At 60.7% G+C, this 43,906-nt stretch carries 43 protein-coding genes and 2 pseudogenes; 19 read left to right on the plus strand and 26 right to left on the minus strand.

Annotation, left to right across the window (positions count from 1 at the left end; genetic code table 11):
- Positions 1-140 precede the first annotated feature (140 nt).
- The 5 genes from ABDB84_RS17485 to ABDB84_RS17505 form a co-directional block, all read right to left on the minus strand.
- On the minus strand, positions 141-1,127 hold the full coding sequence (locus ABDB84_RS17485; RefSeq protein WP_345921057.1) for an NAD(P)H-dependent glycerol-3-phosphate dehydrogenase: 987 nt from the start codon (positions 1,125-1,127) through the stop codon (positions 141-143).
- A gap of 2 nt (positions 1,128-1,129) precedes the next feature.
- Positions 1,130-1,561: an SH3 domain-containing protein gene (locus ABDB84_RS17490; RefSeq protein ID WP_345921058.1), complete on the minus strand. Its 432-nt coding sequence runs from the start codon at positions 1,559-1,561 to the stop codon at positions 1,130-1,132.
- A 10-nt stretch (positions 1,562-1,571) separates the two neighbouring features.
- Entirely contained in the window at positions 1,572-2,030 is a 459-nt protein-coding gene (gene secB / locus ABDB84_RS17495; protein ID WP_345921059.1) for a protein-export chaperone SecB, read from the minus strand.
- 61 nt (positions 2,031-2,091) lie between these two features.
- On the minus strand, positions 2,092-2,349 hold the full coding sequence (grxC, locus tag ABDB84_RS17500) for a glutaredoxin 3 (RefSeq protein ID WP_345921060.1): 258 nt from the start codon (positions 2,347-2,349) through the stop codon (positions 2,092-2,094).
- Between the two features lie 9 nt (positions 2,350-2,358).
- Entirely contained in the window at positions 2,359-2,772 is a 414-nt protein-coding gene (locus ABDB84_RS17505) for a rhodanese-like domain-containing protein (protein ID WP_345921061.1), read from the minus strand.
- Between the two features lie 147 nt (positions 2,773-2,919).
- Between ABDB84_RS17505 and gpmA the strand changes: the two genes are divergently transcribed.
- From gpmA to ABDB84_RS17535, 6 genes are all read left to right on the plus strand, one after another.
- Entirely contained in the window at positions 2,920-3,669 is a 750-nt protein-coding gene (gene gpmA / locus ABDB84_RS17510) for a 2,3-diphosphoglycerate-dependent phosphoglycerate mutase (RefSeq protein ID WP_345921062.1), read from the plus strand.
- Positions 3,666-4,991 carry a murein hydrolase activator EnvC family protein gene (locus ABDB84_RS17515; RefSeq protein WP_345921063.1) on the plus strand — a complete coding sequence of 442 codons (1,326 nt, stop codon included), beginning with the start codon at positions 3,666-3,668 and terminating at the stop codon, positions 4,989-4,991. The genes gpmA and ABDB84_RS17515 overlap by 4 nt, the downstream gene beginning before the upstream one ends.
- 82 nt (positions 4,992-5,073) lie before the next feature.
- Positions 5,074-6,516: a S41 family peptidase gene (locus tag ABDB84_RS17520; RefSeq protein ID WP_345921102.1), complete on the plus strand. Its 1,443-nt coding sequence runs from the start codon at positions 5,074-5,076 to the stop codon at positions 6,514-6,516.
- Positions 6,517-6,580: 64 nt separating this feature from the next.
- Complete coding sequence (locus ABDB84_RS17525; protein ID WP_345921064.1) at positions 6,581-7,036, plus strand: hypothetical protein; 456 nt, start codon at positions 6,581-6,583, stop codon at positions 7,034-7,036.
- 130 nt (positions 7,037-7,166) lie between these two features.
- A complete protein-coding gene (locus ABDB84_RS17530; RefSeq protein WP_345921065.1) occupies positions 7,167-7,418 on the plus strand; it encodes a type II toxin-antitoxin system Phd/YefM family antitoxin in 252 nt (83 codons plus the stop codon).
- Complete coding sequence (locus ABDB84_RS17535; RefSeq protein WP_345921066.1) at positions 7,415-7,669, plus strand: Txe/YoeB family addiction module toxin; 255 nt, start codon at positions 7,415-7,417, stop codon at positions 7,667-7,669. Before ABDB84_RS17530 ends, ABDB84_RS17535 begins: the two co-directional genes overlap by 4 nt.
- 53 nt (positions 7,670-7,722) lie before the next feature.
- On the opposite strand, the gene hslO is transcribed toward ABDB84_RS17535, so the two are convergent.
- The 5 genes from hslO to ABDB84_RS17560 all read right to left on the minus strand — a co-directional run bounded on the left by hslO (position 7,723) and on the right by ABDB84_RS17560 (position 12,287).
- The gene (gene hslO, locus ABDB84_RS17540) at positions 7,723-8,589 is read right to left on the minus strand and encodes an Hsp33 family molecular chaperone HslO (protein ID WP_345921067.1); all 867 of its coding nucleotides are present in this window, start codon (positions 8,587-8,589) and stop codon (positions 7,723-7,725) included.
- A complete protein-coding gene (locus ABDB84_RS17545; protein ID WP_345921068.1) occupies positions 8,586-8,936 on the minus strand; it encodes an ArsC family reductase in 351 nt (116 codons plus the stop codon). The genes hslO and ABDB84_RS17545 overlap by 4 nt, the downstream gene beginning before the upstream one ends.
- Complete coding sequence (locus tag ABDB84_RS17550; protein WP_345921069.1) at positions 8,936-9,679, minus strand: TerC family protein; 744 nt, start codon at positions 9,677-9,679, stop codon at positions 8,936-8,938. Before ABDB84_RS17550 ends, ABDB84_RS17545 begins: the two co-directional genes overlap by 1 nt.
- Positions 9,680-9,946: 267 nt before the next feature.
- Positions 9,947-11,569 (minus strand): methyl-accepting chemotaxis protein, encoded by a 1,623-nt coding sequence (locus tag ABDB84_RS17555; RefSeq protein WP_345921070.1) that lies wholly within the window; start codon positions 11,567-11,569, stop codon positions 9,947-9,949.
- A gap of 91 nt (positions 11,570-11,660) precedes the next feature.
- The gene (locus tag ABDB84_RS17560; protein WP_345921071.1) at positions 11,661-12,287 is read right to left on the minus strand and encodes a response regulator; all 627 of its coding nucleotides are present in this window, start codon (positions 12,285-12,287) and stop codon (positions 11,661-11,663) included.
- A 21-nt stretch (positions 12,288-12,308) separates the two neighbouring features.
- Here ABDB84_RS17560 and ABDB84_RS17565 point away from each other — a divergent pair, with 21 nt between their 5' ends.
- Positions 12,309-14,231: a sensor histidine kinase gene (locus ABDB84_RS17565; RefSeq protein WP_345921072.1), complete on the plus strand. Its 1,923-nt coding sequence runs from the start codon at positions 12,309-12,311 to the stop codon at positions 14,229-14,231.
- Here the strand turns inward: ABDB84_RS17565 and ABDB84_RS17570 are convergent.
- From ABDB84_RS17570 to ABDB84_RS17580, 3 genes are all read right to left on the minus strand, one after another.
- Positions 14,156-15,346: a hypothetical protein gene (locus ABDB84_RS17570; RefSeq protein WP_345921073.1), complete on the minus strand. Its 1,191-nt coding sequence runs from the start codon at positions 15,344-15,346 to the stop codon at positions 14,156-14,158. The genes ABDB84_RS17565 and ABDB84_RS17570 overlap by 76 nt on opposite strands.
- Before the next feature lie 120 nt (positions 15,347-15,466).
- Positions 15,467-17,161 carry a single-stranded-DNA-specific exonuclease RecJ gene (gene recJ / locus ABDB84_RS17575; protein WP_345921074.1) on the minus strand — a complete coding sequence of 565 codons (1,695 nt, stop codon included), beginning with the start codon at positions 17,159-17,161 and terminating at the stop codon, positions 15,467-15,469.
- A 123-nt stretch (positions 17,162-17,284) separates the two neighbouring features.
- On the minus strand, positions 17,285-18,316 hold the full coding sequence (locus ABDB84_RS17580; protein ID WP_345921075.1) for a hypothetical protein: 1,032 nt from the start codon (positions 18,314-18,316) through the stop codon (positions 17,285-17,287).
- Between the two features lie 160 nt (positions 18,317-18,476).
- On the opposite strand from ABDB84_RS17580, the gene ABDB84_RS17585 reads away from it, so the two are divergent.
- Together ABDB84_RS17585 and lolD are read left to right on the plus strand one after the other, a co-directional pair.
- Positions 18,477-19,736, plus strand: a complete 1,260-nt coding sequence (locus ABDB84_RS17585) for a lipoprotein-releasing ABC transporter permease subunit (protein ID WP_345921076.1) — start codon at positions 18,477-18,479, stop codon at positions 19,734-19,736.
- Positions 19,729-20,409, plus strand: a complete 681-nt coding sequence (lolD, locus tag ABDB84_RS17590) for a lipoprotein-releasing ABC transporter ATP-binding protein LolD (protein WP_345921077.1) — start codon at positions 19,729-19,731, stop codon at positions 20,407-20,409. Before ABDB84_RS17585 ends, lolD begins: the two co-directional genes overlap by 8 nt.
- Here the strand turns inward: lolD and ABDB84_RS17595 are convergent.
- On the minus strand, positions 20,406-21,449 hold the full coding sequence (locus tag ABDB84_RS17595; protein ID WP_345921078.1) for a potassium channel family protein: 1,044 nt from the start codon (positions 21,447-21,449) through the stop codon (positions 20,406-20,408). The genes lolD and ABDB84_RS17595 overlap by 4 nt on opposite strands.
- A gap of 144 nt (positions 21,450-21,593) precedes the next feature.
- On the opposite strand from ABDB84_RS17595, the gene ABDB84_RS17600 reads away from it, so the two are divergent.
- From ABDB84_RS17600 to ABDB84_RS17610, 3 genes are all read left to right on the plus strand, one after another.
- On the plus strand, positions 21,594-23,918 hold the full coding sequence (locus tag ABDB84_RS17600) for a DNA internalization-related competence protein ComEC/Rec2 (RefSeq protein WP_345921079.1): 2,325 nt from the start codon (positions 21,594-21,596) through the stop codon (positions 23,916-23,918).
- A 53-nt stretch (positions 23,919-23,971) separates the two neighbouring features.
- Positions 23,972-24,901 carry an alpha/beta fold hydrolase gene (locus ABDB84_RS17605; protein ID WP_428715104.1) on the plus strand — a complete coding sequence of 310 codons (930 nt, stop codon included), beginning with the start codon at positions 23,972-23,974 and terminating at the stop codon, positions 24,899-24,901.
- 211 nt (positions 24,902-25,112) lie between these two features.
- Positions 25,113-25,817, plus strand: coding sequence for a DUF599 domain-containing protein (locus ABDB84_RS17610; protein WP_345921080.1), 705 nt, complete (start codon positions 25,113-25,115; stop codon positions 25,815-25,817).
- A 234-nt stretch (positions 25,818-26,051) separates the two neighbouring features.
- On the opposite strand, the gene msrB is transcribed toward ABDB84_RS17610, so the two are convergent.
- Complete coding sequence (gene msrB, locus ABDB84_RS17615) at positions 26,052-26,447, minus strand: peptide-methionine (R)-S-oxide reductase MsrB (RefSeq protein ID WP_345921081.1); 396 nt, start codon at positions 26,445-26,447, stop codon at positions 26,052-26,054.
- A 170-nt stretch (positions 26,448-26,617) separates the two neighbouring features.
- On the opposite strand from msrB, the gene purL reads away from it, so the two are divergent.
- Complete coding sequence (gene purL / locus ABDB84_RS17620; protein ID WP_345921082.1) at positions 26,618-30,559, plus strand: phosphoribosylformylglycinamidine synthase; 3,942 nt, start codon at positions 26,618-26,620, stop codon at positions 30,557-30,559.
- A gap of 124 nt (positions 30,560-30,683) precedes the next feature.
- Here the strand turns inward: purL and ABDB84_RS17625 are convergent, their stop codons facing one another.
- The 6 genes from ABDB84_RS17625 to ABDB84_RS17650 all read right to left on the minus strand — a co-directional run bounded on the left by ABDB84_RS17625 (position 30,684) and on the right by ABDB84_RS17650 (position 34,194).
- Positions 30,684-31,190 carry a hypothetical protein gene (locus ABDB84_RS17625; protein ID WP_345921083.1) on the minus strand — a complete coding sequence of 169 codons (507 nt, stop codon included), beginning with the start codon at positions 31,188-31,190 and terminating at the stop codon, positions 30,684-30,686.
- 101 nt (positions 31,191-31,291) lie between these two features.
- On the minus strand, positions 31,292-31,621 hold the full coding sequence (locus ABDB84_RS17630) for a nucleotide pyrophosphohydrolase (RefSeq protein ID WP_345921084.1): 330 nt from the start codon (positions 31,619-31,621) through the stop codon (positions 31,292-31,294).
- A gap of 18 nt (positions 31,622-31,639) precedes the next feature.
- Positions 31,640-32,638, minus strand: a complete 999-nt coding sequence (locus tag ABDB84_RS17635; RefSeq protein ID WP_345921085.1) for a 2-hydroxyacid dehydrogenase — start codon at positions 32,636-32,638, stop codon at positions 31,640-31,642.
- A gap of 3 nt (positions 32,639-32,641) precedes the next feature.
- Positions 32,642-33,148, minus strand: coding sequence for a DUF1993 domain-containing protein (locus tag ABDB84_RS17640; RefSeq protein ID WP_345921086.1), 507 nt, complete (start codon positions 33,146-33,148; stop codon positions 32,642-32,644).
- On the minus strand, positions 33,145-33,522 hold the full coding sequence (locus ABDB84_RS17645; RefSeq protein WP_345921087.1) for a cupin domain-containing protein: 378 nt from the start codon (positions 33,520-33,522) through the stop codon (positions 33,145-33,147). The genes ABDB84_RS17640 and ABDB84_RS17645 overlap by 4 nt, the downstream gene beginning before the upstream one ends.
- A gap of 15 nt (positions 33,523-33,537) precedes the next feature.
- Positions 33,538-34,194 (minus strand): RluA family pseudouridine synthase, encoded by a 657-nt coding sequence (locus tag ABDB84_RS17650; protein ID WP_345921088.1) that lies wholly within the window; start codon positions 34,192-34,194, stop codon positions 33,538-33,540.
- 73 nt (positions 34,195-34,267) lie between these two features.
- Here ABDB84_RS17650 and ABDB84_RS17655 point away from each other — a divergent pair, with 73 nt between their 5' ends.
- On the plus strand, positions 34,268-34,807 hold the full coding sequence (locus tag ABDB84_RS17655; RefSeq protein ID WP_345921089.1) for a peroxiredoxin: 540 nt from the start codon (positions 34,268-34,270) through the stop codon (positions 34,805-34,807).
- Positions 34,808-35,051: 244 nt separating this feature from the next.
- Here the strand turns inward: ABDB84_RS17655 and ABDB84_RS17660 are convergent, their stop codons facing one another.
- From ABDB84_RS17660 to ABDB84_RS17680, 5 genes and pseudogenes are all read right to left on the minus strand, one after another.
- Entirely contained in the window at positions 35,052-35,579 is a 528-nt protein-coding gene (locus ABDB84_RS17660) for a C40 family peptidase (protein WP_345921090.1), read from the minus strand.
- Entirely contained in the window at positions 35,579-36,031 is a 453-nt protein-coding gene (gene dtd, locus ABDB84_RS17665) for a D-aminoacyl-tRNA deacylase (protein ID WP_345921091.1), read from the minus strand. The genes ABDB84_RS17660 and dtd overlap by 1 nt, the downstream gene beginning before the upstream one ends.
- Positions 36,031-36,555, minus strand: coding sequence for a gamma carbonic anhydrase family protein (locus tag ABDB84_RS17670; protein WP_345921092.1), 525 nt, complete (start codon positions 36,553-36,555; stop codon positions 36,031-36,033). The genes dtd and ABDB84_RS17670 overlap by 1 nt, the downstream gene beginning before the upstream one ends.
- Positions 36,556-36,646: 91 nt before the next feature.
- Complete coding sequence (locus tag ABDB84_RS17675; protein ID WP_345921093.1) at positions 36,647-37,177, minus strand: glycine cleavage system transcriptional repressor; 531 nt, start codon at positions 37,175-37,177, stop codon at positions 36,647-36,649.
- 57 nt (positions 37,178-37,234) lie between these two features.
- A pseudogene (locus ABDB84_RS17680) lies at positions 37,235-37,591 on the minus strand (class I SAM-dependent methyltransferase); the annotation flags it as partial.
- 553 nt (positions 37,592-38,144) lie between these two features.
- On the opposite strand from ABDB84_RS17680, the gene ABDB84_RS17685 reads away from it, so the two are divergent.
- From ABDB84_RS17685 to ABDB84_RS20100, 5 genes and pseudogenes are all read left to right on the plus strand, one after another.
- On the plus strand, positions 38,145-39,509 hold the full coding sequence (locus ABDB84_RS17685; RefSeq protein ID WP_345921094.1) for a hypothetical protein: 1,365 nt from the start codon (positions 38,145-38,147) through the stop codon (positions 39,507-39,509).
- A 59-nt stretch (positions 39,510-39,568) separates the two neighbouring features.
- Positions 39,569-40,684 (plus strand): DegT/DnrJ/EryC1/StrS family aminotransferase, encoded by a 1,116-nt coding sequence (locus tag ABDB84_RS17690; protein WP_345921095.1) that lies wholly within the window; start codon positions 39,569-39,571, stop codon positions 40,682-40,684.
- Positions 40,681-41,823, plus strand: coding sequence for an ATP-grasp domain-containing protein (locus tag ABDB84_RS17695; RefSeq protein WP_345921096.1), 1,143 nt, complete (start codon positions 40,681-40,683; stop codon positions 41,821-41,823). The genes ABDB84_RS17690 and ABDB84_RS17695 overlap by 4 nt, the downstream gene beginning before the upstream one ends.
- Before the next feature lie 113 nt (positions 41,824-41,936).
- Complete coding sequence (locus tag ABDB84_RS17700) at positions 41,937-43,061, plus strand: Gfo/Idh/MocA family protein (RefSeq protein WP_345921097.1); 1,125 nt, start codon at positions 41,937-41,939, stop codon at positions 43,059-43,061.
- Positions 43,062-43,298: 237 nt separating this feature from the next.
- A pseudogene (locus tag ABDB84_RS20100) lies at positions 43,299-43,401 on the plus strand (pilin); the annotation flags it as partial.
- Positions 43,402-43,906 lie beyond the last annotated feature (505 nt).

A 43,906-nucleotide genomic window follows, 5' to 3' on the forward strand; every position in this document is an offset into this window, starting at 1 on the left:
GGGTTACCTGAGCTTTATGGCCGACAAAAATCAAAAAAACTGATTTTTACGAGAAGGCGCGCCGGATATGGATCTGCGGCGCATGGCTAGGCCTCCGGCGGGCGCCGGATTTACAGGAAGTTGCAAAGCAATGTGAAAAATTACTCAGTACGCGGATCGCGTGCTAAGAGCTGCTCCACGGCTGCGCGTGGGCTCAGGCGGTTGCCCAGGACATTCAGTACGGCCGCGGTGATCGGCATTTCCACCCCGAGTTGCGCCGCGCGTTGCGCAACCACCTCGGTGGTCAGCACGCCTTCGGCGACGTGCCCCAGGTCGCGCAGGATTTCGGGTAGCAGGCGTCCCTCGGCGAGCGCCAGGCCGACGCGACGATTGCGCGACAAATCGCCGGTACAGGTGAGGATCAGGTCGCCCATGCCGGAGAGTCCCATCAAGGTCTCGCGCCGACCACCCAGCGCATGCGCAAGACGGGCGATTTCACTGAGGCCGCGCGTCATCATGGCGGCGCGTGCATTGAGGCCATAGCCCAGGCCGTCGGAAATGCCGGCGGCGATGGCCAGTACATTCTTGACCGCACCGCCGACCTCGGCACCCACGACATCGTCATTGGCGTAAAGGCGCAGGCGCGGGTGATGCAAGTGCTTGGCAAATTGTTCGGCAAAGCGGGCGTCGTTGCTCGCCAAGGTCATCGCGCAGGGCAGGCCGCGCGCCACTTCCTGGGCGAAGCTGGGGCCGGTCAGCGCACCGCAGGCGCTGCGTGCGCCGAGCTCTTCGATGACTACCTCGTGCGGCAGGCGTCCGCTACCCGCTTCAAAGCCTTTGCATAGCCACAGTAGTGGCGTCTCGGGCGATAGCGTGCGGAGTTGTTGCAGGGTGCTGCGCAGGCCGGCCACTGGCGTGGCGATGATGATCAGCTCACAGGCCTGCAGCGCTGCGGGCAGGGTCTCGTGCAGACTCAGGGCGGGGGGAAAGGCGAGGCCAGGCAGGTAACGCTTGTTCTCGCCATCCTGGCGCATCTGCGCGACGTGTTGCGGGTCGTGGGACCACAGGCTGACCGCGTGCTGAGCCGCGGCATAAGTCATGGCCAGCGCGGTGCCCCAGGCACCGGCTCCGAGCACTGCAATACGCACGCTTAAAGTCCCCAGACGGATTTGATATCGATGAAGCCGCTGCGTCCGTCGCGATGACGTACCTTGACCCAGCTGCCGGCAGGCTTGTCAGCCATTTCCAGCACCAGATCACGCGCCGCGACGAATACTACGGCGGCATCGTCGGCCGCAGTGAGGCGAACCTCGCTATTGGCCTTGGTGACGATCAGCTGGCGGCGTTCGGAGACGAGGCTGCGCTCGACCCAGCCGATGCCGCCGCCGGCTTCACGCACCTTGATCCAGCCCTCCAGGGCGACCAGTTGTTCGACTGGCGTACCCTTGCGCAAGATGAATTGCGGCTTGGCCTGCCTGGACGTGGCGTCATACACGATGGCGTTATCGCTCAGTGAGCGGTAGTCCAGCGCCTGAGCCAATGCCGGCAGGGCGCAGCAGAGCAGGGTGAGGATCAGGCGCATGGTGGGTGACTCAGGCGTTACCGGCTTCTTGTGCCAGTTGTTGCTGACGCGAGAAGTAGAGGGCCTCGAAGTTCACCGGCGACAGCATCACCGGCTGGAAGCCGGCACGGTTGGTCGCGCTGGAGACGGTCTCACGGACATACGGGAAGAGGATGTTCGGACCGCCAATCATCAGCGCCGGTTGCAGTTCGGCTTCGGGCACGTTCTGGATCAGGAAGATGCCGGCCTGGGCGACTTCAACCAGGAACACCGTGCGGTCTTCGCCGATCTTGGCGGTGACGGTGGCGCGCAGCACCACTTCGTAGAAACCGTTGTCGAGCGCCTGGGCCGTGGTGGCCAGCTCGACGTTGATCTCCGGGTCCTGCTGTTCCAGGAAGATCTGCGGCGAGTTGGGGACTTCAACCGAGAGATCCTTGACGTAGATCTTTTCGATGTTGAAGACGGCTTGGGCTTCGTTCTCTTGTGCCATGAGATGTGGTCCTGATTCTTAGATTGAGTGTTGAATGAAAAACGCGGGGGATTGCTCTGCTTCAGGCCAGCAAGGGGTCGAGCTTGCCAGCGTGATCGAGGGCGTACAGATCATCGCAGCCGCCGACATGTTCGTCATTGATGAAGATCTGGGGAACGGTGCGCAAACCGGTGCGCGCGATCATCTCATCACGGCGGACGGGGTCGAGGTCGATGCGAATCTTCTCGATCTCGCTCACGCCTTTACGGCGCAGCAGTTGTTCGGCGCGCACGCAATATGGGCAGACGCCGGTGGCGTACATCAGGATACGGGCGGTCATGCCGGATGCTCAGCCACGCGCCAGGGGTTGGCCGGCTTCACGCCAGGCTGCCAGGCCGCCACTGAGATTGAAGATGCGCTCGTAACCGGCCTTGCGCAGCACGGCCAGCGCGGCACGCGAGCGCTTACCGCTCTGGCAGACGAGGATGAAGGGGCGTTTGGAGAACTTTTTCAGTTCGCCGCTGCGCGATTCGATGTCCTTGAGCGGGATGTGATGCGCATTGGGCAGGTGGCCGGCAGCAAACTCGGCTTGCTCACGCACATCGACGACGACGGCGTTCTCGCGGTTGAGCAGCATGACAGCTTGCTGCGGGCTGATCGAGTCGGGATCGCCAATGACATTACGGCCGAACAGCATGTAGCCGGAGACAATAGCGGCGGCCAGCCAGAAGAGGTTTTGCGGGTTATTGATGAGGAAGTCCATGAGTCTTTTCGTGGCGACAATCTTTGACGGAACGCGCTTTCCTGAGAAAGCTGATCCGATACAATATCATCAATCCCGGCCCCGACGCGACTTGCGGCGGCGGTCAGGTTGTCAGCAACCTCCCTAAATTCGAAGGCAGATCCTTTCATGTACAAGATTGTTTTGATGCGCCACGGTGAATCCACCTGGAACAAGGAAAACCGCTTTACCGGTTGGACCGATGTGGATCTGACCGAGCAGGGCGAGGCCGAAGCCGTTGCCGCCGGCCAGCTGCTCAAAAAAGAAGGCTACAGCTTTGACGTCGCCTTCACCTCGGTGCTCAAGCGCGCCAACAAGACATTGAACGCCGTGCTCGAACAGCTCGATCTGTTGTGGATTCCGGTGACCCATCACTGGCGCCTGAACGAGCGCCACTACGGCGCCCTGCAAGGCCTCAACAAGGCTGAGACGGCGGCCAAGTTCGGCGACGATCAAGTGTTGGTGTGGCGTCGTTCCTACGACGTGCCGCCGCCTGCGCTGGAAGAAGGCGATGAGCGTCTGACGCTGTCCGACCCGCGCTATGCCGACATGGCTGACGGCGAATTCCCGCGTACCGAATGCCTCAAGGATACGGTCGCACGCTTCGTGCCGTACTGGCTGGAAACCATCGCACCGGTCGTCAAGTCCGGCAAGCGCGTGGTCATCGCGGCACACGGCAACAGCCTGCGCGCACTGATCAAGTATCTGGACAATGTCTCTGACGACGAAATCGTCGCCCTCAACATCCCCACCGCACAGCCGCTGGTGTACGAGCTCGACGCTGATCTGAAGCCTATCAAGCACTACTACCTGGGTGACGCTGAGGCGATTGCTGCGGCCATGGCCGCCGTTGCCAATCAGGGCAAAGCCAAGGCGTGATCGCGCTGTCGCTGCCACGCATGGCCTCGCTGAAATGGCTCGCACTCTTGAGTGCGGGCCTTTTTCTTGTTGCCCAGGCCCAGGCCCAGGCCCAGGCTCAGGGGCGTAATGATCCGCGTCGCGACGAGCTCAAGGCCATGCAGGCGCAGATCCAGTCCCTGCAGCGCGAGATCGCCAAGGGCGAGGAGAGCCGTGGCGAGGTCAGCGACCAGCTCGCCGAATCCGAGCGCTCGATCTCCGAGGCCCAGCGTCATCTGCGCGAGATCGCTGATGACCGTCAGGCCGTCGAAGCCGAGATCCGTCGTCTGCAGGTGCAGCAGCGCCAGCTTGAAGACGAACAGCAGCTGATGCGCAAGCAGCTGGGCGAGACGCTCTACCGCACCTATGTCGAGGGCGGCGCGGCCGGCGCGCGGCGCATGCTGGGCGGCACCGATCCCAACCAGATGGCGCGCGATGCGTACTACCTGCAGCTGATCGCCCAGGAGCGTGCCGAGAACATCGAACGTGCGCGCCAGGCGCTCGAACAGTTGCAGGCCGTGCAGCAGCAAGCCGAGGCGCGACGTGCCGAACTGCTGCGTCTGGAGAAGGAGCGCAGTCGTGCGCAGCAACGCTTGATCGATGAACGCAACAAGCGTCGCAGCGTGCTGCGCGAAGTGGCTGAGCGCCTGCGTGCGCAGCGCCACGACATGCAGAGCCTGCAACAGAACCAGCAGCGTCTGGAAAAGCTGTTGCAGGGGCTGGACCGTATCGAGCGTGAGCGGCAGGCGCGGCTCAAGGCACAGGCGGCGCGGCAGAAGTCCTCGCGCAGTGCAGGCAAGAGCGCTGAGGGCAGCAGTGCGCGCGCCCAGGCGCAGAGCAGCTCAGGCCCCAGTGGCGTGGTTGAGGATGTCGTCGAAGAAGGTGCGAGCAATGCCGGCGGCGGTAATTTCGCCCGCCAGCAGGGGCATTTGCGCTGGCCGGTGAAGGGCGAACTGTACGGCCGCTTCGGCACGCCGCGAGCCGAGGCCGGCGGCAACTGGCGTGGTGTCTTCATCCGTGCTGCAGCAGGCAGCGAGGTGCGTGCCGTGGCCGATGGTACGGTGGTGTACGCCGACTGGCTGCGTGGTTTTGGCAATCTGTTGATCATTGATCATGGCAATGCTTATATGAGCATCTATGCCAATAACGACTCCCTTTTCAAGACGCCCGGGCAGCGCGTCAAGGCTGGCGAAGCGATTGCCAGCATCGGCGCCAGCGGAGGGCAGGAGGAATCGGGTTTATACTTCGAACTCAGGCATCAGGGGCAGGCGATTGATCCGGCCAAATGGATGGTCGGCAAATGAGTCGTTTTATTGAATTTGCCCAACTGAGCCCCAAACAAGCGAGCTTTCCGACTCGCGACCAACCCCACATTCTGGAGTAATGATGAGCAGCAGGTTCAAGCAGTTCGGACTCGTATTCAGCGGCATCTGCATTGGTGTGCTGATCAGCCTGAACTTTGCTGCGCGTGCCGACCGTGAGTCGCCCGTCGCCGCCTTGCCGGTCGAGCAGATGCGCAAACTCGCCGACGCGTTCAACAATATCAAGCGCTTCTACGTCGATAGCGTCGATGACAAGAAGCTGCTCGATGATGCCATCAGCGGCATGGTCTCCGGCCTTGATCCGCATTCCAGTTACCTTGACGAAGAAGGTAACAAGGAAATGGATGAGAGCATCAAGGGTGAATTCGGCGGCCTCGGCTTGCAGGTCGAGCCCAAGGACGGCTACGTCAAGGTTGAGTCGCCGATGGAAGGCACTCCGGCTTTCCGTGCGGGCGTGAAGGCGGGCGATCTGGTCATCAAGATCGATGGAGAGACCGTCAAGGGCCTCACCATCAGCCAGGCAGTCAAGAAAATGCGCGGCGTGCCGGGAACCAAGGTCACCCTCACCATCTTCCGCTCCGGCATGGATCAGCCTTTCGACGTGCCCCTGGTGCGCGAGGTGATTCAGGTGCGCAGCGTGCGCTCCAAGCTGCTCGAACCCGGCTATGGCTATGTGCGCGTATCGCAGTTCCAGGAGCGTACGGTGCCCGATCTGGTCCGCCACATCGCCGATCTGGCCAAGCAAGGCCCGCTCAAAGGTCTGGTGCTCGACCTGCGTAACGACCCCGGTGGCCTGCTCGATGGCGCGGTGGGCGTGTCGGCGGCTTTCCTGCCCAAGGGCTCGCTGGTGGTCTATACCGATGGCCGCGCGGCGGGCCGCAAGGACTACAAGGCTGAACCCGAGGAATATTCGCGTGGTTCGAGTGGTGATGTGATGCAGGCGCTGCCGGCGATTGCCAAGACCGTGCCGCTGGTGGTGCTGGTCAACGGCGGTTCGGCTTCGGCTTCGGAAATCGTCTCCGGTGCGCTGCAGGACTACAAGCGCGCCACCATCATCGGCACGCCGACTTTCGGCAAGGCCTCGGTGCAGACCAAGTTCGACTTCCCGGACGGCAAAACTGCGATGAAGCTGACCATTGCGCGTTACTACACGCCTAATGGCCGCTCGATCCAGGCCAAGGGCATCGTGCCGGACATCGTCGTCGAAGAGTCGCCAGATGCGGTCGATACCCGACTGCGTGAGGCCGACCTGCCCAAGCACCTGCTCAATCCCAAGGAAGTGGCTTCGCAGCCGGCAGCCGCTTCGGCGCCGCTGGCCGCCTCTGAACCGCAAGCGGCGCTCAAGCCCAGCCGCAAGCCCGATGGCCCGGTGCCGCCGGTTGAGTTCGGCAGCAAGGACGACTGGCAGCTTGGCCAGGCCGTGCTACACCTGAAGGGCTTGCCGCTGGCCAAACCGGCCGTGGCGGCAGCGCCTGCCGAGGCAGAAAGCGCGCCCGCCGTGAAGTGATTGCGGTGCGCCAGGCGGGCGCAAACCTGTTGTTGTCGTGTTGGAACACATGGAGGAGACGCTCATGATGCCGCGCGAAACTGCTTACCGTCTGGCTGGCCGCAAACATCGGCGGGGTGACCCGCAAGATGAAGCGCTGCACTGCAGCCACCTGATCCGCTTCGAGGCGAGCCACGGCGCGCAAGCCGCACGCGCCGTCTCGTTGCTGGAGCAATTACCCGGTGTGCAGATATCTGCCGCGTCGCAGCCTGAAGCGCTGCGCGTGCATTACAGCCTGGCCTTGCATTCCCTCGACGAGCTCGAAACCCTGCTCGAAGATGCCGGCTTTGTGCTTGAACAAAGCTTTCATGCCCGCTTGCTGCGCGGCCTCACCAAATTCTGTGAAGAAACCCGCCTGCGCAACATGCGCTCGCCGCAGCGCCTCATCAAGCAGTCGAATGCCGTATATATCGAAGCCTGGCGGCATCATCCGCACGGTGATCACGACGACACGCCTGCGGAGTTGCGGGCGGATAAGTGAGGGCGGCTTTGGCAGTCACAGAGCCATCATATTGATTTTTAAGTTGCGTTCGCTGTTTGCAGCGAATTTGCTCGCTAGACGATGGCTTTAGTTTTATGTACAGTAAGATGTACATATTTGGAGGCTCATCATGGATGCCATTACCTACACAACAGCTCGCGCGAATCTGGCGCGCACCATGGATCGTGTCTGTGAAGACCACGAGGCGCTGATCATTACGCGCAATGGCGAGCAGTCAGTGGTGATGCTTTCATTGGAAGACTACAAGGCGCTGGAAGAAACCGCCTATCTGTTGCGCACACCCGCCAACGCGCAGCGCGTCCTGGCTGCGGCGGCACAGCTCCGTGCAGAGCAAGGCGTAGAGCGTGAGTTAGCCGAGTGAGGCTGATTTTTGCAGAGCTGGCCTGGGAAGATTACCTGTACTGGCAGCAGCAAGATCGGAAGATGCTCGAACGCATCAACAAGCTCATCCGTGAAACACAGCGCGAACCTTTTGCAGGCGTAGGCAAGCCAGAGCCGCTCAAGCATGCGCTGGCGGGATTCTGGTCGCGGCGCATCACGGACGAGCATCGCATGGTGTATCGCGTGTCAGGCGATGCGCTACAGATTGTCCAATTGCGCTATCACTATTAGGTTTTTCCAGGAGCAGACCATGCCTGCTCCTGGGATATGCGGCGCTTGGGCGTTTAATGCAAAGTCGGCGCTTGTTCGAACAGCGCACGCGCCTCTTCAGGGCTGAAGTCGTAGCGGTGATTTGATAGATCGTCGTTGACGATGACCTCGCCGTGTTCGCTGATGATGCGCTCGATTTCTTCGTGGCCCAGGCTGCGCAGCATGGTGGCGATCTTGTCGCGGTCGGGCGGGAAGTTGTGCTCGACGCGGCGTGCCTCGTAGATGCGCACAGTTTCTTCGTGGAACAGGCGCGTCAGCAGTTCGACACTGTCGAGCCCCTTGAGCTCCTCGTTCTTGAGCGTCTGCGCCAGCTGAGTCACGCGTGACCAGCCATCAGCGTCGCGGATGTCGGCATCCGGCAGCTTCTGCAGGAACAGGCCTGCGGCGCCCTCGGCGTCGGCATAGAGCATCAGCCAGGCCGGCTGCTGTTCCGACAATTCCAGATAGTGTTCAAAGACCTGGGCCAGGGTGTCACCTTCGATCGGCACATAGCTCTGGAAGGGCTGGGCGGCGTCCTCGATGTCCAGGGTCATCAGCAGGCGTCCGCTGCCCAGCAAGGTCTGCAGCGAGGCATCATCGGCCGGCACGCTGTCGACGCTGGCATAGCCGCGCACATTGAGGCCGGCGGTGCAGTCGACCACCATCATCGGGATCTGTCCGTCACCGCGCAGCTGGAAGGTCAGGCGACCCGCTTGCTTGAGATTGCCACCGATCAGGCTGGTGATGGCGGTCATTTCGCCGAGCAGGCGCGTCACCGCTGGCGGGAAGTTGCGGTTCTTGAGAATGGCCTGCCAGCTCGTCCCCAGGCGCACATGGGCGCCACGGATGTCGAGATCTTCGAGCAGGAAGCGCTGGATGGTGTCAGAGTTTGCAGCGCTCATTTGGCCAGCACTTTCTGCCATTTTTCGGCATCGAAGCCCACCAGCAGGCCTTGGTCGCTGACCACCACCGGGCGCTTGACCAGGCTGGGCTGGGCCAGCATCAAGGCCTTGGCACGCGCTTCGTCGGGATTGGCACGCTCGGTCTCACTGAGCTTGCGCCAAGTCGTGCCGCGCGTGTTGAGCAGGGTCTGCCAGTCGGTGTGCTGCAGCCAGGCTTCGAGTTGCGCGGCCGACAAGCCCTGCTTGTTGAAGTCGTGAAACTCATAGGGCAGGGCTTGGGCGTCGAGCCAGTCGCGGCCTTTCTTGACGCTGCCGCAGTTGGGAATGCCGAAAACGGTGATGCGCATTATTCAGGTAAATCCTTGTTGAGCCGGATGGACATGCGACGACGCAGCCGGATATTGATCATTTCGACGACGACCGAGAAGGCCATGGCGAAGTATACGTAGCCTTTGGGGATGTGCGTGTCGAAACCTTCGGCAATCAGGGTCACACCGACCAGGACCAGGAAGGACAGCGCGAGCATCTTGATGGTCGGGTTGGCATCGACGAATTCACCGATGGCGCGGGCGGCGAACATCATCACGGCGACCGAGATCAGGATGGCGGTCACCATCACACCCAGATCGTCAGCCAGACCCACGGCCGTGATCACCGAGTCGAGCGAGAAGACGATGTCGATGACGGCAATCTGCAGGATCACGCTGGTAAAGCTGGCCGTTACGCCGCGCGAGGCGTGTTCAGACTCGTTACCCGGTTGTTGCAGGGATTCGTGAATCTCGTGCACGCTCTTCCAGAGCAGGAACAGGCCGCCGAAGATCAGGATCAGGTCGCGTCCGGAGATCTCCTGTGCGAAGACGGTGAATAGCGGTTCGGTCAGACGCATGATCCACGACAGCGAGGCGAGCAGCAGGATGCGCGTGCCCATCGCCAGCAGCAGCCCGATTCGCCGGCCCATGTTGCGCTGTGCTTCGGGCAGGCGCCCGACGAGGATGGAGATGAAGATGATGTTGTCGATGCCTAGAACGATTTCCAGTGCAGTCAGGGTTGCCAGTGCGATCCAGGCATTCGGGTCTGCGATCCATTCCATGGTGGGCGTCTCGAAAAAAATTGTAAGGGTTTGTCTGCGACAGGGGATTATCCCGGCGAGTTCCGCTGCGGGCAATGCATAGTGCAAATAGATTGCATCTGACTATGACAGGGAGGCTGGATCTGCCGACGCGGCGACGTCCTGGTGAGCCGCCATGTCAGCCATTTCGGGCGGGGCAGGTCTGCGCAGGCGGAATGACGCGCGCCGCGTATGAGCGCGGCGCGGGGAGGGGCATGGCGAGGGCAGGTCGCAGCCTGCCAGATGGCATCAGAGCGTACGCAGGCGGAAGCTGGAGACCGTCTGGTCGAGCTTTTGTGCCAGGGTTTGCATATCACGCGCCACGTCGGCCATGCCACTGGCGGCATGGGCGTTTTCGTCAACCACATTGACGATGTTGTCGACCTGGCGGGCGATGTCATGGCTGGCTTGGGATTGCTCCTTGAGCGCATGGCTGACTTCATCGATGGCCTGCAGAACCTGGCGGGTCTCAGAATTGATTTCCTGCACCGAGCTGCCGGCGGCTTCGGCCATGACCAGGCCTTCATGCACGACATGGGCGGTTTTCTGCATGCGCTGGCTCATCGCCGAGCCACTGCTCTGGATGGCGCTGACCATCGCACTGATCTGATTGGTCGATTGCGTGGTGCGCTCGGCAAGTTTGCGGACTTCGTCGGCGACGACCGCGAAGCCACGGCCTTGCTCGCCCGCGCGGGCCGCTTCGATGGCCGCATTGAGCGCCAGCAGATTGGTCTGGTCGGCCAGCTCCTTGATGACATCCACGATGCTGGAGATCTTCTGTGTCTCCTGGCCCAGGGCCTCGGCAGAAATTGCGCTCTCGTTCATTTCCTGCGCAACGCGCTGCACCTTGCTCACCATCTCCTGAATCCCGCTGTTGCCAAGCTCGGCCTTGCGGCCGGCTTCGGCGGAGGAGTCGCGGGCGTTGTGCGACAGGCTGGCGACGTGGTCGACGCTGGTTGACATCTCCTCGAGCGCGGCGGCCATCGACGAGGTGGCGCCCGACTGTGTTTCAGCACTCTCGCGGATGTGCTCTGCAGTGTGCCCGAGGTTCTGTGCCGTCTGCGTGACCGAGCTGGAGACCGCGCGGATTTCATTGAGCACGCGGTTGAGCGAAGCGCTCATATTGGCGAATGCGCTTTGCAGAGCGCCGATTTCATCACGGCGGTCCACCTCGATGTGTCGCGAAATGTCGCCGCGTGCCAGGTGTTCGGCTTCGCTGGCCAGCTGCGTCAGCGGGGTGACGATGGCACGCACGATCACCACGATGCCGGCAACCGACAGCACGCTTGCGATGACAAAGGCGATCAGCAGTGTATTGATGCCGGAGCGTGCGTCATTCGCCACCGTCGTGACGGCGTCCTTGGCAAGTTCTTGTGAGCGGGTAATGAGGCTGTCGGAGAGCGCCTGAATGCCGGCGGCAATGGGGCTGCCGGTGCTCAGGATGGCAAAGGCCTCATCCCGATTGCCTGCCGCAGCGGCGGCGACCACGCCTTTCATATGAGGCGTCAGGGTTTCTGCGGCCTTGACCAGTTCAGTGGCCTTTTCCTTGTAAATCGCGTCATCCAGCGTGGCAAATTGTTTAGCCGTGTCCAGCACGTTCTGCAGGAGCTTTTGGGCTTTGTCGGCCTCGGTCTGAACGCCGGCTGGCTCCTTTTGCAGCAGCATGCTGCGCACAGCCAGACGGAAGCTCATGGTATCGCGCAGCAGCTTGGTCGCCAGGGATGCGTTCTGGATGGCATGTTCTTCGACATCGGTGGCCGTTTCAGCAATCTTGAACGAGCGCATGCCGGTGAGGAGTGTAGCCATGCCGAAACACAGCAGGACAATCGAGAAACACAGGATCAGCTTGCTGCGGACTTTAAGGTCTTTCATCTGTCGGGCTCCGTACGCGTATCAACATCGTGTTCAGCTGCTTACGACGCCTGCGGATGAAACTTGAATAGGGAAATTCATCTGGCGTGATTCAGGCACCCGGCGCGCCGTGCTCGGCACCAAGCAGGCCAAGGCTGCGCGCCTTGTTGATCAGTTGCACGGCATTGCTGACGCCCAGTTTGCGCAGGATGTTCTCGCGGTGCTTGTCGACGGTGCGTGGCGACAGCGAAAAGCTCTCGGCGATGGCGGCATTCGACCAGCCCGCGCAGATCAGCTTGATCACCTGCAGCTCGCGCGCGGTCAGATGTACGGCAGCGTCATCGATCAGCGCCTGTACCCGCTCGGGCAGGTAGCGTTGGCCCTGGCTGACGCGGCGGATTGCATCGAGCATGTCTGCGCTGGAGCCTTCCTTGAGCAGGATGGCGTCGGCACCCGCGTCGAGCAGGTTGCGCAGCAGGCTGCCGGAGCGTTCGGCAGTCAGCACGATGATGCGCAGCGCCGGATAGCGCTGGCGCAGGTAGCCCAGCACGGCGCCGCTGTCGGCACCCGGCATCAGGTAGTCCATGATCAGCAGATCGGGCTGGTGCTGGGCGATCAGCGGCTTGAGCGCGGCGGCATCCGCCGCTTCGGCGACCAGTTGGTAATCAGTACTGCTGGCCAGCAGCAGCTTGAGCCCTTCGCGGAAGATCAGGTGGTCGTCGGCTATGATGATGCGCATTGATGGGGACGGGAAAATCAGGTGTTTGCACGTGTTTTGGCCTGCTGCCGGGTGTGGCTGAGCGGCCGCTTGTTCGGGCTCGGTTTGTTATTTTGGCACGTGGTGGCACTGGCCCAGCCGCTGGCGCAGATTGATCGCTTGCCGGATACGCAGAGCCTGGCCTTACGCGGCTTTGCGACTTATTACGACGAAGGCGAGGCAAGCTTGAGCGCGGCCCAGGCCTGGGCTTCGCCGCAGTTGTTCCGCCCCGCCGCCGAGCGCGCCCACCGGCCGGATGCGGCCATGCGCTGGCTGCGCCTGGATCTGCATAATCGCGCCGCCGTGCAGCAGAACTGGGTACTCGATCTGGGCGTGCCGGATGCCGAGCATCTCGAAGTGTTCGTCATTCAGGGTGCCGCGCCGCAAAGCCTGTTGCGCCTGGATTTCGCCGCGCCTTATAGCGCTCGCCCGCTGGCCACGCGCATGCTGGGTGTGCCCTTGCAGCTGGCTGCGGATGAGCGCCAGAGCGTGCTGATCCGCTATCGCACCCATGGTGATACGCCGCTCAGTCTGGCGCTGATGTCGCCAGCGCGCTTCCTGCAGGCGCAGGCCGATGGCAACCTGCTCAATGGTCTGGTGTTCGGCCTGCTGACGGCGCTCTGCGTGTTCGCTCTGCTGCAGTATGCCACCGCCGGTGAGCGTGCCTTCCTCGCCTATGCCTTCATGAGTCTGATGATGATGGCCTTCATGGCGCAGTTCGAGGGCTACAACTTCGCCTGGCTGTGGCCCCAGCAGGGCGTGTGGAACCAGTATGCACCGGCGGTCTTTCTGGTGCTGATCCAGGCCGCGCAGGCACTCTTTGCGATGGCCTTGTTCGATATGCGGCGGCGTTATCCGCGTCTGTTCGCCGCTTATCTAATCTACCTGCTGGCTTTGCCGCTGGCCTTGGTCGTCTATCTGTTGTTCCGCGTGAACTGGTTCGCACCGCTGTTCGGTGCCGCCTACCTGGTGCTGGTGTTGTGGACCAGTGTGTTCCTGCTGCGCCAGCGTGCACCCTTGGCGGGGCCGTTTTTTGCAGGTGCCATGCTGAATGCCTTTTTCACCAATATCCTGTTTGCGCTGAGCATCTTCGGCTGGTTGCCGGATACGCAGCCCTTCGTGTTTCCGAAGATCGGCTATCTGTGCGAGGCGCTGTGTTTTGCGGTGGCGCTGGCGCGCCAGTTGCAGAATTTGCGCACTCAGCTTGAGGACGGCTTGCGCCGCCATCTGGCCGAAGCCGAGCAATTGGCGCGGGTCGAGGGCGAAAAGCTGCGCGTGTTGCTCGAAACACAGCAACGCCAGCTGCAACTAGCCAGCGCGGGGCACGACTTGTCACAACCGCTGGCGTCGATCCGCCTGGCGCTGAGCAGCTTGCGGGCGGGCAACGAGGCGACCGCCCAGCACATCGACAAGGCGCTCGATTACACCGAAACCTTGCTGGGCAGCCTGATCGACGACGCACGGCGCAGCCATGCCGAATCGCCGACGCGGGTACAGCTCGATGACCTGCTCTTCGAGCTGCAGCAGCACTACCAGGCGGCGGCGCAGGCCAAGGGGCTGCGCCTGCATTGCCGCCCATGCGCACGTGAGCTTGAAACCTCGGTCTTGCTATTGCGCCGCATCCTCGACAATCTGCTCAGCAATGCCATCCGCTACACCGCGCGGGGGCGCATCCTAATTGGCGTGCGTTACCGTCGCCAGGGCGTGCTGATCGAGGTGCGCGACACCGGGCCGGGCATCGCTGCCGGCGAGCGCGAGCGCCTGCTGGCGCCTTTCGTGCGGGGCGATCGCAGTGCGCCGGGCCAGGGCTTGGGGCTCCATATCGTACGTACCCTGTGTGAGCAGGCCGGTTACCGGCTGGCCATACATTCGCTGCCCGGCAAGGGCAGCTGTTTCTCGGTGCTGATTCCCGTGGCCTCGGCCTGAGCCCGGGGCAGATCCAGCGCGAAGTCGCTCACCGCCTCGCCAAAGCAGCGCGGTGCTGGCGGACGGAAGCCGATGTTGTCCAGCGTGCGGGCAACCCGCGCGCGCAGGCTGTCATTGACCTGGAACCAGTCCTGCTCCAGCAAGTCTACTTCGCCGTGGCGGTAGATCGCGTGATACAGGCTCATTGCCTCGGCGAAGCAGCCGAAGACCACGCCACGCGAGAGCATCAGCAAGCGCCAGGACAGGCTGCCGAGCACGTAATGCAGCGTCGGCGCGTAGGCATTGCCGGCGTCCTGGCGGACGACCTGGGCGCGGCACTGCTGATAGGCCTCGATGTCCAGATTGGCCGGTTCGGCGACGTCGACCACCAGCAGCTTGCGTCCCGGCCGGCGCAGCTGTTCGACCTGGGCCGGCGTGAGCTTGGCGGCCGTGCTGTGGGTACAGGCGATGACGGCATCGACGCGGCCGAGATTGGCCAGCTCGTGATCGACAAGGATGCCGTGGCGGGTGGCGGTCTCGGCCAGCGCGGGTTTGTTGGCGCCATAGCCGAGCACTTCGAAGCCAGCGCGCAGCAATTCGCGGCACACACAATCACCGAGAATGCCGTAGGGGCCGATCACCAGCAGGCGCGCGCTGTGTGTCAGGCCGGCTGCATGGAGTGAGGCGAAGATATCGGCGACCAGCATCTGCGCCGTGCCATTGTCGCCAATCGTGAATAGCAGTTTGGGAAAGCGCGCCTTGAGCTCGCGGGCATCGCGGCCGAACAGGCGCTTGGTCGAGGCGGCCAGCAGGATCACCCGCGCGCCCTTGTGCTCGGCCCATTCGGTGGCGGCGATGAACTGCTCGCGCGCCTTGCGGCGGCCGGCCGAGGTCATCATTTCTTCGGCAGTGACATAGATGCCGCGCACGCGTGCCGCCACGCCCTTGAGGTAGATGCGCGGTCCGGCGGCGTGGCCGGCAGGCGGCACCCAGCCCTGGAAGAAGCGCTGGCGCTCGGCCTCGTCGCGCAGATTGGTGATGAAGACGACGTCGACGGCGGCGTGGCCGGTCAGCAAGCGCGCCAGGGCACGCAGATCGCACAGGGCGACGAGGAAACGCCAGAGATTGCTGAGCATGGTGGGGGTCCGGATCCTTGTACAAGATGAAGTGCTGCGGGGCAGCAAGCTCATCCTATTGAGGGCTTCCGGGCTCGCCCATACGCTTTGCAACGTATTTTGCGCGCCGGGGTGGCGGGCTTAGGCCGCTTCGAAGTGCTCCAGCATCAGCTGTACGCTGGCAACGCCCTGGTACTCGTTGACCGACAGCTTGTAGGCGGCGCGAATCCGGTTGGGGACCGATTCGGCGCAATTGAACTGAATCGCATCGAAGCTGGCGCCGCCTTTGCGCAGGCGCAGCTTGAGGTGGCGCTCCTTGAGGATGCGCTGGTTCTCGACCTCGAAGACATCGTCGAACACCGGCGCGGCAAAGCCCTGGCCCCAGATCGCGGCGTCGAGCTGGCGTGCGGTGTCGAGCGACATATAGGCAGTTTCCAGCGCGCCATCGGTTTCGATCTGGCGCTGCAGATCGGCGGGCGTGAGCAGGCTGCTGACCGTTTCGTTGAAGACGCGCGCAAAGCGCTTGAAGTCGGCGGCGCGCAGCGACAGGCCGGCCGCCATGGCATGGCCGCCGAACTTGAGGATCAGATCCGGTTCGCGCTTGGAGATCAGGTCCAGCGCATCGCGCATGTGCAGTGCCGGGATCGAGCGCCCCGAGCCCTTGATTTCCTCATTATTGGCGGGCGCAAAGGCAATCGTCGGGCGGTGCGTGCGTTCGCGGATGCGCCCCGCAACGATGCCGATCACGCCCTGATGCCAGTCGTCCTCGTACAGCGCGATGCCGGCCTGATCGCCCAGATCGGAGAATTCCAGGCGCATCAGCGCGGCATCTTTCATCTCTTCCTCGATGCCGCGCCGGGCGCGGTTGAGTTCGTCAAGCTCCTTGGCGATGTTCATCGCCCGCGCAAAATCATCGGTGATCAGGCACTCGATGCCCAATGACATATCGGTCAGGCGCCCGGCCGCGTTCAGGCGTGGGCCCAGCGCAAAACCCATGTCGAAGGTGCTGGCGCGGCTCGGTTCGCGCGCGGCGATGGCGAACAGCGCACGCAAACCGGCGTGCATGTGGCCGGCGCGCATGCGCTGCAGGCCCTGACTGACGAGGATGCGGTTATTGGCGTCAAGCCGCACCACGTCGGCCACGGTGCCCAGAGCGACGAGGTCGAGCAGCTCGGCCAGCTTGGGTTCGCTGCGGCCATTGGCGAACCAGCCGCGCCTGCGCAGCTCGGCGCGCACTGCCATGGCGACGTAGAACATCACGCCGACGCCGGCGATGTGTTTGCTCGCGAAGCTGCAGCCGGGCTGGTTCGGATTGACGATGACATCCGCGTCCGGCAGCGCTTCGCCGGGCAGGTGGTGATCGGTGACGACGACCGTCATGCCCAGCGCGCGCGCGGCGGCCACGCCCTCGATGCTGGCGATGCCGTTGTCGACGGTGATCAGCACTTCCGGTTGCATGCCGGCGGCCAGCTCGACAATTGCCGGGGTGAGGCCGTAGCCGTATTCGAAACGATTCGGCACCAGGTAATCGACGCGGCCGCCCATGGCGCGCAGCGCACGGATGCCGACGGCGCAGGCGGTGGCGCCGTCGCAGTCGTAATCGGCGACGATCAGCATGCGCGCTTCGGCTTCAATCGCGTCGGCCAGCAGCTGGGCCGCCGCCTCGATGCCCTTGAGGCCGGCCGGTGGCAGCAGGCGGGCCAACTCATAATTGAGCGTCTCCGGCTGTTCCACGCCGCGCGCAGCGTAGAGGCGGGCGAGCAGGGGCGATTGGCCAGCCGCTTGCAGGCGGCGGGCGATGTCTTGTGGAACCGGGCGCTGGAGGATGCGGGTCATGCGAATAGCTGTTCTGGGACTGGGGGCGGTAAACGGGGCAGGCCGCAGCGCGGGCGCGCGAGCGGGCCTGCTGCCTGGCCCCTATGTTAACGCGTGCTGCCAGGGTCTCGGTAAAACGCAGCCTCAGCGCTTCGCCGGGTCTTCGCTGAGCAGGTGGGCGATCTGCGCCAAGCTGGCCGGCTTCTGCCAGAACTTCCAGAACGGGCGCGGATGGATGTCGAATTGCGTCAGCTGGGTGTCGCCCGGCGCAATGATCTGCACGGCGTCGAGCTGGCCTTGCTTGAGCTTGTGCGAGAGCGACAGGAAGATTTGTGCATCGAGGCGCTGCAAGGCCTTGAGCCAGGCATCCAGATCGCGTTCGCGGGCCGGCTTGATGAGTGCGTCGAGGACGATCCAGTCGGCCGCGTGCAAGCTGTTGCTGTTCTGCAGCGCGGTGCCGGCGCAGTGCGCCAGGCCGGCAAGCAGGTGCGCCGGGCCGGCCACGCTGCGTGCCGGTGCCTTGAGCTTGGCCGGCAGGCGGCCGGCGCCCCACAGCCAGATGCCGTTGAGCGGCGCGGCGCCGCGTGCTTCGCGGGCGGTGTTGACCGGGTGGTTGTGGCAGAACACCTGCAGTTCATTGGCCAGACGCGACCACCAGGCGGCTTGCTCGCCTTGCGGCTGGAAATGGGCAACCGGGCGGCCCAGCACATCGGCCAGCGGGCTGAGCGTGCTGGCCAGCTTGTCGGCATGACGGGCGTCGAGCGCCAGATAGCCGCGCTCCGCGCAAAAACTGAAGCGGCCGACATCGGCGAAATTCTCGTTGAGGCTTTGCTCCAGCGCCTGCAGTTCGCCGGCTTGCAGGTCGAGCACATCGGCGCCATCGAGCAGCATGAATTCGCGCGTCAGGCGCAGGCTGACCGGATCGGCGCAGACCCAGATCGTCTCGCCATCGGTATTCGCCGGGCTTTCGCTGACCTGGCGCAGCGCGGCCCAGGGCGTCTGCGGCTCGGCGCCAAACTGCGCGGCCAGCCAGGATTCAAGTGATTGCGGCGCTTGCCGGCTGATCTGGGCGGCACTGAGCAGGGCAGATAAACCGGGCAGGGGCTGGGCCGTGATGGCTTGCTCCAGACCCGCAGCGGGCCAGATCAGGCCGGGGATGGCATAGAGGGCAGACATGGCAGGGACCGGGTTGACGACGAGGAAGTGCGGAGTGACGAGGCATCTGGCAAACGGATGCCGGGCAGGAAAAAACGGGCTTCGCATGGGCGGCTGATGCGCCAACAATCCGCGTACAAACGTGCGCTGCGAGCGGGCTCAGTGTAGCATGCAGCCCGCCATGAGCTTCCGTGACAATTTCGAATTACTGCTTGGGCTGCGCTATGTGCGCGCCCGTCGTCGTCGCACCGGCGGCGGCTTCGTCTCGTTCATTTCCTTCGTGTCGATGGCGGGGATTGCGCTGGGCGTTGCTGCGCTGATCGTCGTGCTGTCGGTCATGAACGGTTTCCAGCGCGAGCTGCGCACACGCATTCTCGGCGTGGCTTCGCACGTGCAGATCAATGCCTACGAAGGCGAGCTGCAGGACTGGCAGAAATACGCCGACATCGCGCGCAAGCAGCCCGAGGTGCGCGCCGCTGCGCCCTTCGTGCAGGCGCAGGCGATGTTCGCAATGGATTCCAATGTGCGCGGCGCCATCGTGCGCGGCATCGATCCGGCACTCGAAGACGCGGTGGCCGACTTCGCCAAGTTCATGAAAGCGGGCCAGCTGGGCGACCTCAAGCCCGGTGAGTTCGGCGTCATTCTTGGCTCTGATCTGGCGCGTGCGCTGGGCGTGCTGCCCGGCGACAAGGTGACGCTGATCGCGCCGCAAGGTCTGGTTACTCCCGCAGCGGTGCTGCCGCGCGTCAAGCAGTTCCGCGTTGTCGGCATCTTCGAGGCAGGCATGTATGAATACGATGCCGGCCTGGCCCTGCTCAACATCCAGGATGCGCAGCGCCTGTTCCAGCTCGGCGAAGGTGTCTCCGGCGTGCGCCTCAAGCTCAGCGAGCTGTTCGACGCGCCAGCGGTGGCGCGCAAGCTGGCGCCGCAGATGCCGGAGGCTTATGTCGCGGACTGGACCCTGAGCCACGCCAATTTCTTCCGCGCCGTGCAGATCGAGAAGAACGTGATGTTCATCATCCTGCTCCTGATCGTCGCGGTAGCCGCTTTCAATATCGTCTCGGCCCTGGTCATGGCGGTGCAGGACAAGCGCGCCGACATCGCCATCCTGCGCACCCTGGGTGCCAGTCCGCGTTCGATCATGCGCATCTTCGTCGTGCAGGGCGCGCTGATGGGCATCATCGGCCTGGGCGTTGGCGTTGGCGTCGGCGTGCTGCTGGCGCTCAATATCGATACCGTGGTGCCCTTCATCGAGCGCACCTTCCATTTCCAGATTCTGGCGCGCGATGTCTATCAGATCTCCAGCCTGCCCTCCGAATTGCTGTGGAGCGATGTGCTGAGTGTGGTCGCGGTCTGCTTGCTGCTGTCCCTGGTGGCAACGCTTTATCCAAGCTGGCGCGCTTCGCGCATCAATCCTGCGGAGGCGCTGCGTTATGAGTGAAGTCGTGCTGTCCTGCTCGGCGCTGAGCAAGCAATACGGCAAGGGCGAATCGGCGGTGAAAGTGTTGCACGGCATCGATCTGTCGATCATGGCCGGCGAAACGGTGGCCATCGTCGGCTCTTCGGGTTCGGGCAAGAGCACCTTGCTGCACCTGCTGGGCGGACTGGATGAGATCAGCTCGGGCAGCGTCGCCATCATGGGCCGCGATCTGAGCAGCTTGTCGGATGCCGAACGCGGCACCATGCGCAATCTCTCGCTGGGTTTCGTGTACCAGTTTCACCACTTGCTGCCGGAATTCTCGGCGCTGGAAAACGTCGCCATGCCGCTGCTGATCCGCCGCCTGCCCAAGCGCGAAGCGCATGCGCGCGCCGCGGCGATGCTCGAAGCGGTCGGTTTGGGGCATCGTCTGGAACACGGTCCGGGCGAGCTCTCCGGCGGTGAGCGCCAGCGTGCGGCGATTGCCCGCGCCCTGGTCACCGAACCCAAATGCATTCTCGCCGACGAGCCGACCGGCAATCTGGATCGCGGCAACGCGGCCGGCATCTTCGGCCTGATGCTCGAACTCAATGCGCGCCTGAATACCTCCCTGGTCGTCGTCACCCACGACCACGAACTGGCCAAACGCGCCAGCCGCGTGCTCGAACTGCAAGACGGGCGCTTGCTGACCGCCTAGCGCTGCAGCGCCTGCTCCAGCGCCAGGCGGCCGCTCGGTGAGGCCATGCTGATCACGGCATGGCTGGGCTGCAGGATGAAATCGGCCGGCGGGTTGAAGATCCAGTCCTTGCCGGTGCGCACCGCAATCAACACGTAGTCCGGATGGCTCAGCGCCAGGCTGCCGAGCGAACAGGGAGTGAAGTCGGCGGGCAGGGCGACTTCCTCGACGCGCACGCTGTGCTCGGAGCGCAGCATTTCATCGAGGAACGAGACCACATGCGGGCGCAGCATCAGTGATGCAATGCGCATGCCGCCGGTGAAATCCGGCGACACCACGGCATTGGCACCCGCCTTGCGCAGCTTTTCGATATTGCGCACTTCGTGACAGCGCGCGACGACGCGGATCTGCGGGTTGAGCTGCTTGGCGGTGATCGTGATCATCAGGTTGCGGCTGTCGTCGCCGGTGACGGCGAACACGCCGGCCGCTTCGGCAATGCCGGCGCTGACCAGCAGATCGTCATCGCTGGCGTCGCCATGCAGGAAGACCAGCTCCGGAAAGCGCTCGGCCTGGGTGTCCATCTGTGTCTCGACATGGTCGATGGCGACGAACTTGCGCTGCGTGGCGATCAGCTCGGTGGCGACATTGCGCCCGACGCGGCCAAAGCCGCAGACGATGTAGTGGCCGGTGAGCCGCTTGATCTGTTTTTCCATACGACGTCTCCGCAAGCTCAGGTCCAGATCGCTTTCGAGAAAGAAAACGGTCAGGCTGGTAAACAGGAAGGTCAGGTTGCCGAAGCCGACCAGCGAAATGAAGCCGGCAAACATGCGCTCGCCAAATGTGTGCAAAGGCACCACCTCGCCGTAACCGACCGTGGTGATGGTGATCAGGGTCATGTAAATCGCATCGGACAGGCTGCCCTCTGGGCCTTCAATGATGCGAAACCCCAGCGTGCCGACAAAGGCAATCGCCAGCAGCACGCCCAGCGCGACGTAGATGCGCCGCAGGATGCGCTTGAGCTGGACGCTCTGGATCGGACGGTGGGTCGATGCTCGATTCATGGGTACAGCGGTGTGTGCGGCGGCGACTGGGTGGGCGCCACATTAGCATGCTCTGCAGCCTTGGTGCGGGACTCGATTCCGAGCGCCATGTCTGGAAGGGCAGCGGCAGACGTGCTACGCCATCGGCATGCATAAAATCGGCCCATGCGCTACCTGATCCTCGCCTTTGCGCTGGGCGTCTGTGCCTGCCAGCAATTCTCGCAGCTGCCTGCGCTGTCGCCCTTGCTGTGGGCCAGCGCGCTGCTGGCTGGCGCGGCCTGCTGCAGGCTGGGGCGGATGCGTCCGCTGCTGCTGGGCTTGCTGGCCTGCGTCCTGGGCCTGAGCTGGGCGGTGTGGCGCAGCCAGTTGCGTCTGGACGATGCCCTTGCGCTGGCGCTGGAAGGGCAGGATCTGCCTGTCATCGGCGAGATTGCCGATCTGCCCGAGCGCACTGCCTATGGCTGGCGCTTCGTGTTGCGCCTGCATCAGGCGCCTGCCGGTGTGCCGCAGACCGTCTTGCTCAGCTGGTACGGCGGGCAGGGCGGACGTGGCGGCGAGCTGCCGGCCTTGCGCGCTGGCGAGTTGTGGCAGCTCACGCTGCGTCTGCATCGCCCGCACGGCAGCCGCAATCCGCATGGTTTTGATTACGAGGCCTGGCTGTTCGAGCGCGGCATCCGCGCAGCCGGCTACGTGCGGCCACGAGGGGCGCGGCGCCTGGCTGATCTGGCGGAGGGCGCCAGGCCGCGTCTGCAGCGCATGCGTCAGCAGATTCGCGAGCGCATCGAGGCGGCGCTGCCCGAGGGACAGTGGCGGGGCGTGTTGAGCGCGCTCGCGGTGGGCGACCAGTCGGCGGTGCCGGCCGCGCAATGGCGCTTGTTCAGCCAGACCGGGGTGACACATTTGATGTCGATTTCCGGCGGCCACGTCACCCTGTTTGCCGCGCTGATCGCCTGGCTGGCACGTCGCCTGTGGTCGCGCGTGCCGGCGCTGTGCCTGCGGCTGCCGGCGCAGAAGGCGGCCTTGCTCGCTGGCGCGCTGGCGGCGGCTTTCTATGTCTTGCTGGCCGGCTTTGGCGTGCCGGCGCAGCGCACGCTGTACATGTTGCTGGCGGTGTGTGCCGGCCTGTGGCTGGGCCGCACGGCTGATGCCTGGCGCAGCCTGGCGCTGGGGCTTGGCCTGGTCTTGCTCTACGACCCCTGGGCCGGTCTGTCGCCGGGTTTCTGGCTGTCTTTCGGCGCGGTGGCGGCCTTGCTGTGGGTGGGCCTGGCGGCCGGGCTGCGGACAGTCGGCTGGCGTGCCTGGCTGTGGGCGCAATGGCGTGCGCAGTGGGCGATCATCGTGCTGAGCCTGCCGGTGCTGTTGGGCCTGTTCCAGCAGTTTTCATTGGTGTCGCCGCTAGCCAATGCGATTGCCATTCCGCTGATCAGCGCCCTGGTCACGCCGCTGATCCTGGCTTTTGCCGTGTTGCCGCTGCCCAGCCTGGCCGAGCTGGCGCACTGGCTGCTGACGGTTTTGATGCAGGTTCTGAGCGGGCTGGCCAGCTTGCCGGTGGCCACCTGGCAGCAGGCTGCGCCGCCGGCCTGGCTGGTGGCGGCGGGCGTCTTGGCGGCATTCTGGGCGCTGTTGCCGGCTGCGCTGCCGGGGCGCATCGCGGTGATGAGTTGCTGCCTGCCGCTGCTGTGCTGGACGCCGCCGCGCCCGCCGCCCGGCAGCTTTTCAGCCGTGGTGTTGGATGTCGGCCAGGGCCTGGCCGTGCATGTGCAGACGGCTGGCCACGATCTGCTGTTCGATGCCGGGCCGCAGTATTCGGCCGAGAGCGACAGCGGTGAGCGCCTGATCTTTCCCTATCTTCGCGCGGCCGGTGTGCGGCGTCTGGATCGCCTGATCATCTCGCATGACGACAGCGATCACAGCGGCGGCGCGCTGGCCTTGTTGCGCTTGCTGCCGGTAGCCGAGTTGTGGGGCAGCTTGCCGACGCAAAGCCCCATCGTGCAGCGCGCGGGCGGCCAGCATGCATGCCGGCGTGGCGAGTTCTGGGAGTGGGAGGGCGTGCGCTTTGAGGTGCTGCATCCGGGGGAGAAGGCTGCGCTGGACAAGGACAATAATCAGTCCTGCGTGCTGCGCATCGCGGATGCGCGCTGGAGCCTGCTGCTGACGGCCGACATCGAAGCGCCGGCAGAAGCCGACTTGCTGGCCTGGAATGCCGCCGCCCTGCGCAGCAGCGTGCTGGTGGCGCCGCACCACGGCAGCAAGACTTCCTCGCAGCCGGCGTTCATTGCGGCGGTGGGGGCGCAGCAGGTGATCTTCACCAGCGGCTATCGCAACCGCTTTCGCCACCCGGCGCCCGAGGTGCTGGCGCGCTACGCCGCGACCGGGGCCGCGCTGTATCGCTCCGACCTGCACGGAGCTGTCATGCTGGGCGAGGACAATGGCGCGGCGCATGTCGCTTGGGAAAGAGGAGTGCGTGCGCGATACTGGCAAGGGCATTGAATGCTGTGGCGGGCGCGCAATCGCGCCGGCAGCGCCCGCTCACCGGAAGTCGCATGAAAAAAATCCTCCACTTCATCCGCTCGCTGTTCCGCCGCCGCCGCCCGCCGCAGACGGTTCAGCCTGTTGCCGCGCCGCCGCATCGGCGCTGGGATGTGCGCTGTTACAGCAAGAGCGGCATGCACCGCATGTCCTGCGTGGAGTGGGGCGATGCGGATAATCCGCGCGTGCTGATCTGCGCCCACGGATTGACGCGCAATGCGCGCGATTTCGACGCCCTGGCGCAGGCGCTGAGCTCACACTACCGCGTCATCTGCCCCGACGTGGTTGGCCGTGGTCACAGCGACTGGCTGTACAACAAGTTCGATTACGTGGTGCCGCAGTACGCGGCCGACATGCTGATGCTGCTGCGCCAGATCGGCGCCAAGCAGGTTGATTGGGTCGGCACCTCGATGGGCGGGCTGATCGGCATGGGCCTGGCCGCGCAGCCGGCGAGCGTGATCCGCAAGCTGGTGCTCAACGACGTGGGGCCGCTGATTACCGCCAGCTCGGTCAATCGCATCGGTGAATACGTTGGCCGCGCGCCCGACTTCCCCAGTCCGGCGGCGGCCGAGGCCTACATCCGCGCCGCGGGCGCCGAGTTTGGCGATTTGAGCGATGCGCAGTGGCGCCAGCTGACCGAGCACTCCATCAAGCAGGAGGGCGCGGTCTGGAAGATGCGTTACGACCCGGGCATCGGCGATGCGCTGCGTGCGGCGCCCTTGCTGGCGGACATCGACATCTGGCCCATCTACGATGCAGTGCGCTGCCCGACCTTGCTGATTCGCGGCGCGCTGTCCGACCTCTTGCGTCGCGACACGGCCGAGGAAATGACACGGCGCGGGCCGCATGCAGAATTGGTTGAGATACCGCAAGTCGGGCATGCCCCGGTCTTGATGGATGCGGGGCAGATCGCTATCGTGCGGGACTTCCTGCTGAGGGCCTAAGCGCTTGTTGATGGTCTTTTGGGTTTTGAGTTTTTGACGCGAAGGACGCGAAGAAAACAAGGCAAGGTCCGCCAAGGACTACAAGGCGATGATTTTCGGCATGATGCCCTTGGCGCGCCTTTGCTGTTCTTTGCGTGCTGCGTGTCAAAGACACAGCTCAGACACCTTGCCATCGCCGAAGCATAGATCGTGAACAGCCTCTAAGAAAAACATGAACTTCTTCTCGCAATACTTGGTGAAATTCAGCTGGGTCGATTGGGTCGGGCTGGCGTGGTTCATTCTCTGCTGGGCCGGTTACGAGCGCCTGGTCGAGCGCGGCTGGCGTGGTCATGTGACCTTGCTGGCCGAGGGGCATACGCTGCGTCTGGCCTGGGCGCGGCAGATGCTGGTACGCGAGAACCGCATCGTCGATGCCGCGCTGGTGAACAATCTCATCAACAGCGTGTCTTTCTACGCCAACACCTCGATCTACATCATCGCCGGCCTGTTCGCCACGCTGGGTGCGCTGGACCAGTTTGTCACCACCGCGTCGGAACTGCCCTTCGCGCGCGCCATCACCCGCGAGATGCTGGAGATCAAGCTGCTCTTGCTGATCACGGTGTTCGTCGTGGCGTATTTCAAATTCACCTGGTCGCTGCGTGAATTCAATGTGCTGTCGATCATCATGGGCGCAGTGCCGCCCAAGGAGCACGATGCCGCCGAGCTGGAAGTCTTTGCACGCCGCGCTGCAGCAGTAAATGCCTGCGCCGGCGATGATTTCAATCGCGGCATTCGTGCCTATTACTTCGGCATGGCGATTCTAGGCTGGATGCTCTCGCCCTGGGTCTTCATCGTGGCGACCACGCTGATCGTCTTCGTGCAGGCACGGCGCGAGTTCGACTCGGAAGTGCTGCGCGCCTTGCGCGATCCTTTGTGACAAGGCGGCTTGCAGATACCCATAAACTGTTGAGGATGACTCTGGTGCAGCGCGTGGTGAGCTCAATGACGAGTGGGCCCTGCGGGCGCTAACGCAAAGGACGCGAAGAAAAAAGAAGGGACGCAAAGGGGAGCCTGAAGTGCTTTGCCTTTGCGGCCCTTGCTTTGCATTTCTTTGCGTCCTTTGCGGTAAAAAAGGCTGCGGTTGATCACTTCCTCATGAATAAAAGCGCCTCTACTCTTTTTCCAGCTTGATCGACACCGAGTTGATGCAGTAGCGCAGGCCGGTAGGTTCGGGGCCGTCTTCGAAGACGTGGCCCAGGTGGGCGCCGCATTGCTGGCACAGCACTTCGGTGCGGATCATGCCGTGGCTGTAGTCTTCGACCGATTCGATGTTCTCCGGCGCGGCCGCCGTCGAGAAGCTGGGCCAGCCGCAGCCAGCGTCGAACTTGCTGTCGGAGTGGAACAGCTCGGCGCCGCAGCCGGCACAGTGATAGCTGCCGTCCGCCCAGACATTCCAGTATTCGCCGGAAAACGGCGCTTCGGTGCCTTTCAGGCGCATGACGCGGAACTGTTCAGGCGTGAGGACCTGGCGCCACTCGGCCTGGGTTTTATCGACTTCACGTGACATGGTGGTTTCTCCTTGCTGATGAGGGTATTAGACCGCATTCAGGGGCCAAAGCTCTCAGGCAATTACAGCAAACTTGTGGCGGGCTCGAAAGGGCGGCTGAAATCCGTTAAAATTCAGCCCTTTCCGGCGAGGCACCCCAGACCCCGCCGCGGCCCGACCAAGAGATCCTGATGTCCGAAATCCTCAAGCTTCGTGGCGCACCGGCTTTTTCCGCCGTGCGCGCTTCCCGTATTGCCGATTCCATCCAGTCCGCTTGCAGCCGCGTCAAGGCCGTGGTGGCCGAACACTGGTATTTCGTCGAGATCAGCGCGCCGCTGACGCCCCTTGAGCGCAGCCGCCTGGTCGATCTCCTGGCCGCGCATCCGGCGACTGCGCTGGCGCCGGCGGGGCTTGCCCTGCTGGTGACGCCGCGTCTGGGCACCATCTCGCCGTGGTCCTCCAAAGCCACCGACATCGCCCACAACTGTGGCTTCGACAAGATCGTGCGCATCGAGCGTGGCATCCAGTTCTCGCTGGAGATCAAGAGTTTCGATGACGCAGCGCGCGCGGCCGTGCTGCCGCTGATTCACGACCGCATGACCGAATCGGTGCTCGATTCGCTGGCTGCGGCCGATGCGCTGTTTGCGCATTACGCGCCGCAGCCGCTGACGACGGTGGACATCATCGCTGGCGGTCGCGCCGCGCTGGTGGCCGCCAATAGTGATCTGGGCCTGGCGCTGTCGGAAGACGAGATCGATTACCTGGTCGAGAACTTCGTGCGCGTCGGCCGCAATCCGACCGACGTTGAGCTGATGATGTTCGCGCAGGCGAACTCCGAGCACTGCCGCCACAAGATCTTCAATGCCGACTGGATCATCGACGGCGTGCCGCAGGACAAGAGCCTGTTCGCGCAGATCCGCGATACGCACAAGGCGCATCCGCAAGGCACCGTGGTCGCGTATTCCGACAATGCCTCGGTGATCGAAGGTTTCGAGATCGACCGCTTCTATCCCGAGCCCGACGGCAAGTGGGCTTACCGCAAGGAGCTCACGCACATCCTCGCCAAGGTCGAAACGCATAATCACCCGACAGCGATTTCGCCTTTTCCCGGCGCCTCGACCGGTGCGGGCGGCGAGATTCGCGATGAGGGCGCAACCGGCCGCGGCTCGCGTCCCAAGGCCGGCCTGGCTGGTTTCTCGGTCTCCAACCTGAATATCCCCGGCGCCGTGCAGCCCTGGGAGAAGGACTCGGTTGCTTATGGCAAGCCCGAGCGCATCGCCTCGGCGCTGGACATCATGATCGAAGGTCCGCTCGGCGCAGCCGCCTTCAACAACGAATTCGGCCGCCCGAATCTGGCCGGCTACTTCCGCACCTTCGAGCAGGAGGTGCAGGGCGAGGTGCGCGGCTACCACAAGCCGATCATGATCGCTGGCGGTCTGGGCAGTATCCAGGCGCAGCAGTCCTTCAAGGAAAAATTCCCCGCCGGCACCTTGCTGATCCAGCTCGGCGGGCCGGGCATGCTGATCGGCCTGGGCGGCGGCGCGGCTTCGTCGATGGCGACCGGCGCCAACACCGCTGACCTGGACTTCGCCTCGGTGCAGCGTGGTAACCCCGAAATCGAACGCCGCGCACAGGAAGTCATCGACGCCTGCTGGCAGCTGGGCGACAAGAATCCCATCCTCGCCATGCATGACGTCGGCGCCGGCGGTCTGTCGAACGCGATGCCCGAGCTGGCGGATTTCGCCGGCCTCGGCGCGCACTTCGAGCTGCGCAATATCCAGATCGAAGAGCCGGGCATGAGCCCGCGCGAGATCTGGTCGAACGAATCGCAAGAGCGCTACGTGCTGGCCATTGCGCCGGAATCGCTGCCTCAGTTCCGCGCCTTCTGCGAACGCGAGCGCTGCCCCTTCGCGGTGGTCGGCACGGCAACCGATGATGGTCGCCTGCAGGTAACCGACAGCCACTTCGGCAATCATGCCGTCGACATGGACATGCAAGTGCTGCTCGGCAAGCCGCCGAAGATGACGCGCAATGTCGCGACGCGGCAGATCTTCCTGCCGCCCTTCGATGTCACGCCGATCGATGTCAAGGAAGCTGCGCTGCGCGTGCTGCGCATGCCGGCGGTGGCGTCCAAATCCTTCCTCATCACCATCGGTGACCGCTCGGTTGGCGGCCTCACCGCGCGTGACCAGATGGTCGGCCCCTGGCAAACGCCGGTGGCGGACGTGGCGGTGACGGCGATGAGCTTCCACGGCTATACCGGCGAAGCCTTCGCGATGGGCGAGCGCACGCCGCTGGCCTGCGTGAGCCCGGCCGCTTCGGGCCGCATGGCGATCGGCGAGGCGGTGACCAATCTGCTTGCCGCCGATGTTGCCGAGATCGGCGATGTGAAGCTCTCCGCCAACTGGATGGCCGCTGCCGGCCACCGGGGCGAAGACGCGCGCCTGTTCGAGACGGTTAAAGCTGTCTCCGAATTCTGTATCGCCACGGGCTTGTCGATTCCGGTCGGCAAGGATTCGCTGTCGATGCGCACCACCTGGAACGAGGGCGATCAAGCCAAGGCCGTGGTCTCGCCGCTGTCGCTGATCGCCACCGCTTTCGCGCCGGTGCAGGACATCCGCAAGACCCTGACGCCGCAGCTGAAGATCGAAGCCGGCGTCGAGACCGAGCTGGTGCTGATCGACCTGGGCAAGCAGAAGCATCGCCTCGGTGGCTCGATTCTCGCGCAAGCCTACAACTCGGTCGGCGAGCACGCGCCGGACATCGACGCAGCGACGCTGACCGCTTTCTTCAAAGGCATCAGCGCGCTCAAGCAAGCTGAGCTGATCCTCGCCTACCACGACCGCTCGGATGGCGGCCTGTTCGCGACGCTCGCCGAGATGGCCTTTGCGGCGCGCACCGGTCTGTCGATCGAACTCGATTCAATCTGCTATGACGATTTGATGAGCGATGTGGACGGCAGCGAAAAGCGCCCCGACCTGCTCAAGGGCCGCTTCAATGACCGCATCTTCGGCGCGCTGTTCGCTGAAGAGCTGGGCGCCGTGATTCAGATCCGCCGTGCCGACCGTGATCGCGTGCAGCAGATGCTGAGCGCCGCCGGCTTGGGTGCCGAGACGCACTTCATCGGCTTCCCGAATGATCGTGGCGATCTGCGCATCCGCCGCAATGCCAAGATGATTTTCGAAGCCGGCGTGCACGAACTGCTGCAGATCTGGAGCGAAGTCAGCCACGAGATCGCACGTATCCGTGATGACGCGGCCAGCGCGGATCAGGAATTCGCCGCACTCGCCGACAAGGCCGATCCGGGTCTGTCGGTCGCGCTGACTTTTGATGCGGCGGAAGACATCGCAGCTCCTTTCATCGCGAAGGCGCGTCCCAAGGTCGTGATCCTGCGCGAGCAGGGCGTCAATTCGCAGAACGAGATGGCTTCTGCGTTCGAGGCTGCAGGCTTCGCGCCGTATGACGTGCACATGTCCGACCTGATGACGGGCCGCGTGCAGCTGGCCGACTTCAACGGCCTCGCCGCCTGTGGTGGCTTCTCGTATGGCGATGTGCTCGGCGCCGGTCAGGGCTGGGCCAAGTCCATTCTCTTCAATGACAAGCTGCGCGAGCAGTTCGCTGCCTTCTTCGCGCGTAGTGACACCTTTGCGCTGGGCGTCTGCAATGGTTGCCAGATGATGAGCAATCTGGCCGAGATCATCCCCGGCGCCGAGCATTGGCCGCGCTTCCAGCGCAACCAGAGCGAGCAGTTCGAGGCGCGCACCGCGCTGGTCGAAGTGCTGGAGTCGCCGTCGATCCTGTTCCAGGGCATGGCCGGCAGTCGCATGCCCATCGTCGTCAGTCACGGCGAGGGCCGTGCGGTGTTCGCCGATGCCGCCGCGCAGGCTCAGGCCATGGTGGCGGCACGCTTCATCGCCAATGATGGTTCGGTGGCCAAGACTTATCCGGCCAATCCGAATGGCTCGCCTGATGGCATCACCGCACTGACGACGGCGGATGGTCGCTTCACGATCATGATGCCGCACCCGGAACGCTGCCGCCGCACGGTGCAGATGAGCTGGGCGCCTGCCAGCCTCGGCGAGGATTCGCCGTGGATGCGCATGTTCCGCAATGCGCGGGTGTGGCTGGGCTGATTCAAGGCGCTGCGGGCGCGCAGGGCGCGCGCTAAAACAAGGGCCGCCAGGACAATCTCAAGGATTGCGCCTGGCGGCCCTTGGTGTCTGGAACGCGCTTTGGCGTCTCAGAGTACGTTTATGTCTAGCATTGTTCCGCTTGGTGTGACACGACGCGTTGCTGCGGGTTGCTCAAGGAGCTGGGCTCGAAGCGACAGTAGCCTGCGTCCAGATCATGCCAGACGGTGACCTGATATTCCTCGTTGGCCTTGGGGAGCAGGGTGTATGAGTAATCGCAGCTTGCCTGACCAGGCGTAAGACTACTGAATGCGACGGTGAGGGGCTGGCCTGCCGCGACGCGCACTTCGGCGGATTTCATCTTCTCAGGCGCTTTGCCCTTCATCTCCAGACTCTGTCCCTGAAGCTTGGGCGGGCCACTCACACTGAAGCGGTTGGATACAACGAGGCCAGCACCCTCACGGGTATAGCTAATGCAGTTACTGTTGGGGATCAGCCGCACTTCGCCATTGCTGCTGATGCGAATCTTGGCCTGTGCGCCGCCCTGCGGTTCGCTGTAGTCCTGGCCATAGTTGAGTAGTCCTGTACATCCTGCGAGCGAGAGCAGCATGGCTGCCAGTTGTGGGTAACGCATACGCCGTATGTCTCCTGTTGCTTGTTATAAGTCTGCAGGCAGGATTATGCCGTAGCGATGTATCTCAGGCGTTTGATTTACATCTCTGCGTAGGCCAAAAATCAAGAATGCTTGGGCGGGTACTTGATGGCATTCATCGCCATCTTGGCTTTCACCGCCGCATCCAGATCGATGTCCAGCACCATCACCAGACGCATCAGGTAGAGCAGCACGTCGGAGACTTCCTGGCGCACATGCTCGGCCTTGTCGCTCAGCATGATCTGTTCGGCATCCTGGTCGCTGATCCACTGGAAAATCTCGGCCAGCTCGCCGACTTCGCCGGTCAGCGCGAGGATCAGGTTGCGTGGGTTGTGGAAACGGTCCCAGTCACGTTGATCGGCGAATTCCTGCAGGGCCGCTTGCAGGGCTGCGGTGTCGATGAGTTTGCTCATGATGATGTGCTGTCTCGCTCAGCTGGTCTTGACCTGGTTGATGAGGGGCTCGCCGCGCTCGAAGCTGGCCGCATTGCCCAGGGTGGTGGTGGCAATCGCGTGCAGCGCTTCGCGGGTGAGGAAGCCCTGGTGCGAGGTGATCAGCACATTCGGGAAGATCATCAGGCGCGCCAGGGTGTCGTCCTGCAGCGGGCGGTCGGAGAGATCGTGGAAGAACACGCCTTCCTCCATCTCATAGACATCGAGACCGACGCCGCCGACCTGGCCGGTCTTCAGCGCGTCGATCAGCGCTTGTGAATCGATCAGGCCGCCACGGCTGGTGTTGATGATGATCACGCCGCGGCGCGTGCGCGCAAGTGCTGCCGCATCGATGATGTGGTGGGTCTGCCCGGAGAGCGGCAGATGCAGGGAAATGACATCCGACTCTTCGAGCAGGCGTTCCAGCGTGACGTACTCGAAGCCCACTTCTTTGGCGATCTGCTGATTCTCGTACGGGTCATACGCCAGTACCGAGCAGCCGAAGCCCTTGGCGATGCGCATCGCGCACTGGCCAATGCGGCCTGCGCCGAGCGCGCCGAAGGTCTTGCCGTGCAGGTTGAAGCCCTCCAGACCGTCGAGCGAAAAATTCTGCTCGCGCACCCGGTTGTAGGCGCGATGCGTTTTGCGTACCAGTGTGAGCAGCAGGGCAAAGCAGTGTTCGGCCACCGCATCGGGCGAGTAAGCCGGCACGCGTGCCACGCAAATGCCCAGACGCTCGGCCGCTGCGATGTCGATGCCGTTGAAGCCGGCGGCGCGCAGCAGCACGATCTTCACGCCGATCTGCTGCAAACGCTGCAGGACCGGCTCGGTCAGGCGGCAATTGACGAAGGGACAGACCGCATCGAAGCCGTGCGCAAGTTCGACCGTTTTGTCGTGCAGGCGCTCTTCGAAAAACTCCAGCGTGTGCGCTCCATCGAGGTTGGCGGCGTTCAGCGCCTGTTCGTCGTAAGGATGGGTGTCGAATACGGCGATGCGCATGGCTTACTCCTTGCCGAGAAAATCGCGCTTGCCCAGTTCGACACCATTGCTGCGCGCGATGGCGTAGGCAGTGCTGATATGGAAGTAGAGATTGGGGATCACAAAGCCGAGCAAATAGGCCTGGCCCTTGAAATGCAGATCGCCGCTGCGCATCGCCACGGTGATGTCCTTGTCTTCGCTGCCATCGATCTGCTCGGGCTTGAAGCTCTGCAGATAGGCAATGGTTTTCTGGATGCGCGCCTGCAGCTCGGCAAAGCTCGCTTCATCGTCGACGAAGACCGGGGCCTCGACGCCAGCCAGTCGCGCCGCGCCGCCCTTGACGGTGTCGGAGGCAATCTGGATCTGCTTGACGAAGGGCAGCATGTCGGGGAACAGGCGTGCGCCGATCAGCACTTCCGGGGCGATCTTGCGTGCCTCGGCATGCGCAGCGATCTTGTCGACAATGGCGGCAAGATTGTTCAGGGCGCGGATCGCCGGCGGAATGAAGGCCTGGTACATGCTGAGGCTCATGGTGTAACTCCTGTGTTGAGGGGGTGTGCGGCATGGGTGACGACGAAGACCAGCAGCTGGGCAGCTTCGTCACCGGTATTTTCGAGGGCGTGGCCTTCGCCGCTGGCCGTCTGCAGCAAGTCGCCGGGCTGCATCGCTGACCAGCTGCCATTGTCATTGACGCGTACCTGGCCGCTGGTGAGCAGATAGTACTCGGTCTCCAGCCTATGCTGATGCAAGCCGACGGTGGCGCCGGGCGGTACCGTCATCCAGGTGAGCAGGCGCAGGTTCGGCGCGCTGTTGCGCGGCATCAGGTAGCGCAGCGAGACATCGCCCTCGCCGCCGTGTACGGCCTGGCGCGTTTCGCTGTGCATCTCGGTGTGACGGTAGATCAAAACAGACTCCTGGTTTCAGAACGGCGCGGGACTCTCGAAACTCAGCCACTCTGCGCTGAGCGGATGGCGGAATTCAAGCTTGCAGGCGTGCAGCATCAAGCGCGGCGCACGGGCGCGCACCGCTTCGCTGGCGTACAGCGCATCGCCCAGAATGGCATGGCCGATCGACATCAGATGCACGCGCAGCTGGTGCGAGCGGCCGGTGACCGGGGCGAGTGCAACGCGGCTGATCTTGCGTAGCGGGTCGATGTGTTCGACGCGGTAGCGCGTCAGCGAGGCTTTGCCGAGGGTGTAATCGACCATCTGGCGCGGCCGGTTGGGCCAGTCGGCGATCAGTGGCAGGTCGATTTCTCCTTCCGGCTGCGCCAGCTCGCCATCGACCAGGGCGACGTAGCGCTTCTCGGTCTGCCGCTCCTGGAAGGCGACGCTCAGCGCGCGCTGCATGGCTGCGCCACGGGCGAACAAGAGGATGCCGGAGGTCTCCATGTCGAGGCGGTGCACCGTCAGTGCGTCGCTAAAGCGCGCTTGCACGCGGGCGACCATGCAATCTTGCTTGTCCGGCCCGCGGCCGGGCACCGAGAGCAGGCCGGAAGGCTTGTTGCTGACTACCAGCGTATCGTCGCTGAACAGGATGTCGAGCGTGTTGGAACCCTGAGTGCAGACTGTGTTCAAATGAAGCTCGCGGGAATATTCGGGACCCTGCAATGTTTGCAGAGACTGCAATGATGCCGGAAGGACGTGTGAGATGAAACGCAGATCGTATCTTTTCAGCTGGCTGGCCTTTGTTGCGCTGGCTTTGTCGATCAATGCCTACGCCGACTCAGCGCCCGTGCCGGGCACGCGTGCGCCCGACTTCAATCTGCGTGACCAGCACGGCGAGGTGCGCAAGCTCGCGGATTTTCGCGGCAAGTGGCTGGTGCTGTATTTCTACCCCAAGGATGATTCCCCCGGCTGCACCACCGAAGCCTGCAGCTTTCGCGATGGACAGGCGCTGATCAGCAGCCTCGGCGCGCAAGTGGTGGGCGTCAGCATTGACGACAGCAGCTCGCACCGCGCCTTTGCCGACAAGCACCAGCTACCGTTCCCCTTGCTGGCCGATGTCGATGGCACGGTTGCCGCACGCTATGGCGCCTTGTCGGACTGGAAGCTGCTCAAATTCGCCAAGCGCGAGACCTTCCTCATCGATCCGCAAGGCGTGGTGCGCAAGGCCTACACCAAGGTCGATCCGGATACCCATGCGGCCCAGGTCTTGAGCGATCTGCGCGCGCTGATTGCTGGCAAATAGCGCCAACAACTAGCGCGTGCAGAGGTAGTTCATGAACTTTGTTGTTCGTGGCGGCGATCAAGCGCTGCATTGCTGACGCGAAGGACGCACAGGGCGCGAAGAAAGACAAAGGACCTTGCACTGAGGAACACGCTCAAGAGTGTCCGGTGATTGAATTCTTCGCGCAACTTCGCTTTTCTTGGCGTCCTTCGCGTCAAAGACCGCCATCTGAGATCTTGCTATGGCTGATCTTGGGAACAGCTTCTCAGAACAGGCTACGCGCCCCCGTGTAACGTGCCGCGAAATAGCTGCTGTCGAGCCGCTCGATGCGCACACTGCCGCGCGTCGAGGGCGCGTGGATGAAGCGGCCTTCGCCCAGATAGATGCCCATGTGCGAATAGGTTTTACCGCTGGTATTGAAGAACACCAGATCCGCCGGGCGCAGGCTGCTGCGCTCGACCGGCTGGGTGATGGCGGCAATCTGCGCCGCATTGTGCGGCAGACGCTTGCCCGCGACCTGCTCGACGATGTAGCTGACCATGCCGCTGCAATCGAGGCCGGCTTCAGGATTCTTGCCGCCGAAGCGGTAGCCGGTATCCATCAGGCTCAGCGCGAACAGCACAATCTCATTGGCTTGCTCGGGTGTGGCCAGGCGGAAGCTGGCTGTCGAGGGCGCACGTGCTGCAGGGGGCGCAGGTGTAGTGGGCGTAGCGGGGGCTTTGCTGGGCGTGCTGCCGCAACTGCACAGGCAGGACACGGCGAGGATCAGCAGGCCAGCGCGCCAGGCCTGCATCAGACCTCCAACCAGAAGGTGACCGGCCCGTCGTTGATCAGCTGTACCTGCATGTCGGCGCCGAAGCGGCCTGCCGCCACCTGCGGATGCGCTTGGCGCGCCGCGCTCAGCAGATCATCGAACAGCTTGGCCGCCAGCACCGGCTCGGCTGCCGGGCTGAAGCCCGGTCGCGTGCCCTTGCTGGTATCGGCCGCCAGGGTGAATTGCGACACCAGCAGCAGGCCGCCACCGCCCGCGTTGCCGCCTATATCGCGCAGGGAGCGATTCATGCGCCGCGCCTCATCGGGGAAGACGCGGTAATTGAGCATCTTGTCGAGCAGGCGGGGGATCTTGTCGGCGCTGTCTTCGCGCTGAATGCCGATCAGCGCCAGCAGACCCGGACCGATCTGGCCAACAAGCTCGCCTTCGACGCGCACCGAAGCTTCGCTGACGCGCTGGATCAAAGCGATCATCAGGCGATCCGCATCAAGCCCTGGCTGAAGCGCGCAGCGTTTTCCATGTAGTTTTCGGCGCTGCGTTGCAGGCCGGCCACTTCCTCGTCGCTGAGCTGGCGGATGATGCGGCCGGGCGTGCCGACCACCAGGGAGCGATCCGGAATCACCTTGTTTTCCGGGATCAGGCAGTTGGCGCCGATCAGGCAGCTCTTGCCGATCACCGCGCCGTTGAGGACGACGGCATTGATGCCGACCAGCGAACCGTCGCCCACCGTACAGCCATGCAGCACGGCCATGTGGCCGACCGTCACGTTCTCGCCGATGGTCAGCGGCACGCCATCATCGGTATGCAGGATCGAACCGTCCTGGATATTGCTACCGTCGCCGACCACGATGGGGTCATTGTCACCGCGCAGCACGGCACCAAACCACACGCTGACCCGTCGCCCGAGTTTGACGCTGCCCAGCACCGTGGCATTGTCGGCAATCCAGACGCCTTCGCCGAGTTCCGGGACGCGGTCATTGAGTTCAAATACAGCCATCTAAGCATTCCTGAAAAGCGCGAGGCCAAGGCTGGCCCGCGATGAGGCTCAAATCATAACAGCAGTGGCTCGCCGACCCGCAGGCACGAGATCAAGCCCCCGTGTGGTCGAACACGATGTCGACCTGCAATTCGTTGGACAGGCTCTCCAGCGCAGCCTGCAAAGCCGCCACATCCAGCGTGGCGGCGGCGCGCAGATGAGCCTGGGCGTGGAACAGCTGCTCGCCCGACATCGGCGCTTGCGAGGTGAAAGTCTCCAGCGACTCCACATTCACCGCATGCTGCGCCAGCACTTGCGAGACCTCGCGCACGATGCCGATGCGATCATGGCCAACCAGTTCCAGGCTGAAGCCGAGCACGGCCGGCGCGGCCGCTGCGGTGGGGGCCGCTGGCTCCACCACCAGACGCAAGGGCGTAAAAGCTTCCAGCGCGGCTTGCAAACTGGCCGCACGCGCGGCCGGCACACTCACGCGCACCAGACCGACAAACTTGCCCGACAGATGCGCCATCGAAGACTCCTGCCAGCTGCCGCCCTCGGCCGCGATCACGGCAGCGAGTGCTTCAACAAGGCCAGGGCGATCCGCGCCGATGGCGGTCAATACGAAATCCTGAGTCGTCACCATATCTGTACTGGAGCTGAGAAAGCGCAACCATAGCAGAGCAGAGGCTTGCGGGTGTGATCAGCCGGGATTGCGCTGGGCCTGAATATGGCGCGCCCAGCTCGGCAAGGGCGTAGAAACCCGCCACAACATGTGAAAAACATTCGAAAAACTACCCAGCACAAAGCCCTCGCTGGCGACCAGGCGTCGCAGGCTCTCTCGCGAGTACAAGCTGATATGTCCATTGCGCGGCGCCGCGTACCACCAGTCCAGGCGCCGATTGCGCTGGATGAAGCCATCGGAAAACATGGTCGACAGCACGATGACGCCATCAGGTTTGAGCAGGCTATTGAGACGGCGCATCAAGCCAGGCGGGTCAGGCACATGTTCGAAGACCTCGAAGGCCGTGATCAGATCAAAGATCGCTTGCGTTGGTGGAGTTGAAGTCGCTGTTGTAAATGGATCAAAGCTCTGTGATTGCCATCAGAGCGCGCTCAAAATTTCACTCATTCTTCCGGTGCCACCTCCATAATCGAGATAGCTCAATCCATTTGCGTTTGCAAATAGCGCTATCAAAAAATTAGCATTTAAGCGTGGCCTGTGCTCAAGGTACTCTGGGACCACCATGATGTAACACTCATTCTAGATACGTTCAGCGAACCGTTCGGCAGGCAGTTTACGCATCTCGGGGGCAAAGCACGGACAACAAACAGAACAGAGCGCATAGTAGATAGCTTCGCCAGAAACCGGTAGCCGTAGGCCTCTCTGCTCTTCGCGTTTTTGTTCAAGTCAACAACACCGAGATGGTCCGCAGTAGTTGCGTAAATGGGGCAAGAGTTGGATATTGAGCTTTAAGGGGTGCGTTTTTTTGTTGGTATAACGTATATAGAACGCAACGTCCCTGATCTGCGGCGCTTTATGTAATTTAACCCTTCATGGAACAATGCAATCGTTCGATTTTTACCGGAAAGACATAGAGTATTGCTAGAAGATGATGGCTTCTATTGTTTATCATTACGCATTCTGGATTTACAGTTTATTAATTATGTTGATTAGACTTTTGAAAGAAATTTTTAAGGCCAATGCTCCGATGGGAGCTGGGTCTCCGTTTGTGTTGCGCGCGGAGTATCAAAGAGGGGCACAAATTATTGCATTTGCCGCTCCAAGTCAAGGTGGTGCGCTAAAGTCACACCTGCTTGAAAATTTAAAGCCATTCGAAGATCTAGCAAAGTCCACTGTAATTATCGATCTGAGTCAGGACGGCTGGCTAGATGAGTTGATAGTTGCGCTTCGCGAACCAGTCTGGTTTGCTGTTTCACATTTTGGTGCTGGAGAGGTTGTTTCTTTAGCTGACGGACAAGTAATAAATCCGTGGCTGGATGGATGTGTTCCTTTTTTAAGAATATACGGTGATCTTCCTGCGTATTTTCCTTTTAGACATTTGCAAGGATTTAACAACTCCGTCAATGTGTATGCTCACCCTGAGCACTATGATTTTTTTGTCAAGAGGATGTCCGCTCCCATCTTGTCTATGTGTATGGATACATGCCTTTTTGATGAAAGACCTGAGAGTGATGTTGATTTTTTAAAAAAGGCGAAACATGGGAAATTGATTTTTTTGAAGAATGGAAATTCCCCTGTGGCACTAAAGTCATATTGGTTGCGCCATTTGCCGAAAAAAATTTCCACGGTGTTAATGCTGCTGGCTGAGTCTCTTGATGGTGCTCTGGATGTTTCGGTAGATCTTTACGAATGCGTCTGTGACGCTTTTGCGGAAAGTAAAATATCTATACATAATAATCATAAATTAATATTTTTTATGTGTGCTCAACTCGATGATTACATGCGTCGCGTTAAGAGCAATATGCTTGCCAATGTTCTTCTTGATTATCCAGTGGTAATAAGAGGGGCGAATTGGTCTCATGTTGATTTTAGCGGAAAATCGGCTATCTATGATCCAGGCTGCGATTATGAAGGATCTCGGTCGCTTATCGATGACGCTCTGGCAATTGTGGATATGTCTCCCAATGTATTAAAGGCTCCCCATGACCGAGTTTTGCGTGCTGCAGGGCGGTATACAACTTTTTTTAGTAATAAGCAGGATTTTTATTTAGATAATTTTTGTTTTCACGAAAAGTTTACTTTCAATTTTGATGTTGAGTCCATAAGAGAGCGGATAGAGTATGCTCTATTGAATGCGCAGGATGTTGTCGAGATGGGGAGAGAGCAAGCGATTACAATGAGAAAGCTGCTTACGACACGCGACTATGTCGAGGGTATTCTGGGCGCTGTGGATACTTCTGTTATGATAAATTCAGCTCGACCTGTTGGTACTCAAGATTTTGTGTTGTACTGATTGGAGAAGGGGTTTTGTTTGTCGAGATTGTTTTTTTAGCATAGATCGATGAGGTTCTGATGTCGAGTGATCCAATTTATGTTACGAGGCCAAGTTTGCCGCCTCTTGCTGAGTTTATTTCATACTTAGAGAGGATTTGGGAAAACAGAATTCTGACGAATAATGGCCCATTTCATCAGAAGTTTGAAAGTGCGCTTTGTGAATATCTCGGCGTAGAGCATCTTTCACTCTTTGCTAATGGGACTCTGGCTCTTGTTACTGCCTTGCAAACGTTGAGAATTACGGGCGAGGTTATTACTACTCCGTATTCATTTGTTGCCACGGCCCATTCTCTTTTGTGGAATGGAATAAAGCCTGTTTTTGTGGATATCGATCCTGGAACATGTAATATAAATCCGAATGCTATCGAAGCGGCAATTACACCGGAAACAACAGCTATAATGCCTGTGCATTGCTATGGAAATCCATGCGCGGTGGACCGTATACAGCGAATTGCAGATACTTATGGCCTTAAAGTTATTTATGACGCAGCGCATGCGTTTGGTGTTAGAGATGACGGGGGTAGCGTTCTTCGGCATGGAGATCTTTCTGTTATTAGCTTTCATGCCACGAAAGTATTTAATACATTTGAAGGTGGTGCCATTGTCTGTTCTGACGCAAAAACAAAACAGCGAATTGACTACCTTAAGAATTTTGGTTTTGCGGACGAAGTAACGGTAATGGCTCCTGGTATAAATGGGAAGATGAGTGAAGTGAATGCTGCTTTTGGTTTATTGCAGCTGGATTATATCGATATGGTTCTAGAGCGCCGACGCGTAGTTGAATCTGCTTACAGAGACCGACTTTCCGGGATCAAAGGAATCAGACTTCTGCCCCAGCGCGAGGATGTTGTAGGTAATTCTTCATATTTTCCAGTTTTTGTTACCTCGGACTATCGTGGTGGGCGCGATGCTCTTTATGAGCGGCTTAAGGCATATGGAGTTCATGGACGCCGTTATTTTTATCCGTTGATTTCAAGTATGCCAATGTATAGATCAATGCCATCTGCTCAGCCGGGGCGTTTGCCAATAGCGGAAATGTTGTCGGCCCAGGTTTTGTGTTTGCCTATTTATCCTGATCTTGAGGGGGCTCGCGTTGCTGAAGTTTGTGAAATTATCGAAAAGAGTCATGGATGAGCAAGATTTTATTGCTGGATACGAATTTTTCATCCGCCCCGATATTTCAGTGTCTCTCGCAGTTAGGGCATGAGGTTTATGTGGTTGGAGATAATCCCGACGATTATCTGGCTAGAGTTTCTGGCTCTTATTGTCGGGTGAATTATTCTGATTATGATGCGCTTTCGCGGTTTGTTGATGTAGGGTGTTATGATTATATTTTGCCTGGATGTAACGATCTTTCCTACAAGATGTGCGCCCGTTTAGGTTTGTCTTCAGTGGATGGCTTGGCGGCGACGGAGACGATAAATAACAAAAGATCATTCAGAGCGTTTGCTCGTGAAATTAATGTCCCGTCTCCTCAGGCATATTTTGAAGGACAGATTCCTACTGGCAAACAGTTAATAGTGAAGCCGGTTGACGCGTTTAGTGGCCGTGGGGTGGCTGTGGTAAATTCGGGCTCTTGCTCTGATTTGCAACGCGCTATTTCTCGTGCTTGCGCGGTCTCGGCTGCTGGGGAGTGTGTGATTGAGGATTATATTGAAGGGCAACTGTATAGTCATTCTTGCTTCATAGATGATGGAAATGTCGTGCTCGATTTTTTTGTGGAGGAGCATGGAACCGCAAATCCGTTTGTTGTTGATACAAGTCGTGTGACGTGGGATATGGAACTGAAGATTGTCTCGCAATTTCGTGAGTGCATTCAAAAAATTGCAAGAGAATTAAATCTGGTTGATGGTCTTGTTCATACACAATTTGTTGTGCGTGATGGAGAGTTTTGGCTGATTGAGATTACGCGTAGATGTCCCGGGGACTTGTATAGTCAATTGATCGAGTTGTCTACCGGATTTGATTATGCTTATTGTTATGCGCGCTATTTTTTGAAAGATCGGCTTGGTTTGCCTTGCGCTGTCGATAAAAAAAATTGGATTTTGCGTCATACGATGTCTTTATCTAGCACTGGGGATCTTGGTTTTTTCTCTTTTCACTTTCCATTGAAAATCGAACGATTTGTTCCTCTCAAATCGGCCGGGAGCCAAGTGAAGGAGAGCCCTTACGGTAGGATGGCTATTCTGTTTGTTCGCGCTGATGATGCGTTTGAGTTGGATGAAATATTTCAGCGAACGCTTCGCAGAGAGCTTTATAGTGTGGGTGTTTGATGATTGTTAAGGTTATGTTGGTTACGGGGGCTAGAAAGAGCGAGGGCGTTTATTCTTTGATAACCCTGGATGATTGTAGGGTTTTATAAATTAAGATTGCAATGGGAGTTTGTGTGGCGAATCATTCGTTTAAAGTCGCCATGATTGGCGGTGGCTTGAATTCAGCGGTTGGCAGGACTCATGAAATCGCACTTAAACTAGATAACGAGTTCAGGCTTGTTGCCGGGTGCTTTAGTCGATGCGCAGATATCAACCAGGCAACTGCAGATGCATATCGTATTGAAAGTGGACGGGTTTATGATACGGCTGATGCCCTAATTTCCGCCGAATATAAAAATATTGACGCGGTGGTATTGGCGACGCCGATCGATTCGCACTCGAGATTTATTCATGCTGCGCTCGATAGTGGCTTAACCGTTATTTGCGACAAACCTCTGCTTGCCAATGTTTCGGAAGCGGATAAACTACTGAGTAGGCTCTCCGTTAATTCTCTAAAGGTTTTTTCTATTTTTAATTACACGGGCTATCCGGCGGTGCGTGAAATACGTAAACGTATTCGGCAAGGTGATGTCGGGACTGTGTTCAAAATTATGGCAGAAATGCCACAAGATTCTTATCTGCGTTTAAATAATTCAGGCAAGGTTAGCGCTATACAGCCTTGGCGGTTGATCGATGGTGATATTCCGTGTTTGTCATTAGATTTGTTTGTTCACGTCCACAGTTTGGTGAATTTTATGGTGGGTGGTGTGCCTGTTTGCGTTGATGCGAGGTCACGCTCAGTCAGTGGTGTCGCGGATGGACTTATCGATGATGTGGATGCCTTGATTGGTTATGATAATGGCATGTTTTTGAATGCTTGGTATGGAAAGGCTGCTCTTGGTTATCGCAACGGATTGAGGTTGCGAATTTTTGGCAGCAAAGGAAGTTTTGAGTGGCTTCAGGAATTGCCAGAAGAAATTCGCTATTCAGACAGGCTTGGTGATCGCTATTTGCTAGATAGAATCAGCAGCACTGCCGAGATTACGCAAGAATTGCGCTATAACCGCTTTAAGGCGGGACATCCTGCTGGATTTATTGAAGCTTTTTCTAATTACTACTCAGACATTGCACGAGCGATGCGTGATGGGGTTCTGAATGAGTACACTTTGTCATTGGGTGTGGCGGTTGAAGGGATAAAGGTCTGCAATGCAATTCACCAGTCTTCTGAATTCCGGCGTGAGGTGGCTGTTGATCTGTAGTGAGGGTCTGCACTCCTTCTTGCCTTTTTGGGAGGGGGCTGATCAGCTGACCAAAATTATTGAGGTGTGACAAAAAGCGTCACATTTTTCCTTTTTGCCTACGCCTGTTTTTTCTTGTCGCACAAGATGCTGTTTTGCATGCGTTTTTTTTTTACGATTTTGTTTTTTTTTGGCACAATGTTTGCGTGTTCTTGCTGGGCGCCATGTCCAAGTTCAGTACTAACAGGAGATTTAAGTATGAAAAACGTCCAGAAAGGTTTTACCCTCATCGAGCTTATGATCGTTGTAGCGATCATTGGTATTCTTGCAGCTGTCGCGCTGCCTCAGTATCAACAGTACTCCCGCAAGGCGCGTTTTGTTGACGTGGTGAACATGGCAGGTAGTTACAAGAATGATGTAGCTGTTTGTGCTCAGATGAATGGTAATCAGCTGGCGAGCTGTGTGGCAGGTGCGAATGGGAGCGGTTGGTCGATCAAGACCGCAATTACTTCGACGATCGGAAACCTCGCGAGCCTCTCGATGACATCGTCGGGCACAATTATCGCGGTTGCAATCAGTGGTTCGAATGGCTTGTCTGGTGAGACTTACATTCTTAGCCCGTCGATTAATGCCAATGGTGATGGTGTGACTTGGTCCGTAGATGGCAGCTGCAAAACAGCCACTGGTGGCGCGATTTGCTAATAAAATATCAGCTTTAAAAAGGCGGCCAATAGGCCGCTTTTTTATTTATAGTGCTCAGCGAGTTTATGAATACTGTCTGTATTGGATTGAATCGCCCCGGGTTTTCTAGACAGTCCCGAGCCTCATGAAGTACTGCTTTTCGTAGTCTACCGGAGACATGCCAT

This window comes from Uliginosibacterium sediminicola (assembly GCF_039631295.1).
GTDB lineage: Bacteria > Pseudomonadota > Gammaproteobacteria > Burkholderiales > Rhodocyclaceae > Viridibacterium > Viridibacterium sediminicola.

What these genes read in the sequence shown, in the direction of transcription:
- ABDB84_RS17490 (WP_345921058.1), bottom strand. Translation starts at nt 1,561, where the DNA reads ATGCGCCTGATCCTCACCCTGCTCTGCTGCGCCCTGCCGGCATTGGCT.
- secB (WP_345921059.1), bottom strand. Translation starts at nt 2,030, where the DNA reads ATGGCACAAGAGAACGAAGCCCAAGCCGTCTTCAACATCGAAAAGATC.
- grxC (WP_345921060.1), bottom strand. Translation starts at nt 2,349, where the DNA reads ATGACCGCCCGTATCCTGATGTACGCCACCGGCGTCTGCCCATATTGC.
- ABDB84_RS17505 (WP_345921061.1), bottom strand. Translation starts at nt 2,772, where the DNA reads ATGGACTTCCTCATCAATAACCCGCAAAACCTCTTCTGGCTGGCCGCC.
- gpmA (WP_345921062.1), top strand. Translation starts at nt 2,920, where the DNA reads ATGTACAAGATTGTTTTGATGCGCCACGGTGAATCCACCTGGAACAAG.
- ABDB84_RS17520 (WP_345921102.1), top strand. Translation starts at nt 5,074, where the DNA reads ATGAGCAGCAGGTTCAAGCAGTTCGGACTCGTATTCAGCGGCATCTGC.
- ABDB84_RS17525 (WP_345921064.1), top strand. Translation starts at nt 6,581, where the DNA reads ATGATGCCGCGCGAAACTGCTTACCGTCTGGCTGGCCGCAAACATCGG.
- ABDB84_RS17530 (WP_345921065.1), top strand. Translation starts at nt 7,167, where the DNA reads ATGGATGCCATTACCTACACAACAGCTCGCGCGAATCTGGCGCGCACC.
- hslO (WP_345921067.1), bottom strand. Translation starts at nt 8,589, where the DNA reads ATGAGCGCTGCAAACTCTGACACCATCCAGCGCTTCCTGCTCGAAGAT.
- ABDB84_RS17545 (WP_345921068.1), bottom strand. Translation starts at nt 8,936, where the DNA reads ATGCGCATCACCGTTTTCGGCATTCCCAACTGCGGCAGCGTCAAGAAA.
- ABDB84_RS17550 (WP_345921069.1), bottom strand. Translation starts at nt 9,679, where the DNA reads ATGGAATGGATCGCAGACCCGAATGCCTGGATCGCACTGGCAACCCTG.
- ABDB84_RS17555 (WP_345921070.1), bottom strand. Translation starts at nt 11,569, where the DNA reads ATGAAAGACCTTAAAGTCCGCAGCAAGCTGATCCTGTGTTTCTCGATT.
- ABDB84_RS17560 (WP_345921071.1), bottom strand. Translation starts at nt 12,287, where the DNA reads ATGCGCATCATCATAGCCGACGACCACCTGATCTTCCGCGAAGGGCTC.
- ABDB84_RS17570 (WP_345921073.1), bottom strand. Translation starts at nt 15,346, where the DNA reads ATGCTCAGCAATCTCTGGCGTTTCCTCGTCGCCCTGTGCGATCTGCGT.
- recJ (WP_345921074.1), bottom strand. Translation starts at nt 17,161, where the DNA reads ATGACCCGCATCCTCCAGCGCCCGGTTCCACAAGACATCGCCCGCCGC.
- ABDB84_RS17580 (WP_345921075.1), bottom strand. Translation starts at nt 18,316, where the DNA reads ATGTCTGCCCTCTATGCCATCCCCGGCCTGATCTGGCCCGCTGCGGGT.
- ABDB84_RS17585 (WP_345921076.1), top strand. Translation starts at nt 18,477, where the DNA reads ATGAGCTTCCGTGACAATTTCGAATTACTGCTTGGGCTGCGCTATGTG.
- lolD (WP_345921077.1), top strand. Translation starts at nt 19,729, where the DNA reads ATGAGTGAAGTCGTGCTGTCCTGCTCGGCGCTGAGCAAGCAATACGGC.
- ABDB84_RS17595 (WP_345921078.1), bottom strand. Translation starts at nt 21,449, where the DNA reads ATGAATCGAGCATCGACCCACCGTCCGATCCAGAGCGTCCAGCTCAAG.
- ABDB84_RS17600 (WP_345921079.1), top strand. Translation starts at nt 21,594, where the DNA reads ATGCGCTACCTGATCCTCGCCTTTGCGCTGGGCGTCTGTGCCTGCCAG.
- ABDB84_RS17605 (WP_428715104.1), top strand. Translation starts at nt 23,972, where the DNA reads ATGAAAAAAATCCTCCACTTCATCCGCTCGCTGTTCCGCCGCCGCCGC.
- ABDB84_RS17610 (WP_345921080.1), top strand. Translation starts at nt 25,113, where the DNA reads ATGAACTTCTTCTCGCAATACTTGGTGAAATTCAGCTGGGTCGATTGG.
- msrB (WP_345921081.1), bottom strand. Translation starts at nt 26,447, where the DNA reads ATGTCACGTGAAGTCGATAAAACCCAGGCCGAGTGGCGCCAGGTCCTC.
- purL (WP_345921082.1), top strand. Translation starts at nt 26,618, where the DNA reads ATGTCCGAAATCCTCAAGCTTCGTGGCGCACCGGCTTTTTCCGCCGTG.
- ABDB84_RS17625 (WP_345921083.1), bottom strand. Translation starts at nt 31,190, where the DNA reads ATGCGTTACCCACAACTGGCAGCCATGCTGCTCTCGCTCGCAGGATGT.
- ABDB84_RS17630 (WP_345921084.1), bottom strand. Translation starts at nt 31,621, where the DNA reads ATGAGCAAACTCATCGACACCGCAGCCCTGCAAGCGGCCCTGCAGGAA.
- ABDB84_RS17635 (WP_345921085.1), bottom strand. Translation starts at nt 32,638, where the DNA reads ATGCGCATCGCCGTATTCGACACCCATCCTTACGACGAACAGGCGCTG.
- ABDB84_RS17640 (WP_345921086.1), bottom strand. Translation starts at nt 33,148, where the DNA reads ATGAGCCTCAGCATGTACCAGGCCTTCATTCCGCCGGCGATCCGCGCC.
- ABDB84_RS17655 (WP_345921089.1), top strand. Translation starts at nt 34,268, where the DNA reads ATGAAACGCAGATCGTATCTTTTCAGCTGGCTGGCCTTTGTTGCGCTG.
- ABDB84_RS17660 (WP_345921090.1), bottom strand. Translation starts at nt 35,579, where the DNA reads ATGCAGGCCTGGCGCGCTGGCCTGCTGATCCTCGCCGTGTCCTGCCTG.
- dtd (WP_345921091.1), bottom strand. Translation starts at nt 36,031, where the DNA reads ATGATCGCTTTGATCCAGCGCGTCAGCGAAGCTTCGGTGCGCGTCGAA.
- ABDB84_RS17670 (WP_345921092.1), bottom strand. Translation starts at nt 36,555, where the DNA reads ATGGCTGTATTTGAACTCAATGACCGCGTCCCGGAACTCGGCGAAGGC.
- ABDB84_RS17675 (WP_345921093.1), bottom strand. Translation starts at nt 37,177, where the DNA reads ATGGTGACGACTCAGGATTTCGTATTGACCGCCATCGGCGCGGATCGC.
- ABDB84_RS17685 (WP_345921094.1), top strand. Translation starts at nt 38,145, where the DNA reads ATGATGGCTTCTATTGTTTATCATTACGCATTCTGGATTTACAGTTTA.
- ABDB84_RS17690 (WP_345921095.1), top strand. Translation starts at nt 39,569, where the DNA reads ATGTCGAGTGATCCAATTTATGTTACGAGGCCAAGTTTGCCGCCTCTT.
- ABDB84_RS17695 (WP_345921096.1), top strand. Translation starts at nt 40,681, where the DNA reads ATGAGCAAGATTTTATTGCTGGATACGAATTTTTCATCCGCCCCGATA.